Annotated in this window: 59 protein-coding genes and 1 riboswitch (2 of these 60 cut by a window edge); of the genes, 5 read left to right on the plus strand and 54 right to left on the minus strand. The window is 52.8% G+C overall.

Annotation, left to right across the window (positions count from 1 at the left end; all coding sequences use genetic code 11):
- The 41 genes from ACQGQ5_RS04005 to ACQGQ5_RS04205 form a co-directional block, all read right to left on the minus strand.
- Window positions 1-138, minus strand: partial view of an ABC transporter ATP-binding protein gene (locus ACQGQ5_RS04005; protein WP_455735299.1) — the beginning only. Its footprint begins 651 nt before the window's first position; only the first 138 of its 789 coding nucleotides appear in the window; its start codon is at window positions 136-138; its stop codon lies beyond the left edge, outside the window.
- Entirely contained in the window at window positions 131-1,138 is a 1,008-nt protein-coding gene (locus tag ACQGQ5_RS04010; RefSeq protein WP_455735300.1) for a FecCD family ABC transporter permease, read from the minus strand. The genes ACQGQ5_RS04005 and ACQGQ5_RS04010 overlap by 8 nt, the downstream gene beginning before the upstream one ends.
- Window positions 1,125-2,066, minus strand: a complete 942-nt coding sequence (locus ACQGQ5_RS04015) for an ABC transporter substrate-binding protein (RefSeq protein WP_455735301.1) — start codon at window positions 2,064-2,066, stop codon at window positions 1,125-1,127. The genes ACQGQ5_RS04010 and ACQGQ5_RS04015 overlap by 14 nt, the downstream gene beginning before the upstream one ends.
- 5 nt (window positions 2,067-2,071) lie before the next feature.
- Entirely contained in the window at window positions 2,072-2,851 is a 780-nt protein-coding gene (locus ACQGQ5_RS04020) for a sirohydrochlorin cobaltochelatase (protein WP_455735302.1), read from the minus strand.
- Window positions 2,848-3,165, minus strand: a complete 318-nt coding sequence (locus ACQGQ5_RS04025; RefSeq protein WP_455735303.1) for an energy-coupling factor ABC transporter substrate-binding protein — start codon at window positions 3,163-3,165, stop codon at window positions 2,848-2,850. The genes ACQGQ5_RS04020 and ACQGQ5_RS04025 overlap by 4 nt, the downstream gene beginning before the upstream one ends.
- A 1-nt stretch (window position 3,166) precedes the next feature.
- Window positions 3,167-3,916, minus strand: coding sequence for an energy-coupling factor ABC transporter permease (locus ACQGQ5_RS04030; protein WP_455735304.1), 750 nt, complete (start codon window positions 3,914-3,916; stop codon window positions 3,167-3,169).
- A gap of 59 nt (window positions 3,917-3,975) precedes the next feature.
- Window positions 3,976-4,797 carry an energy-coupling factor ABC transporter ATP-binding protein gene (locus ACQGQ5_RS04035; protein WP_455735305.1) on the minus strand — a complete coding sequence of 274 codons (822 nt, stop codon included), beginning with the start codon at window positions 4,795-4,797 and terminating at the stop codon, window positions 3,976-3,978.
- On the minus strand, window positions 4,798-5,589 hold the full coding sequence (cbiQ, locus tag ACQGQ5_RS04040) for a cobalt ECF transporter T component CbiQ (protein WP_455735306.1): 792 nt from the start codon (window positions 5,587-5,589) through the stop codon (window positions 4,798-4,800).
- Window positions 5,573-6,934, minus strand: coding sequence for a cobyrinate a,c-diamide synthase (locus ACQGQ5_RS04045; RefSeq protein ID WP_455735307.1), 1,362 nt, complete (start codon window positions 6,932-6,934; stop codon window positions 5,573-5,575). Before ACQGQ5_RS04045 ends, cbiQ begins: the two co-directional genes overlap by 17 nt.
- Window positions 6,931-8,955 (minus strand): precorrin-6A reductase, encoded by a 2,025-nt coding sequence (gene cobK, locus ACQGQ5_RS04050; protein WP_455735308.1) that lies wholly within the window; start codon window positions 8,953-8,955, stop codon window positions 6,931-6,933. The genes ACQGQ5_RS04045 and cobK overlap by 4 nt, the downstream gene beginning before the upstream one ends.
- Complete coding sequence (gene cobJ / locus ACQGQ5_RS04055; RefSeq protein ID WP_455735309.1) at window positions 8,952-9,683, minus strand: precorrin-3B C(17)-methyltransferase; 732 nt, start codon at window positions 9,681-9,683, stop codon at window positions 8,952-8,954. The genes cobK and cobJ overlap by 4 nt, the downstream gene beginning before the upstream one ends.
- Window positions 9,673-10,728 (minus strand): cobalt-precorrin 5A hydrolase, encoded by a 1,056-nt coding sequence (locus tag ACQGQ5_RS04060; RefSeq protein ID WP_455735310.1) that lies wholly within the window; start codon window positions 10,726-10,728, stop codon window positions 9,673-9,675. The genes cobJ and ACQGQ5_RS04060 overlap by 11 nt, the downstream gene beginning before the upstream one ends.
- On the minus strand, window positions 10,725-11,483 hold the full coding sequence (gene cobM, locus ACQGQ5_RS04065) for a precorrin-4 C(11)-methyltransferase (protein WP_455735311.1): 759 nt from the start codon (window positions 11,481-11,483) through the stop codon (window positions 10,725-10,727). Before cobM ends, ACQGQ5_RS04060 begins: the two co-directional genes overlap by 4 nt.
- The gene (gene cbiD, locus ACQGQ5_RS04070; protein WP_455735312.1) at window positions 11,480-12,607 is read right to left on the minus strand and encodes a cobalt-precorrin-5B (C(1))-methyltransferase CbiD; all 1,128 of its coding nucleotides are present in this window, start codon (window positions 12,605-12,607) and stop codon (window positions 11,480-11,482) included. Before cbiD ends, cobM begins: the two co-directional genes overlap by 4 nt.
- Before the next feature lie 2 nt (window positions 12,608-12,609).
- A complete protein-coding gene (locus ACQGQ5_RS04075) occupies window positions 12,610-13,245 on the minus strand; it encodes a precorrin-8X methylmutase (RefSeq protein ID WP_455735313.1) in 636 nt (211 codons plus the stop codon).
- Window positions 13,238-14,278: a pyridoxal phosphate-dependent aminotransferase gene (locus ACQGQ5_RS04080; RefSeq protein ID WP_455735314.1), complete on the minus strand. Its 1,041-nt coding sequence runs from the start codon at window positions 14,276-14,278 to the stop codon at window positions 13,238-13,240. Before ACQGQ5_RS04080 ends, ACQGQ5_RS04075 begins: the two co-directional genes overlap by 8 nt.
- A gap of 13 nt (window positions 14,279-14,291) precedes the next feature.
- A complete protein-coding gene (cbiB, locus tag ACQGQ5_RS04085) occupies window positions 14,292-15,305 on the minus strand; it encodes an adenosylcobinamide-phosphate synthase CbiB (RefSeq protein WP_455735315.1) in 1,014 nt (337 codons plus the stop codon).
- The gene (locus ACQGQ5_RS04090) at window positions 15,287-15,904 is read right to left on the minus strand and encodes a histidine phosphatase family protein (protein ID WP_455735316.1); all 618 of its coding nucleotides are present in this window, start codon (window positions 15,902-15,904) and stop codon (window positions 15,287-15,289) included. The genes cbiB and ACQGQ5_RS04090 overlap by 19 nt, the downstream gene beginning before the upstream one ends.
- On the minus strand, window positions 15,877-16,260 hold the full coding sequence (locus tag ACQGQ5_RS04095) for a bifunctional adenosylcobinamide kinase/adenosylcobinamide-phosphate guanylyltransferase (RefSeq protein WP_455735317.1): 384 nt from the start codon (window positions 16,258-16,260) through the stop codon (window positions 15,877-15,879). Before ACQGQ5_RS04095 ends, ACQGQ5_RS04090 begins: the two co-directional genes overlap by 28 nt.
- Window positions 16,261-16,294: 34 nt before the next feature.
- Window positions 16,295-17,065, minus strand: a complete 771-nt coding sequence (locus ACQGQ5_RS04100) for an adenosylcobinamide-GDP ribazoletransferase (RefSeq protein ID WP_455735318.1) — start codon at window positions 17,063-17,065, stop codon at window positions 16,295-16,297.
- Window positions 17,066-17,080: 15 nt separating this feature from the next.
- The gene (locus ACQGQ5_RS04105; protein ID WP_455735319.1) at window positions 17,081-17,623 is read right to left on the minus strand and encodes a bifunctional adenosylcobinamide kinase/adenosylcobinamide-phosphate guanylyltransferase; all 543 of its coding nucleotides are present in this window, start codon (window positions 17,621-17,623) and stop codon (window positions 17,081-17,083) included.
- 32 nt (window positions 17,624-17,655) lie between these two features.
- A complete protein-coding gene (gene cobT, locus ACQGQ5_RS04110; RefSeq protein ID WP_455735320.1) occupies window positions 17,656-18,729 on the minus strand; it encodes a nicotinate-nucleotide--dimethylbenzimidazole phosphoribosyltransferase in 1,074 nt (357 codons plus the stop codon).
- The gene (locus tag ACQGQ5_RS04115) at window positions 18,707-20,230 is read right to left on the minus strand and encodes a cobyric acid synthase (protein WP_455735321.1); all 1,524 of its coding nucleotides are present in this window, start codon (window positions 20,228-20,230) and stop codon (window positions 18,707-18,709) included. Before ACQGQ5_RS04115 ends, cobT begins: the two co-directional genes overlap by 23 nt.
- 92 nt (window positions 20,231-20,322) lie before the next feature.
- Window positions 20,323-20,515, minus strand: a riboswitch (cobalamin riboswitch).
- Window positions 20,516-20,605: 90 nt separating this feature from the next.
- Window positions 20,606-21,370 (minus strand): response regulator transcription factor, encoded by a 765-nt coding sequence (locus tag ACQGQ5_RS04120; RefSeq protein ID WP_455735322.1) that lies wholly within the window; start codon window positions 21,368-21,370, stop codon window positions 20,606-20,608.
- Between the two features lie 225 nt (window positions 21,371-21,595).
- Complete coding sequence (locus ACQGQ5_RS04125) at window positions 21,596-22,492, minus strand: carbohydrate ABC transporter permease (protein ID WP_455735323.1); 897 nt, start codon at window positions 22,490-22,492, stop codon at window positions 21,596-21,598.
- Window positions 22,493-22,506: 14 nt separating this feature from the next.
- Window positions 22,507-23,394, minus strand: coding sequence for a carbohydrate ABC transporter permease (locus ACQGQ5_RS04130; protein WP_455735324.1), 888 nt, complete (start codon window positions 23,392-23,394; stop codon window positions 22,507-22,509).
- Between the two features lie 89 nt (window positions 23,395-23,483).
- Window positions 23,484-24,794 (minus strand): ABC transporter substrate-binding protein, encoded by a 1,311-nt coding sequence (locus tag ACQGQ5_RS04135; RefSeq protein WP_455735325.1) that lies wholly within the window; start codon window positions 24,792-24,794, stop codon window positions 23,484-23,486.
- A 107-nt stretch (window positions 24,795-24,901) separates the two neighbouring features.
- The gene (locus ACQGQ5_RS04140; RefSeq protein ID WP_455735326.1) at window positions 24,902-26,656 is read right to left on the minus strand and encodes a sensor histidine kinase; all 1,755 of its coding nucleotides are present in this window, start codon (window positions 26,654-26,656) and stop codon (window positions 24,902-24,904) included.
- 250 nt (window positions 26,657-26,906) lie between these two features.
- The gene (locus ACQGQ5_RS04145) at window positions 26,907-28,322 is read right to left on the minus strand and encodes a phosphoglucomutase/phosphomannomutase family protein (protein WP_455735327.1); all 1,416 of its coding nucleotides are present in this window, start codon (window positions 28,320-28,322) and stop codon (window positions 26,907-26,909) included.
- Window positions 28,323-28,382: 60 nt separating this feature from the next.
- Window positions 28,383-30,779: a GH36-type glycosyl hydrolase domain-containing protein gene (locus ACQGQ5_RS04150; protein ID WP_455735328.1), complete on the minus strand. Its 2,397-nt coding sequence runs from the start codon at window positions 30,777-30,779 to the stop codon at window positions 28,383-28,385.
- Between the two features lie 215 nt (window positions 30,780-30,994).
- Entirely contained in the window at window positions 30,995-31,255 is a 261-nt protein-coding gene (locus tag ACQGQ5_RS04155; RefSeq protein WP_455735329.1) for an HPr family phosphocarrier protein, read from the minus strand.
- Window position 31,256: 1 nt separating this feature from the next.
- Window positions 31,257-32,381, minus strand: a complete 1,125-nt coding sequence (locus tag ACQGQ5_RS04160) for a Gfo/Idh/MocA family protein (RefSeq protein ID WP_455735330.1) — start codon at window positions 32,379-32,381, stop codon at window positions 31,257-31,259.
- Window positions 32,378-32,731 (minus strand): cupin domain-containing protein, encoded by a 354-nt coding sequence (locus ACQGQ5_RS04165; RefSeq protein WP_455735331.1) that lies wholly within the window; start codon window positions 32,729-32,731, stop codon window positions 32,378-32,380. The genes ACQGQ5_RS04160 and ACQGQ5_RS04165 overlap by 4 nt, the downstream gene beginning before the upstream one ends.
- A gap of 22 nt (window positions 32,732-32,753) precedes the next feature.
- The gene (locus tag ACQGQ5_RS04170) at window positions 32,754-33,101 is read right to left on the minus strand and encodes a cupin (protein ID WP_455735332.1); all 348 of its coding nucleotides are present in this window, start codon (window positions 33,099-33,101) and stop codon (window positions 32,754-32,756) included.
- A 104-nt stretch (window positions 33,102-33,205) separates the two neighbouring features.
- A complete protein-coding gene (locus ACQGQ5_RS04175) occupies window positions 33,206-33,514 on the minus strand; it encodes a PTS lactose/cellobiose transporter subunit IIA (protein WP_455735333.1) in 309 nt (102 codons plus the stop codon).
- A gap of 26 nt (window positions 33,515-33,540) precedes the next feature.
- Entirely contained in the window at window positions 33,541-34,269 is a 729-nt protein-coding gene (locus ACQGQ5_RS04180; protein WP_455735334.1) for an amidohydrolase family protein, read from the minus strand.
- Window positions 34,266-34,991, minus strand: coding sequence for an amidohydrolase family protein (locus tag ACQGQ5_RS04185; protein WP_455735335.1), 726 nt, complete (start codon window positions 34,989-34,991; stop codon window positions 34,266-34,268). Before ACQGQ5_RS04185 ends, ACQGQ5_RS04180 begins: the two co-directional genes overlap by 4 nt.
- Window positions 34,988-35,992, minus strand: coding sequence for an SIS domain-containing protein (locus ACQGQ5_RS04190; protein WP_455735336.1), 1,005 nt, complete (start codon window positions 35,990-35,992; stop codon window positions 34,988-34,990). Before ACQGQ5_RS04190 ends, ACQGQ5_RS04185 begins: the two co-directional genes overlap by 4 nt.
- Window positions 35,993-36,005: 13 nt before the next feature.
- On the minus strand, window positions 36,006-36,323 hold the full coding sequence (locus tag ACQGQ5_RS04195) for a hypothetical protein (protein ID WP_455735337.1): 318 nt from the start codon (window positions 36,321-36,323) through the stop codon (window positions 36,006-36,008).
- Window positions 36,324-36,347: 24 nt separating this feature from the next.
- On the minus strand, window positions 36,348-37,652 hold the full coding sequence (locus ACQGQ5_RS04200; protein ID WP_455735338.1) for a PTS sugar transporter subunit IIC: 1,305 nt from the start codon (window positions 37,650-37,652) through the stop codon (window positions 36,348-36,350).
- 119 nt (window positions 37,653-37,771) lie between these two features.
- Window positions 37,772-38,542: a DeoR/GlpR family DNA-binding transcription regulator gene (locus ACQGQ5_RS04205; protein WP_455735339.1), complete on the minus strand. Its 771-nt coding sequence runs from the start codon at window positions 38,540-38,542 to the stop codon at window positions 37,772-37,774.
- A 154-nt stretch (window positions 38,543-38,696) separates the two neighbouring features.
- Here ACQGQ5_RS04205 and ACQGQ5_RS04210 point away from each other — a divergent pair, with 154 nt between their 5' ends.
- On the plus strand, window positions 38,697-39,359 hold the full coding sequence (locus tag ACQGQ5_RS04210) for an HAD family hydrolase (protein WP_455735340.1): 663 nt from the start codon (window positions 38,697-38,699) through the stop codon (window positions 39,357-39,359).
- 283 nt (window positions 39,360-39,642) lie between these two features.
- Here ACQGQ5_RS04210 and ACQGQ5_RS04215 read toward each other — a convergent pair whose 3' ends face one another.
- Genes ACQGQ5_RS04215 through ACQGQ5_RS04225 form a run of 3 tightly spaced genes read right to left on the minus strand, consistent with a single transcriptional unit; the run spans window position 39,643 to window position 41,251 of the window.
- Window positions 39,643-40,080: a flavodoxin gene (locus tag ACQGQ5_RS04215; RefSeq protein WP_455735432.1), complete on the minus strand. Its 438-nt coding sequence runs from the start codon at window positions 40,078-40,080 to the stop codon at window positions 39,643-39,645.
- Between the two features lie 30 nt (window positions 40,081-40,110).
- A complete protein-coding gene (locus ACQGQ5_RS04220; RefSeq protein WP_455735341.1) occupies window positions 40,111-40,545 on the minus strand; it encodes a flavodoxin family protein in 435 nt (144 codons plus the stop codon).
- Window positions 40,546-40,564: 19 nt separating this feature from the next.
- Window positions 40,565-41,251: an SDR family NAD(P)-dependent oxidoreductase gene (locus tag ACQGQ5_RS04225; RefSeq protein ID WP_455735342.1), complete on the minus strand. Its 687-nt coding sequence runs from the start codon at window positions 41,249-41,251 to the stop codon at window positions 40,565-40,567.
- Window positions 41,252-41,396: 145 nt separating this feature from the next.
- Between ACQGQ5_RS04225 and ACQGQ5_RS04230 the strand changes: the two genes are divergently transcribed.
- Window positions 41,397-41,735, plus strand: coding sequence for a winged helix-turn-helix transcriptional regulator (locus ACQGQ5_RS04230; RefSeq protein WP_455735343.1), 339 nt, complete (start codon window positions 41,397-41,399; stop codon window positions 41,733-41,735).
- A 213-nt stretch (window positions 41,736-41,948) separates the two neighbouring features.
- Here the strand turns inward: ACQGQ5_RS04230 and ACQGQ5_RS04235 are convergent, their stop codons facing one another.
- Both ACQGQ5_RS04235 and ACQGQ5_RS04240 read right to left on the minus strand, forming a co-directional pair.
- A complete protein-coding gene (locus ACQGQ5_RS04235; RefSeq protein WP_455735344.1) occupies window positions 41,949-42,383 on the minus strand; it encodes a hypothetical protein in 435 nt (144 codons plus the stop codon).
- 3 nt (window positions 42,384-42,386) lie between these two features.
- Entirely contained in the window at window positions 42,387-43,442 is a 1,056-nt protein-coding gene (locus tag ACQGQ5_RS04240) for an AAA family ATPase (RefSeq protein ID WP_455735345.1), read from the minus strand.
- Between the two features lie 306 nt (window positions 43,443-43,748).
- Between ACQGQ5_RS04240 and ACQGQ5_RS04245 the strand changes: the two genes are divergently transcribed.
- Together ACQGQ5_RS04245 and ACQGQ5_RS04250 are read left to right on the plus strand one after the other, a co-directional pair.
- Entirely contained in the window at window positions 43,749-44,369 is a 621-nt protein-coding gene (locus tag ACQGQ5_RS04245) for a TetR/AcrR family transcriptional regulator (protein ID WP_455735346.1), read from the plus strand.
- Window positions 44,366-45,145 carry an EFR1 family ferrodoxin gene (locus ACQGQ5_RS04250; protein ID WP_455735347.1) on the plus strand — a complete coding sequence of 260 codons (780 nt, stop codon included), beginning with the start codon at window positions 44,366-44,368 and terminating at the stop codon, window positions 45,143-45,145. The genes ACQGQ5_RS04245 and ACQGQ5_RS04250 overlap by 4 nt, the downstream gene beginning before the upstream one ends.
- Before the next feature lie 134 nt (window positions 45,146-45,279).
- On the opposite strand, the gene ACQGQ5_RS04255 is transcribed toward ACQGQ5_RS04250, so the two are convergent.
- A complete protein-coding gene (locus ACQGQ5_RS04255) occupies window positions 45,280-45,918 on the minus strand; it encodes an oxygen-binding di-iron domain-containing protein (protein ID WP_455735348.1) in 639 nt (212 codons plus the stop codon).
- A 137-nt stretch (window positions 45,919-46,055) separates the two neighbouring features.
- Between ACQGQ5_RS04255 and ACQGQ5_RS04260 the strand changes: the two genes are divergently transcribed.
- Window positions 46,056-46,607 (plus strand): TetR/AcrR family transcriptional regulator, encoded by a 552-nt coding sequence (locus ACQGQ5_RS04260; RefSeq protein WP_455735349.1) that lies wholly within the window; start codon window positions 46,056-46,058, stop codon window positions 46,605-46,607.
- Between the two features lie 390 nt (window positions 46,608-46,997).
- On the opposite strand, the gene ACQGQ5_RS04265 is transcribed toward ACQGQ5_RS04260, so the two are convergent.
- The 7 genes from ACQGQ5_RS04265 to pglZ form a co-directional block, all read right to left on the minus strand.
- Window positions 46,998-47,762, minus strand: a complete 765-nt coding sequence (locus ACQGQ5_RS04265) for a class I SAM-dependent methyltransferase (RefSeq protein WP_455735350.1) — start codon at window positions 47,760-47,762, stop codon at window positions 46,998-47,000.
- A gap of 247 nt (window positions 47,763-48,009) precedes the next feature.
- Entirely contained in the window at window positions 48,010-48,804 is a 795-nt protein-coding gene (locus tag ACQGQ5_RS04270) for a hypothetical protein (RefSeq protein WP_455735351.1), read from the minus strand.
- 158 nt (window positions 48,805-48,962) lie between these two features.
- Window positions 48,963-49,463, minus strand: coding sequence for an AAA family ATPase (locus ACQGQ5_RS04275; protein WP_455735352.1), 501 nt, complete (start codon window positions 49,461-49,463; stop codon window positions 48,963-48,965).
- Window positions 49,460-50,005 (minus strand): GNAT family N-acetyltransferase, encoded by a 546-nt coding sequence (locus ACQGQ5_RS04280; protein ID WP_455735353.1) that lies wholly within the window; start codon window positions 50,003-50,005, stop codon window positions 49,460-49,462. The genes ACQGQ5_RS04275 and ACQGQ5_RS04280 overlap by 4 nt, the downstream gene beginning before the upstream one ends.
- Before the next feature lie 541 nt (window positions 50,006-50,546).
- Complete coding sequence (locus ACQGQ5_RS04285; RefSeq protein WP_455735354.1) at window positions 50,547-51,551, minus strand: restriction endonuclease; 1,005 nt, start codon at window positions 51,549-51,551, stop codon at window positions 50,547-50,549.
- A 70-nt stretch (window positions 51,552-51,621) separates the two neighbouring features.
- Complete coding sequence (brxL, locus tag ACQGQ5_RS04290) at window positions 51,622-53,685, minus strand: protease Lon-related BREX system protein BrxL (protein ID WP_455735355.1); 2,064 nt, start codon at window positions 53,683-53,685, stop codon at window positions 51,622-51,624.
- Window positions 53,686-53,708: 23 nt separating this feature from the next.
- On the minus strand, window positions 53,709-55,655 hold the 3' portion of the coding sequence (gene pglZ, locus ACQGQ5_RS04295; RefSeq protein ID WP_455735356.1) for a BREX-1 system phosphatase PglZ type A. The gene runs 663 nt beyond the window's last position; 1,947 of the gene's 2,610 nt are visible here — the last part of the coding sequence; the start codon falls outside the window, past its right edge; the stop codon is at window positions 53,709-53,711.

A 55,655-nucleotide genomic window follows, 5' to 3' on the forward strand; every position in this document is an offset into this window, starting at 1 on the left:
CGCCTTCAGCAGGGTGCTTTTCCCGCTTCCGTTCGGCCCCACGATCGTGGTGATCCGGCCTTTTTCAAACTCCGCGTTAATCCCCCGGATCACCGGCACCTTTCCGTAGCCCGCGGAGACGTTCTCCAGTCTAAGCATTGCGGTTCCCCCTTTTCCGGCGGAACAGCAGCCAGACAAAGAACGGCGCTCCCACAAAGGACAGGATGATCCCCACCGGCAGCTCGAACGGGGCAAAGCAGGTCCTGGCGATATCATCGCAGATCAGCAGGAACAGCGCGCCCAGAACGGCGGAGGACAGAATCAAGTATTTCGATTCCTCCCCTACCAGGAACCTTGCGATGTGGGGAACAATCAGCCCCACAAACCCCAGGAGCCCGGCGAAGCTGACCGCCGCGCCGGACAGAACGGCCGCCAGCATCAGGAACAGAAAGCGGTAAAAGGAAACCGGCAGTCCCAGCGTCTTTGCCGTTTCTTCGCCCAGCGACAGCACTTCCAGCTCGTTGTGGAACAGCAGCACCGCCAGAACGGCGGCGACAACAAGGACGGACGCGTATTTCAGAACCTGAGCGTTGACCCCGTTTAATCCCCCGATTTTAAACAGGTTGGCCGAAATCAGCGATTCCTCACTGAACGTGTTGACCGCGTCCGTCGCCCCGTTCAGAAAGCTGTTGATCGCGACGCCCGCAAGGACCAGCGTTATTTTGGAGGAACCGGTCTTTTTCCCAAGGTAAAAGACAAACAGAACGGTGACGAAAGCCCCCGCGAACGCGGCTGCCGGAAGAGCGGCATACGATTTGGGCAGCAGGATGCCGCACAGGACCACCGCGAACCCCGCCCCGGCGTTCACGCCGATAATATTCGGCCCGGCGAGCGGATTGTTCAGCACGGTCTGGATCACGGCCCCCGCCACAGCCAGAGCCATTCCCGCAACGACAGCCCCCGCCACCCGGGGCAGACGGACGTAAAGGATAATCCGTCCGGCGGACGTCAGCTCCCGCCCGGAAAACAGCTCCCGGAAATCCGCGGGGGATATTTTTGCCGACCCGCCCAGAATGCCGATTCCCATCGTCAGCAGGAGCAGAAGCAGCATGATCGCTATTCTTTTTTGCGCCCTGACCGATTGTCTACTTTTTTCCATATAAATCGTCCGCCAATATCTGATAGCTTTCTCCCCAGCGCTTATTCGGCTTCAAATGAAACAGCTCCTTCGGCAGAACATAATAACGCTTTTCCTTTACCGCCGTCAGCCCGCTCCACGCGGGATTGGAAGTCAGGAGCTGATCGACCCTGCCGAGCGCGGCTTTCTGGGATTCCCCCATGGTCGTCACAAAAATAAAATCCGGGTCCGCGGCGACAATCGCTTCCATGCTCAGGTTATCCGGCAGGCTGCCCTTTTGATCGGCGATATTCACACAGCCGAGGTCCTTCAGCATTTTCCCCGTCATGCTGTCGCTGCCTTTGGCCTTTACCCCGGTGGAATACGCCCGCAGGAACAGCACCGTGGGGTGGCTTCCGTCCGCTCTGGCAATCTGTTTCCGAATCTCCGCCTGCAGATCCGACACATTTTTTTGGTACAGGTCCGCCCGGCCGGTGATGTCGGTCAGCGTTTTCATCATTTTCGCGTAATCCTCAAAGGTTTCCACCTTGAAATAAGCGGTTTTGATCCCCGCGCTTTCCAGCGTATCCTTTAGCTTTACATGCTCCGAAATCGTTCCGGACAAAATCGCGAAATCGATTTTATCCGCGATCATGCTCTCCACATTCGGGGTATTGAGCTTCCCGAGGTTGAGCATGTCCTCTTTGATCGGAATCGTATCCTTCGCGTCGTCCGTATAGGCCGCGACGCTTCCGCCCGCCAGCTGCCAGGCGTCCGCGTAGCTCGCGGACAGCACCGCCGTCTTTTTCGGGCGGTCCACCGTCACCCGGACCCCCAGATCGTCGGTGAACGTAACGGCGCCCGAAGACGGGGGCCGGGAGGAATTTGCCGTATTGAGCCCTGTTGTTCCGCATCCGCAAAGAAGGCATAAGCCCAGCACGAACGCCATGATTTTTCCCGCTGCTTTCATGCTCTTTACCCGATTACCTCTCTTAAATGGTTGATATAAAGCTCGCGGACACCCTCGTATTCGCCGATTCCCTTCAGGACGCATTCCGGCTCGCAGCCCGCCGCTCTCAGCTTTGACGCAAAGGAATCCTTTTCCCCCGCCATGTCGTTTTCCGCGTGGTCGCCCGCCACCAGCATCAGCGGCAGCACCAGCACGCGCTTCCTTTTCCGGGCGGAGGCGTTCAGCTTCTGAATCACATCCGCAATGGCAGCGGAGCCCTCCACCGTGGCAATGTAGATTTCTTTTCCGGAACAGGCCCGCAGCTCTTTTTCCAGTTTTGCATAGCTGCCGTCCGCCTCATGCGGGGAACCGTGCCCCATCAGGATCACGGGGTCGTTTCCCGCCGCTTCCCCGATTTCCCGCCACAGCGCTTTGGCGGCGGCCGCGTAATCGGCTTCGCTTCCCAGAAGCACGCGGGCCGTTTTTATTTTCGAAAACAGCTCCCGGCACTCTTCTATTGTACACTTCATTTTGCCGTTTTCAATACCGTCTATCAAATGAGTCGGCAAAACGGCGGCGCGGGTAATTCCGTCCCGCTCCATCCGCAGCAGCGTCTCTTTTACACCGCGGATGATGATATGGTCCCTTTTTTCCAGGATACTTCTCACAATATTGCTGGAATACGCCTGATAAACGCTCCAATCCGGGAAAGCTTCCCGGACTGTCTGAGCGATTTTTTCAATGTTTTTTTCTCTGGTTTCCCGATAAGTGGTCCCAAAGCTGACGATCAGAATTCCCTGCTTCATTCGTTCTCCTTACCGTTCGTCAACTTTTTACGTTCGACCAGGCGTCCCATCAGGAAAGCGATGATTCCGACGCCGATGCCCGTCTGCAGGCAAAACAGAAGGCTTTCCACTTCGCCCGGCAGCTCCCCGTGAATCGCGGTTTCCAGTACCGGCGTGAACCAGGGCTCATAGTTCCCCGCAATCTGCTCCACCATGCCGCTGCCCGCGTCGTCGGAGCCGCCGAATTCCGCGCCCTTTAAAGCGAACAGCGGAACAAAAGCGATCAAAACCGCCGCAATGATCAACGCGATAACCGTTTTTTTCGTCTTACTCATCTTATTTCTCCTCCATGTTCAGCTTCAGCATTTTCAGTTCCGGGGTAGCGTATGTTTTCAGCGCGATCATAATCAGGACGGTAAGGATGCCCTCCAGAACGGCAAGGGGCAGCTGTGTCGGCGCAAAAACGCCGAGGAACTTCCCGACCGACGCCATAACGCCTCCCTCCGCGGAAGGATAGGCGATCGCGAGCTGAAAGCTCGTGACGCAGTAAGTAAAGAGGTCGCCCAGAAACGCCGCCAGAAAAATGCCGATATAACGGTTCACTTTCAGCTTTCTGCACAGCAGGAAAATTCCGTAGCTGAGCAGCGGGCCGGCAATGGCCATGGAAAAAGTGTTGGCCCCCAGCGTGGTCAGTCCGCCGTGCGCAAGCAGAATCGCCTGAAAAATCAGGACGATGATGCCCAAAATGCCGACGGCCGTGGGCCCGAACAGAATCGCGCCCAGCCCGGTGCCCGTCATGTGGGAACAGCTGCCCGTTACGGACGGAATTTTCAGGGAGGAAATCACGAAGATGAACGCCCCCGCCATGGCGAGCAGCGTGATGTTTTTCCTGTTTTCCTTCAGCTTTTTGCTGATGGACAGGTATCCGGTCACTAAGAAGGGGATACACAGCACTCCCCACGCAATACAATACTGAGGCGCAAGGTAGCCCTCCATAATGTGCATCGCGCAGACATTCGGGGTGATTCCCACAATACCCGACAGGACCGCCAGCGAGGCGATCCATTTTTTCTGTTTTGTTGTCATTGTTATTACCCTCTCTTTTCATTATTATCTGGAACAAATATGAATTTGTTTACCATTCTTTACAGCAGCGCGGCAAAATCGGAAATCCTTTTGGGGCAAGCTCCCGCTTTCCCGATTTTCCCCTTTTCTTTCAGCAGATCGTAAAGCTGCATCAGGACCGGCTTTTTCAGGTTTGCTTTTCCGAGCAGGGACTCGTCGCGGAAGATTTCTTCCGCGGTTCCGTCGCCGATCAGCTCCCCGCCGCAAAAAACCAGGACCCGCTGCGCAAAGCGATAGGCAAAATCCACGTCGTGCGTGGAAAGCAGGACGGTTTTTCCCTTTTGTCCGATCTGATCCAGAACCTCTTCCAGCACCTGCGCGTTGACCGGGTCCAGGGAAGCGGTCGGCTCGTCAAAAATCATGACTTCGGAATCCATGGCCAGAATGTCCGCGATGCTGACCCTTTTCTTTTCCCCGCCGCTCAGGGAATGGGGCGGCCGCATGAGGTGATCCTCCAGCTTCATTTCCCGGATGGCGCGAAGGGTTCTTTCCTCTACTTCCGTCCGGGGAAGCTTCATATTCAACGGCCCGAAGGCCACCTCCGCTTTTACCGTGGAAGCGATGATCTGGCTGTCCGCGTCCTGAAAGACGATTCCCACATTCCGCCGCAGCCGGTTGATGTTTTTCCTGCCGATCGTTTCGCCGCGGTAGCGGATTTCCCCGCCCGTGGGCTCCCTCACTCCGTTCAGATTCAGAAAAAAAGTAGTTTTCCCCGCCCCGTTTGCCCCAAGGACGGCGATTTTTTCCCGCTGATAGACCGAAAGGCAGATGTCCTTCAGCGTATCGCGGTCCCTGTCATAGGCAAACGAAAGATGGTCCGCCTCCAGAATTTTTTCCCTCATTCAGCCCTTCCTCCCTATCAAATAAAAGGTTCCCAAAAGCAAAGCGAGATACAGGCCGGCGTACAGCAGCTGTCCCGCCGTCAGCGGCCTTTTTTCCTCCCAGAACAGGGCGTTCCCCTCATAGCCCCGCGCTTCCATCGCGTCGTAATACGTTTCCGCCTTCTTCATGGACAGGATCAAAAGATTCGCCAGCTCCCCGCTGAAGGTGCGCAGGGAGGTTTTCAGGTCGCAGTACCCCAACCTTGACCCTGCGGCGTCCTTCTGCCGCTGGTTGGTTTCCGACAAAATGAAGATATACCGGTAAATCAGGTGCATCAGTTCCAGAATCAGAACCGGCACACGGATTTTTCTGAAAACGGAAATGATTTCCCCCATCGGGGTGGAGAGCGTCATCAAATAGAGCGCGCTGACCGCCGAGAACGCTTTGAGGGTCACATGTATCCCCAGCGTCAGGCTGCTTTGGGTCACGTACAGATTCGTCAGAAAAAACCGGGTGCGAAAAAGGCTGTCCGCGCCGCTGCCGAACTGGGCCGTAATCGCCGCGCCCCCCAGCAGAATAAAGGCCAAAGGGATTTTCATCAGGCAAAAATAGTCCCTTGCGGGGATTTTCCCCACCCCCACGCTGAGGAACAGCATGAAAAGGAAGGTCACGGCGGAAACCCCAATGGAATCGGCGGCGATGACCGTCACCAGCGCCCCTACCGAGAACACGACCTTATAGGTCGTGTTCCACTCCCTTAAAGCGGAAAGATAGGAATAGGTATCGGCGGATATCTCATGACCCCTGTGCATAGCTTTCAGCCCTCCCTAAAAAACGGTCCGCGTAGGCCGGATTCGCGTAATAATACAGATGCGGAAAGCCCCACCAGTGATTTTTTCCGGCGTGGACACAGCGCCACTGCCGCCCCGACACCGGTTTTCGCGCCAGACAGGCGCTTCCGTTGTCCGTACTGTCAAAATAGTGGAACTCATGCCCCCGGATTTCCGTCCCCTTCGACAGGAAGGTTTCCGTTTCCGCGCGGACGCCGATATACCCGAAGCGCACCAGCTTTTCCATATAACGACAGTTGCCTTTTACCGCGCCAGCCATCGGGAAGGCCCGCCCCTCCTGATTCTCCATCGTCTCATGCAGGTACAGAAAGCCTCCGCATTCCGCGATGGAGGGCATCCCGCTTTCGATTGCCTCTTTCACGCTTTGCCTCATTCCTTTGTTTTGGGACAGCCCCTCCGCGTACAGCTCCGGGTACCCGCCGCCCAGAATCAGCCCGTGCAGGCACGCCGGGAGCTTTTCCTCGCGCAGCGGTGAAAAGGGGATTAGCTCCGCACCGGCTTTTTGCAGCAGCCGCAGATTGTCCTCATAGTAAAAGCAGAACGCTTCGTCCATGGCGACACCGATCCGTACGCCGTCCGCTTTCGCGGGAACCGTTACCGGGGCTGCTTTGAGCTCCCCCGCCCGCGACGCGATCATCATGAGCTTTTCCAGATCAACGGCAGTCCTGAAGACCTCCGCGGATTTTTTCAGCTGCTCCCGGAGCCCCTGAATTTCCTCCGGCAGCCGCAGGCCGAGGTGGCGGCTTTCCAGTCTGATTTCCGTCTGGACGGGAAAATACCCCAGCACCGGAACTCCCGTCTCCGCTTCTATTTCCGGCTTGATCACGTCGTAAAACATCTTTCCGGTTCTGTTCAGGATCACGCCCTGAATCAGGCGCGCGGTATCATATTGTAGGAAACCGGCAATCAGGGGGATGACCGACCGGCCCATCCCGCGGGCGTCCACCACCAGAATCACCGGCGTTTTCGTGACCTTTGCCAGATGGTAGGAGGACGCTTCCTCCCGGATGCCGCCCAGGCCGTCGTAAAGCCCCATGACGCCCTCGATCACGGAAATGTCCTTCCCTTCGGCATCCTCCAGAAACAGAAATTTCGTCGTGTTTTCATCCGTGAAATAGGAATCCAGATTCTTGGAGGGGACCCCGAGCACCTTGCGGTGAAACATGGGGTCGATAAAGTCCGGCCCGCATTTAAACGCGGCCGCCGTTTTTCCGCTGTCCAGCAGAGCCTGTAAAAGCGAGCAGGTCAGCAACGTCTTTCCGCTGCCGCTGCCCGCAGCCGCGATCATGATTCTGGGTGTTTTCATTCGTCTTTCTCCCCATTTTCCCGAAAAGTAAAGGAAACGATAAAAACTGGATTCTCCGCGCGCATCAGGCGGTACCCGCCCACCGGCTCGGCCCTGCTGACCTGTACCTGAACGGCTTCTTCCTCCTCCGCCGGCAAGGTTTTCAGCAAGCCGCTGATTTCACCAAGGGTTTCCAGCGTGACGGCGTTCACGACCACACGGAGCCGCGGGTTTTTCCGGTAAAGCGCCGCGAGGATTTCCTTCAGATTGCCGCCGCTCCCGCCAAGAAACGCATGGGTCGGAGCGGGAAGTCCCTCAAACGCCTGCGGCGCTTCGCCCTCGACCACGCTCAGGTTGGCAAGGCCGAATTTCTCCCGGTTTTTTTCCGTCAAAAGCACGGCTTCCCGCTTCTTTTCAACGGCATACACCCGTATGCGGTCGGACAGCGCCGCGCACTCGACCGCGACGGAGCCCGTGCCGCTGCCGACATCGTAAAGGACGGCGTCCCGGCAGAGCCGGAGCTTGCAGACGGACACCGCGCGGATCTCTTCCTTGGTCATCGGCACCCGTCCCCGAAGAAAAGCGCTGTCCGGCAGCCCGTGCGTCAGCCGCTTCTTTTCGGCTTCCGGGTTTTCGATCAGGCAGACATAAAGCCCTTCCTGTTCGAGCGCGGCGCAGCCCGCCGGTTTCAGGCGCAGAATCCGTTCCTCCGGATAGGAAAGCTGATAGCCCGCCGTGATTCTGATATTCTCCGTTCCGTGCTCCAAAAACAGCGCGCCGAGCGCTTTCATATCCGCGAGGCCGGACACGAGCAGGAACGTCTTTTCATTCGTACGCACCGTATCGAGGACATTGGCGCTTTTCCCGTGGATGCTGACGATCGCCGCGTCGTGCCAGCTTTTGCCGAGCTTTGCCGCAAGGCAGGAAACGCTGGAAATCCCCGGCAGGATTTCCACCCGCGCTTGCAGGGTACCCGCTTCTGTTTCTTTTTGCAGGGCGGCGTACAGCTTTTGCGCCCCGCTGTAAAATCCGGTGTCCCCCGAAAAAAGGACGGCTGCGTTTTGAACCGTTTTCCTCTTCAGATACGGGAGGATGTCCTCCGCCAGATAGCAGGGGACTTTTTCGGCCGGGCCCGGGATCCCCGCCAGGAGTCGCCGGGCCCCAAAGAGGAGTTCCGCTTCCTGTATCCGGCACTCTGCCTCCCTTGTCAGTAACGTTTTGCCGCCCATTCCCATCCCGATCAGGGAAATCCGCGTCCGGCTGTCCCGCCGCAGCTTTTTCCCGGTCAGGTCTTCCAGTTTTTCGCATACTTCCTCAAAGGAATCCCCTTCCGCCCGTTCCGGGTTCCCAATCACCAGCACTTTCGTTCCGGTGCTGCGGGCGGCCTGTATTTTTTCCGGAAAGCCGCCGTTTTTACCGCTTTCCTTCGTCACCAAAATGCGGATATCGTACTGCCGGAGCATCGCCTCGTTCATTTCCACCGAAAAGGGGCCCTGCATGGCGAGAATATGTTTTCCTTCGATCCCGTTTTCATAGCAGAGGGAGAGGCTTTCCAGCGCGGGCAGGACCCTTGCGTACAGGCGGGGAAGAAGCTCCGTCCGCCCGCTGTAAAGGGACAGTTCCTTACTTCCCGTCGTCAGAAGGATGTTGCCCGGCATTTCTTTCAGCGCTTCGGCGCAGGCCTCGTGAGTGGGATAGCGGAAGCCGTCCTTTTGCCCCGGCGGCAGAACGTCCGTATCCCGCTGCAGTCGCAGGCAAGGGAACCCGCTTTCCGCCGTGCTGTTTCTGATATTCTCCGAAACGGCGGTCGCAAAGGGATGGGTGGCGTCCACCACCGCGAGGAAATTCCCCGAACGGAGAAAGCGCTTCATTTCCTCCGGGGTCATCCTGCCCTGATGGACGGTCAGCCCCGGCCTTTTTTCCATGACCAGCTCCCCGTATTCCGTCGCCACGCAGACCGTGCATTCCAGCCCGTTTGCGCACAGCAGCTCCGCCAGCCGGCGGCCCTCGGTTGTCCCTGAAAAAATCAGTATCTGTTTCATAAACGGTATCCTCTTTCAGTGATCAGCTTCCCGTCCCGAAGCTGCGTTTGGGAATTCCCGATAAAGACGGTGGTAAACATATTGACCTGCCGCTCCCTTAGTTCCTTTAAGGTGCAGGTAAAGGTCCGGGTGCCTTCTCTGCCGATATTCTCCACATAGCCGCAGGCCCTGCTTTCCTCCAGCTGTTCCAGCAGGATGTCGCACGCCTTTTGCAGGTAATCCGCGCGCCTGCGGCTGGAAGGGTTATAGAGCGCAATACAGAAGTCGCCCTGTGCCGCAAACCGCAGCCTTTTTTCAATCAGCTCCCACGGCGTCAGAAGGTCGCTCAGGCTGATAACGCAGTAATCGTGGTTGAGCGGGGCCCCAAGGCAGGCGGCGCCGCTGTTGGCGGCGGTGACGCCCGGAACCACAGAAAGCTCGCAGTCCGGGTAATCCTCCCCGATCTCGTACATCAGCGACGCCAGCCCGTACACTCCGGCGTCCCCGCTGCAGACCAGCGCCACCGTTTTCCCCTTCAGGGCTTCCTGAAAGCACATTTCGCACCGTTTTGCTTCCTGCGTCATCGGCGTGGACAGCAGCTCTTTTTTCAGAAAGCGCTTTTCCAGCAGATTCAGATAGACCGGGTACCCGACGATCACGTCGCTTTCCTCCAGCGCCCGCACCGCCTGAAAGGTCATCATTTCTTCCGCTCCCGGTCCCATTCCCACAATATAAATCTTATGTTTCATCAAAGCTTACACTCCATTTTTTCCGCGCGATCGCCACGGTGATTCCGTTTTCGGCGTATTTTTCGACAAGAAGCTTTCCGCCTTCCCCGCAGGCCGCCATCGCCGCGCGTTCACAGACATTGTCCACGCCCACCTGCTCCTCCACAAACGCGGAGGAGGCAAAATCGCCGCCGATTGTTTTCAGTGTGTCCGCGGAAAAAGTCAGGAAAGGAAGGCCATGCTTCTCCGCAAATTCCAGCAGCCCCGGCTCGTCCTTTTTCCGGTCGACCGAAGCAACAGCCGCCAGCGACTCCCATCGCAGCCCGGCCTTCTTCATCTGCTTTCCCGCCGCTTCCTCTATTTCCGGAAAGGATTTCCCGCGCCTGCACCCGATTCCGAGCACAAAGGCCCTTGGGCAAAGCTGTAAATCCGCCTTTTCCGCATCCGCCGCAAAAGGGGAAACGATCACCGACGCCCTGCCGTCCACAGGGTAGGGTACCGGGGTCAGTTCCTTCGGCCAGCTCCCCGTACAGGTACCCGCGACAGCCATTGTGACAGGCTTCCCGGCAAGAACCGCGGACGAAACGGTTTCTATCCCGCTCCGGTTACAGACGGCCAGCCGGTTCCTGCGGGCAAAGACGTCCGCCGCAAACAATCCGTTTACGTCGGTGGCGGTCGTGACGACCGGAACCGCGCCGGTCTTTTCCGCAATCCGTTCGGCCAGTTCGTTTGCCCCCCCGAAATGCCCGGACAGCAGCGGAATCACAAAGCGTCCCGCTTCATCCATGACCAGCACCGGGGAATCCTTCAGCTTGTCCCTTACGGAAGGCGCGATCGCGCGCACGGCAATGCCGCAGGCTCCGATAAAGAGCACCGCGCTGTGCTCCCGGAACTGCTCCCCCGCCCACCGGGAAAGGCTTTCTTCCACATATACGGCTTTTAGATCGTCCGGCAGGTTCCTGTGTTTGGTAAAAAGAACCGTTTCCATCTCCCGCGCAAGGCTGTTTCGGACCGTTCGCGCAAGAACCGCTCCTTTTTCGGTAAAGCTGATGATACTGATTTTCATTCCCGTTTCCCTCGAAATTCCGTCTCAAAATCCGGCGCGTACAATCGGGAGCGCCGGTAATTCCGATGCGCGACGGCGTCCCCGACCAGAATCAGCGCCGTTTTGGTGATTTGGTTCGCTTTCGCCGTTTCCTCCAGAGTTTCTACGGTACAGACACAGGCTTTTTCCTCCGGCCAGGTGGCCTTATAGACGATGGCCGCGGGCGTTTCAGGCCGGTAACCGCCCTTTTGCAGTTTTTCGCTTAATTCGCGCAGCATCCCGGCGCTCAGATAGATCGCCATGGAAGCCCCGTGCGCCGCTAAGCTTTCGATGCTTTCCCTTTCCGGCACCGGGGTTCTGCCCTCCATGCGGGTAATGATCAGGCTTTGGGAAACACCCGGCAGGGTGTATTCCAGATTTAACGACGCGGCGGCGCCGAAGCACGCGCTGACCCCCGGACAGCTTTCATAGGGGATGCCGAGCGAATCCAGAACATCCATCTGTTCCCGCACGGCCCCGTATACGCTGGGGTCCCCCGTGTGGAGGCGCACCGTGGTTTTTCCGCTTTGCTCCGCCCGGCGCATGACCGCAGCGACCTCCTCCAGTGTCATTTCCGCGCTGTTATAGACGGCGCAGCCGTCCTTCGTATCCTGTAAAAGCGCCGGATTGACCAGCGAACCCGCGTAGATGACGACGTCCGCCGTTTGAAGCAGCCGTTTGCCCCTCACGGTGATCAAATCGACCGCCCCGGTTCCGGCCCCCACAAAGTAAATCATAGTTTCCCTCCCGTTTGCATGATTGTCTGAAGCAGCTCCTGTGCCCCTTCGCTTTTCGCCAGCTCTCCGAATTCGTTTGCGTAGAGAATGCATTCCATCCGGATTCTTCCCGCCGCGCGTTTATTCAGGTAAAAACAGATTTTTCCCAGAAGGATTTCCATCGTCTTTTCCCGTTTCCCGGCGGTTTCCAGTATCCGCAGCGCTTCCTCCGTGGTGACGCAGTCAAGGATTTCCCCGGCGGTCTTTGCGGAAATGCCCGCCCGGATCCCGGCCGCCGCCGTCAGCTCCATCCGGCAGTCCCCTTCCTTGGAGTGGGTGTTCATCATTCCGCCGGAAAGCTTCACCAGCTTCCCGATATGCCCGGTCAGGAGCATCGCGGTAAATCCCGCTTCCGCCGCCATATCGATGGTATTCCCGATAAAATTACTGCACTTGACGCTTTGGTCAAGATCATACCCGTAAGCGGTTTTCATAAAAGTCTGGCCGTAATTCCCCGGCGTCACCGCCACCGCACGGCAGCCCTCTTCCTTTTTTACATTCAGCTCCACCCGGATGGTGTCGAGCAGCGCCTGGCTGCTCATCGGCTCCACAATCCCGGTGGTGCCGAGGATGGAAATCCCCCCGGTGATTCCCAGTCGGGGATTAAACGTCTTTTCCGCCAGCTTTTCCCCGCCGGGGACGGAAATTTCCACCCGGAGCACGCCCCGGTAATCGGTCAGGCGGCAGATTTCCGCCACTTCCTTCGCGATCATTTCCCTCGGCACATGGTTGATGGCCGCGCTGCCGACCGGCTGGTCCAGTCCGCGTTTGGTGACCCTGCCGACCCCTTCGCCTCCGTCGATTACGATTTGGCCTTCTTCCGGCGGCCGTTCCCGCCCGTTTAAGGCGACACAAGCGAAAACCAGCGCCCCTGTCGTAACGTCCGGGTCGTCCCCGCCGTCCTTTCTGACCGCGCAGGCGACCGCGGATTCCCCCCGGGTGATCTCCTCCACCGCCACCTTATAGGGAATCCCCTTGGGCGTGTCGATGGTGATGGTCCTTTTTTCTTTCCCGGTCAACAGCATGTAAGCCGCCGCCTTCGCCGCGGCAGCCGCGCAGCTTCCGGTCGTAAATCCGTACCGCATTCCTATCTCCCCAGCTCGTAAAGGATCGCGTTGCAGACAGCCGCCGCCACATTGCTGCCGCCCTTCCTGCCGCGGTTTACGATAAAAGGCACATCCGTCCCTAAAATCAGCTCCTTTGCCGCCTCCACATTGACAAAGCCGACGGGAACCCCGATGATAAACGCCGGGCAGAAGGAACCGTCCGTAATCATCTCATAGAGCCGGATCAGCGCCGTCGGCGCGTTGCCGATGGCAAAGATCACCGGCTTTTTAATTTTTGCCGCCATTTCCATGCTGACCGCGGCCCGGGTGATTCGCCGCCGCTTCGCCAGCTCGGCGACCTCTTTTTCCGCCATAAAGCAATGGGCGCTGCCGCCGTAACGGGCCAGTACGGTTTTGTTGATTCCGGCCAGCCCCATATTGGTATCCGTCACAATATCGGCGCCGTTTTGAATCAACTCCTTCGCTTTTTCCACCGCCCCCGGCGAAAAAGCGAGCGTGTTCGCGTACTCGAAGTCCGCACTGGTGTGGATGACGCGTTTGATCACCATTTCCTGCTCCGGCTTTAATTCGATCTTTCGCTCGCGCAGTTCCTCTGAAAGGATTGCGAAGCTGCGTTTTTCAATTTCCTCCGGCAATACAAATTCGATTTCATCCATTCTGTTTCACCAGCCTTTCGATCTCCCGGATCAGCGTTTCATTTTCCCCGTGCCGTTTTACCGCAATACGGTAGTAACCCTTTTTCAGGCCCCTGTAACTGCCGCAGTCGCGGATCAGGATTTCCTTTTCCAAAAGCAGTTCATAGAGCGGCATAGGGGTATAAAACAATAAATAATCCGCCGCCGACGGATACACCCGGAACCCCAGCCGCCTGAGCTCCCCGCTGAGAGATTCCCTTTCCGTTTTTACAAACCGGACGGTCTTTTCCAGATATTCCTTTTCCCGGCACGCCGCCGCGCCCGCGGCCTGCGCAAAAACGGACAGGTTCCATTCCGGCAGGTGATTTTTGATTCTTTCCGTTAAATTCCCGTCTCCGCAAAAGAGGTAGCCCAGCCGGACGCCCGGAATGGCAAAAATTTTGGTGAACGCGCGGACCACCAGTACATTCGGGTACTCTTGCAGGCGGTTCTTGAACGAAAGCCGCTCTTCCCCGCCGGTAAATTCCAGAAAACATTCGTCCAGCACGACGGTAATCCGCTTCTCCCGGCAGACATCCGCGATTTTTTCCAGCAGCGCGCCGTCAAGCAGGTTTCCCACCGGATTGTTGGGATTGGCGAGGAACAGCAGATCCGTTTCCCCGGTCAGCTCCGTCAGAAGCCCTTCGTCCAGCGTAAATCCCGCGCTTTCCTTCATTTCGTAATAACCGATTTCCGCGTCCGACGCCAGAGCCGCTTTTTCGTACCCGAAAAAGGAAGGAACCGGGATGACGATCCGTTTTGGCCTGACGGCATGGATGACGGCAAGGAACAATTCCGACGCGCCGTTTCCGAAAAGGATGCGCTCCGTTTCGACCCCCGTCATTTTGGAAACGCTTTCCGCCAGCTTTTCCGCCCGGATGTCCGGATACTGCTCGCAGTACCCGACCGCTTCGTGCAGCGCGTTTTTTACAGAATCGGGAATTCCAAGGGGATTGCTGTTGACCGAAAAATCGATACGGACCTGATTCCGATAAATATCACCGCCGTGAATCATAAAATCCTCCTAATTAAAAAACAAAATCGGCAAGGAACAGAAGCGCCAGACAGACGCCTTCGCAAAGGCCCGCCGTAAGATAGAGCAGACGGTTAGCCCGGACGATGTCCTCGTACTCCACCGCCCTGAGCGCGTCCCCGAGAAACGGTTTTTTGACCAGTTTCCCGAAATAACTGGCGTCCCCCGCAAGGCGGATGCCCAGCGCCCCGGCGCAGACAGCTTCTGTATGGGCGGCGTTGGGGCTTTTGTGTTTCCTTCTGTCCCGTTTGTAAATTCTCCACGCGTCTTTCCCGTGATATTCCTTTCCGGCAAGGGTACAGGCGGCTGTCATCAGCAGCGCGCTGATTCTTGCGGGCAGGAAATTCACCGCGTCGTCCAGCTTGGCGGCGGCCCTGCCGAAAAACAAATACCGGTCGTTCTGATATCCCACCATGGAATCCATGGTATTGACCGCCTTATAAAAAAAGCCGAGGACCGGCCCGCCGAGGGCAAGAAAAAGCATCGGCGCGATCACGCCGTCGGAGGTGTTCTCCGCAACTGTTTCGATCGCGGCTTTGGCCACTCCGGTTTCGTCCAGCGCCGCCGTGTCACGCCCCACGATCATGGACACCGTGCGCCGCGCGCCCGGCAGATCGTTTTCCTTCAGCCTTTCATAAACCTTCATGCTCTCCTGCTTCAGGCATTTGGCCGCAAGCGCCTGACAGGTCATGACGCTTTCCACCGCCACCCCCAAAACGGTGGAAAACCGGTAGGCAAGATACAGAATCAGAGCCGCCGCCGCAACGGTCGCGGTCAGGACCAGAAACACCAGCAGGATTCCCCGGCGAAATTCCCTTTTCCCGTCCCTTTCCCGCCCGTCAGGCTTTCCCAGCAGCGCGCCGTCCAGTTTGGCGATCAGCTTTCCGATCAGCCGGACGGGGTGGGGAAGCCAGTGCGGGTCCCCCAGCAGCAGGTCCAACAAAAACCCCGCAAAAAAAGCAGTGATATGATTGATCATGGTTCCATCCTCTACAATTTCCTTATCCATTCCAATGAAAAACGACCGGTATCGGAAAAATACAGGCGGCAAAGATAGCCCTCTCCGTTTTTGCATTGATAATCAAAATAATTCCCGCCGCAAAAGGCGCTTAGCAGCGCCATGATGGTTCCGCCGTGCACCACGGCGGCAGCGGAGGCCGGAAAGCTTTCTGCCTTTCCAAGTTCCCTTACCGCTTGTTCCAGCCCCCGGCGGCACCGTGCAAGAAAGTCCCGCCTGCTCTCTCCGCCGGGAAAAGGCAGTTCCCCGCCGCTGTCTATCCACGCCTGATACTCCGCGTTTCCGCTCAGCTCCCGGTAATTTTTGCCTTCAAAGCGCCCGAAATCCATTTCCCGCCATTCTTCCACTACCATCGGGTTCGTACAGCCGTAGAGAAGCTTTGCGGTCTGGACGCACCGTTTCATCGGGCTGGAAAAAACGACGCCGGCCCGTGGGTATTTTCCGGATTGTCTGTTTTGCAGCAGCTTTTCCTTTCCCGTGTCGGATAAGTCCTCTTCGGTTCGGCCAAGGTACCGGCCCAGTGCGTTGGACGGGGTTTCCCCGTGGCGGATCAGCGCCAGGGTTATTTGATTTTCTGCCCGATTCCGCATACGATCCGTTCCACCTTATCCGCTTTTTCCGCCAGCCCGCAGAGGATTCTTCCCAGACGCTCCCGGTATTCCCTTTCCCCGGCGTCCGTGGGGACGATCCCGTTCCCGACTTCGTCGCTGATCACAATCACTCCGGGGTTGTGCGCCAGGATCTCCCAAACCCGGTCTTCGGGGGATTTGCCTTCCTTTAAAAGGGCTTTGACCAAAATATGAAAATGGTTGATAACCGCGGCCCCCGTTTCGGCGCAGTCCGGCACAGCCGCCGCGGGATCGTATACTCTTTCGGGCGAGATGCCCGTCTTTTTCAGCACGTAAGTCAGTTTTCCCTGTGCGTATCCTCCAATGTAAAGCTCCATGCCCTTCCCTCTTTTCGGTATTGATTCATAAATTCTAAACCAGTCCCGCGATACAGCAGATCGCCGCGGCCGCCGCGTTGACCCCCTCGCAGACCGTCACAAAATAGCCGCAGGTGTCCCCGGTGATGCCCCCGAGTTCCCGAAAGCAGCGGCGGCGCCAGCAGAAAAAGGTCAGCAGCGCTCCCGCCGCAACGGCGATCCCCGTCCACAGGGACAGCCACAGCATTGCCGCCAAACAGAGCAGAAGCTGGAGGTACAGGGAAACCTTCACCGCTTTTTCATGAGCCTTGCTGGAAAACAGGTATAAAAGCCCTTCGTTTTTCGCGTTCGGAAAGGTCACCACTCCGATTCCGCTCAGGGTTCGGGAAAGAAAAAATCCAGCGCCCGCCACCGCCAGAGCCCTTGGCTGATCGATTTCGGAATACGCCCCGAAATAAAGCAGGGTATAAATAACCAGCTGTATTACGGAAAACGCGCCGATGTGGGAATCCTTCAGGATTTCCAGCTTTTTTTCCCGGCTCTGATAGGAATGAAACGCGTCCATCGTATCCATGAAGCCGTCCACATGAAACCCGCCGGATACCAGGATCGGGATCGCCGTCCCGACAGCCGCATACAGCACCGTACCCAGCCCCAAAGAGCGGCAGAACGTCCCCCACAGGACCGTGAGGACGCCGATCACGGCCCCGACCCACGGAAAAAAGCAGAGGACATATTTCATATCCCGGTCCTCCCACTTTCGCTGCGGGACCGGGATTTTGGAATAAATGGAAAAGGAAATCATCAGTGATCTGAAAACAGGCATCTTTTTTCTCCCATCTTAAAGCAGTTCTCCTTTTATCGGCACCGGAATCCCGACCACCACTTCCGTCACCGCGTCCGCCCGGGCGGCAAGAAACGCGTTGACCCTGCCGAGCGCTTCTATATAAGCCCGCGTTGTTTCTTCATAGGGAATGCCGTCCTCAAAGACGTTGTTGGTGACGATCACCAGGTGCTCCGTATGCTTCGCAAGGGAACAAAGCTCCTTGCAGAGCTGGTCCGCAACCTCTTTCTCCCGCCGGATTTCTTTTGAAGCAAACATTTCATTGGCCGCAAGATTGGACAGGCATTCGAGCAGCGCCGTTCCTTTTCCCCGGTTCATCCGGGGTACGGACCGAAGGATACCGGTCGGCTGTTCAATGGTCAGGAATCCCTTTCCTGCCCGCAGGCTGCGGTGCCTGTCCACCTTTTTTCTGCCCTCTCCGTCGGAAACCTTCATAGTCGCCAGATAATACAGCGGCCCTTTTCCGGCGAGCGAAACCGCCGCTTTTTCCGCGTACGCGGATTTGCCGCTGCCGCTGCCGCCCGTAATCAGTACAACCATTTTCTCCCCCCTGCCGTCACGCCGCAGATTCTTCAGTCTGAAAACGATTCATACCGGACATACTGCTCCGTGCTGATGTCGTCAAAAGTGGTCTGGTCCTCATATACGGCAAGCGCGACGTCCAAAAGGGCAAACATCATCACCGCGCCCGTTCCTTCCCCCAGAGCCAGCCCGGCGTCTATGACCGGATGAACCCCGAGCTCCTCAAAAATCCTTTTTGCCGCGGGTTCCCTGCTGATGTGGGACGGAATAATGTATTCCCTTACCCCGGGAACAAGGCGTTCCGCCGTCAGCGCCGCCACCGCGCTGATGACTCCGTCGACAACAACGGGAATATGATAAAGAGCCCCCCCGATAAAGACGCCGGCGAGCCCCGCGATGTCGTATCCCCCGACGCTTGCCAGAATCCGCAGCGCTTCGTCTTTTTGGAAGCGATATCTTTCCAGCGACCGCCTGACCACTTCCTGTTTATGCTTTAGCTTTTCCCTGCTCAGGCCCGCGCCCTTTCCCGTGACCTCTTCGGCGCGGCACTGCAGCAGCGCCGCGGCCATCGCGCTGCTGGTCGTGGTATTGCCGATCCCCATTTCGCCGGTCGCCAGAATCCGGTACCCTTTCCCGCCGCATTTTGCCGCGATCTCCATTCCCGCCGCGACCGCCCGGAGGGCCTCCTCTTCCGACATGGCCGGTCCCTTCAGAAAATTTTTCGTTCCGCGGGCAACTTTGCACTGGATCAGCCCCGGGATTTCTTTTTCGCAGTTGATTCCCATGTCCACCGGGAGCACGTCCGCCCCTACCCTTTTCGCCATCTTACAAACGGAGGTGGTTCCTAAAACCATGCTGGAAGCGACGGCGGCCGTCACCTCCTGCCCGCACTGGCTCACCTGCTCTTCTATGATGCCGTTGTCCGCGCACAGGACGACCACGGCTTTTTTGGAAAGGTCAATCTGTACGGTTCCGGTGATCGCTCCGATCTGCGCAATGATCGCTTCAAACTGCCCCAGCCCGTCCAAAGGCTTTGCGATCCCGTCCCAGATATTCTTTATCTTCCGCCGGATACTTTCGTCCGGCCTGTCGATTTTTAATTCAGCCAACGCTTCTTTTGTCATAGGTCCCTCCGTTTAAAATCCGGTAAATCCCGTCCAGACCGAGATGTTTTCTCAGGGTATCCGCAAGCTTGTCGTACTGGGATTCCTTAAAGGCCCCGTAGTCCATGGTCAGGCCGCTTTCCACGGAAAGGCCCTTCCTGCGGGCAAGCGCCCTTACGATAACGGACGCGATTTCCCCTTCGTCAAAGATTCCGTGCACATAGGTTCCGTAAATATCCTCGCCGGAGCTTCCGTCCTTCTTTTCCCCGCCGTCCAGCACATTCGTCAGGGAACACAGCGGCAAACAGCCCGGTTCCGCGCTGCTGACGCCCATATGGATTTCATACCCCTTTATTTTACTGCCGGACAACCCGGAGAAAATTCCCGGTACCTGTTCAAAGGTCCCCTCCACACGGGTCCGAATCTTTCGGGTCTCCAGCCCGGTGTCCACGGGAAGCAGCTCCATCCCCCGGATCGCGCCGCCCTCTTCCACTTCGTAAGGGTCCGAAACGGTGCGGCCAAGCATCTGATATCCGCCGCAGACGCCAAAGATCACGCTTTCGCCCCTTCTTTTTTTGACCGCCGCTTCCAGCCCGTTCTGCCGCATCCATTTCAAGTCGCCCATCGTATTCTTACTGCCCGGCAGAATAATCATATCCGGACGGTGCAGCTGCGCGGCGGAATCCACATAGCGGACGGAAACGCCCTCGATCTGCTCAAAGACGGAAAAATCGGTAAAATTGGAAATCCGGGGAAAACGGATGACGGCGATATCGATCTGCGCCTCTGCTTTTTGATCAAACCGGCCCGTCAGGCTGTCCTCATCCTCCACGGAAATGTCCATATAGGGAATTACCCCGACGACCGGCACGCCGCTTTTTTCCTCCAGCATCCGGATTCCCGGGTCGAGGATCGAAAGGTCGCCCCGGAATTTATTGATGATCAGGCCCTTTACCCTGGCCTTTTCGTGATCTTCCAGCAGCATCAGGGTGCCGAGCAGCTGGGCGAAGACGCCGCCCCGGTCGATATCCCCGACCAGAAGCACCGGGGCGTCCAGCATTTCCGCCAGCCCCATGTTGACGATATCGTTTTCTTTCAGGTTGATTTCCGCCGGACTGCCCGCGCCCTCTACAAGAATGACGTCCGCCCGCTTTTCCAGTTCGTGAAACGCCCTTCTGATATCCGGAATCAGCTTCTTTTTGTAGGCGAAGTACTCTTTCGCGCTCATATTGCCGACAACTTCCCCGTTGACGATCACCTGGGAACCGGTGTCGTTGGTGGGCTTTAACAGAATGGGGTTCATCAGGACGGACGGCCTGATTCCCGCCGCTTCCGCCTGCATGACCTGCGCCCTTCCCATTTCCAGCCCTTCCTCCGTAATATAGGAGTTCAGCGCCATATTCTGGGATTTAAAGGGAGCGACACGGTATCCGTCCTGCTTCAGGATTCTGCACAGGCCGGCTGTAAGCAGACTTTTCCCCGCGTTGGACATGGTCCCCTGAATCATCAATACCTTCGCCACAATAAAAATACCTCCATTGCCACAAAGGCATGGAGGTATCAAAAGGCATGGTCAGACCTGCCTTATCCATTCCAAACCAGTTACTCGTGGCTGTAGTTTCTCCATTTAAGGCAGGTCTCCTGGCTGAAAGATCATCGTTTACGGCCGCCTTCCCAATTCCTAATCAGTGGCTTTTTGCCGCAGCTCCCTTATCACAGTGACGAGTTCGTACAGGATTTGCACCTGTTTCCCTTTTCATCAGAACCAAGCTTTCGCTTTTCTGACACCTTAAACCTATTTTGTTTTTGATAGATTTATTATAATATAATTCCGATTGTTTTACCAGTGCTTTATGGATTTGACTTTTTCACGGAATTTCAACCGATTGCCAGACCCTTATTTACAGCCGGCGTTGCGGTATTCGTTGGGTGACATTTGCCTGAGCTTTTTAAAGACCCGCGAAAAATGATTGACATCGTTGAAGCCCAGTACGTCCGAAATTTCGTAAATCTTCAGGGAAGGGTCCCGCAGCAGCTCCTCCGCCTTCTTAATTCGGGTTTCGTTCAGCAGGTCGCAGAAGCTCTTATTCGTATATTTGTTCAGCAGCTTGCTGAGATACCACTGGCTCACGTACGCCTTTTCCGCGAGTTCCGTAAGCGTCAGCTTCTCCGCATAATGAAGTCCTATGTAATTTAAAGCTCCCCGTACGATAAAGTTGTTCGCCGCTGTTGTCTCCTGTAATTCTTCCGCCGGCTTCTCTTTTGATTCCGGCATCCCCTTCCGCTGCCTTTTTAAATTCTCCGTCATGACCCGGAGCGCTTCCTCCAGCTCGTTCATTTTAGAAGGCTTCAGCAAAAACCGGGTTACGCCGATCTGGATCGCACGCGTCGCATATTCAAAGTCCCGGTATCCCGTAAGCACGGTGATCTGCATGTCGGGGAACTCCCCTTTCAGCCCGGCCAGCATGGTGAGCCCGTCCATATTGGGCATTTTGATATCCGTAAACAGAATATCCGGAGCGTTTTCCCGGATCGCTTTTGCGCCGGACTTTGCGTCCGACGCGTCGGCGACTACCTCGCAGTCATATTTGGCCCAATCGACCACCTTTTTAAGACCTTCCACAATAATATCTTCATCATCAATAATAATTACTTTATACATATTGAATGCCTCCGAATCATCATACTGAAATTATAGCACAGAACACAGAAAAACGGATATATTTTCTGGTGTTGGCAAAAAATATACCCGTTCTGTACAAAGCGCAGGATTCTACAGCATTTTCAGTTGATTCTGCAGCAAGGCCGCGTTCCTCCCCCGCCGAAGGCGGGGGAGGAACGCGTTTTGTCTCGCAAACTGAAATGGAATTGCCGTAATATAAAAATTTTATCCTTTGATCGCTCCGGCGGTCATCCCTTTGATGATATTTTTTTGCAGGAATATATAAACGATCAGTACGGGTACAACGACCAGAACAACCGCGGCCGCCATCAAACCGTAATTCACGCCGGCGATCGAAGTGATTTCGTTGAGCAGCCGTGTGATCGTAAAGGCGTCCTTGTACCGTAAAAAGAACATCTGGGTGAACAGGTCGTTATACGACCAGAGGAACGTGAAAATGGACACGGTGGCAAAAGACGGCTTCGCGATCGGAACGATCACTTTAAAAAAGATCTGATAAATATTATATCCTTCCAGATAGGCCGCTTCCTCCAGATCGATCGGCAGCCCCCGGATAAAGCCCATGAGAACGACGATCGCAAACGAAAGATTCCCCGCGATCTGCGGCAAAATCACGCTCAGCTGGGAAAGCGCCACGCTGTTCGTGTTGACGATGTGCCAGCCGAACATCATACGGAAAACCGGGATAATGGTGGAGAAAACCGGGAACATCATGCTCGCGATGATCAGGGAATGCAGGACGTTTCTTCCCCGGAATTGATAGCGCGCCATGCCGTACGCCGCAAAGCCGGCCAGCAGCACGACAACAACGGTAACCGCAGCCGAAATGACAAGGCTGTTTTTATATGCCCCAAAAATATCCACACGGTTGAAGGCCGTCTTATAATTATCCAGTGTAAAGCTGTCCCCCGTCGGAACAGAAAAAGAATCGGACCGGATCAGCCCTTTTACCTTAAACGAGTTCATAATGACCCAAAGAAACGGGTAAACGGTGGTAACCGCCCAAAAGGAAAGGACAAGGTAAATGAGGATTTTCCCCGGCTGTACCCTGCGCCGGACGCCGTGTGGCCGTGCGGGCTCCCGTGTATCTGCTGTTCGCATCTTTTCCCCTCCCCCTAATAATCCTTCTCTTTGAAGATTCGGTTCGCAGCCTGAGAAACGACCACGCCGATCACAACAATCACAATCGCGATGGTGGAGCCGTAGTCCACATCGCCCATGGTAAAGGTCTGGTTATACATATAAGTTCCGGTCAGCCACGATTGATCCATCGGCATCCCCGCGCCCATCATCACCCAGGGCAGGTCAAACACCTTCAGCGCGCCGGTGACCGCCAAGATCAGACAGGTGATCAGAACATTGTGCAAAAGCGGCAGCGAAATGTAGCGGACACGGTTGAACCCGCTTGCGCCGTCAATCTCTGCAGCCTCGTAAATGTCGGGTGAAATATTATTCAGGCCGGTCACGATGATGACAAAATAAAATCCGACATACTGCCACATCACCGGAGTCATCATCGTAAACAGGAAATGCGCTTCGTCCTTCCAATCGATCATATCGGTCACGCCGAACTTCATCAGCAGCTGGTTGACCATGCCGCCGTCATATAAAAAAATCAGGTTGAATAAAAGTCCCAGAGCCGTTGCGGAGATGACAATCGGAAAAAAGTACACGGTTCTGAAAAACTGAGCGCCTTTTTTAATGTTGTCGATCAACAAAGCAAGCAGCAAAGCGATCCCAACCTGAAAAATGATTGTCAAAAGCATGAGCAGCATGGTATTGACCAGCGCCGTATTCATAATCGGATCCTGAAACAGTTTTACATAATTCAGATACCAGGGGGAATTAAACCCCTCCGCCGCCGTGCCGAGCCCGGTGATGTTGCAGAAGCTGTTGTAAATATTCATGGCAAAAGGATAATACAGGAATAAAGCCATAAATAGGAACGCGGGGATCAGGAATACCGCCAACGGTGATTTTTTTTTGTAGATCGTAGAATTCATTGATCATCGCCCTCTTTAAAAAAACCGGAGAGCTGATACGCCACTCTCCGGTTTTTGACATTGAACAGGAAAATATGTGAGATAAGGAATCAGCTCTTAATCGCCAGACAGGCGTCGATTGCCTTTTCGGCCGTTGTTTTTCCGGTCGCGATATTCTTAATATCCGCAAACAGCGCGGTACGTGCCGTTTGTATCAAACCGTCCTGCGTGGCGGGAGTAATTCCCGTCGCGCCCTTGGTCATCGCCATAGCCGCCTGCTCCAGGGAATCCGTATCGCTTTTCGCGATTGTGCCGTTCTTCAGCGCGGTGACTGCCGTCGCGCCGAAGGTGGAAACCACCTCGTCCGTCGTCATTGCTTTTACAAAGTCGACGCAGGCCTTTTGCTTGGCGGGGTCGTTCCAGGCTTTTGTGGTAATATAATAGCCCATGGACAGGCCGCCGATGATATCCGTGGATTTTCTCCCGTTTTCACCCGGTACATAGGTAACGGTAAAGTCGTCGATGTTCTTTGCGTTTTCCTGGAACCAACCGATTTTCCAGGAGCCGTCGATCGCGAAAGCTGCTTTGTCGTCGGCCATCAGCTGGAAGGTTTCCGCGTCGGTTGCCGTTGTGGTGTTCTTCGGGAAATAGCCCTTTGTATACAGCGTTTTAATATCATTAAGACCCGCTGTCCAGGCTTTCCCAACGTCATCCGTAGAAGAAGCGGGAAGCTTCGGATGGGTCGCCGGCGTGCCGTGGTTGAAGATGCAGTACTCAAACCAGTAATGAGGGACCTCCTGCAAAGAACAGGCGATCGGGGCGATCCCCTTCGATTTGATCGTCTCGCAGTCCTTCAGGAACTGGTCCCAGGTGTAATCCGCGCCGGGAACTTCAACGCCGCAGTCCTTGAGAACCTTCTTGTTGATGAACAGTCCTTCCCAGTAGCCGTTTACCGGGACGGAATAGTTTTTGCCGTCCGCGGGGGACGCTCCAAGACGGTCGTCCGTCATATTGCTTGCGTAGTCGGGATACGTCTTGCGGATCTCGTCGATGCCGACTACCTTGCCGCCCTGAACAAGCTTGTTCGCGTCGACGCCGTTAAAGTAAAAAAGTACGTCCGGCTCGGCGCCCGTTTCAAAGTCGGCCATGATTTTGGCTTTCCACTCTTCGTTGGAAGTGCCGGAGGCATCCTTTACCGTATTGCCGGTAGCGGTTTCATAGGCCTTGTAAGCGGCTTCATAATTCGCCCTGTTGCCGTCGTCGCCGCCGTACGAGGTTACGACTGTAATTTCCACCGGCTTTGCCGCCTCGGAAGACGGCGCCTGGGAAGCGGCCTGCGACGCCGCGGGCGCGCTTTGACAGCCGGCAAGCATTGAGCCGGCGAGCGCCATGGTAAGGATGAACGCAATTACCCTTTTCATAAAACAACCTCCATATTATTTGAAATATGCCGTACACTTTCTGGTAAATACTATATTACACTTCCGCCATTAAAAACATAATAGACAATCTTGCCATTTGTTGCATATTATTGTTTGGATTGGTCAATAGCAATAACGATTCTGGAAATTGTATGGCCATAACTGTTCATTTTAATTGAAAGGCCGCTGCTTTCTCCGTAAATAATCTTCAGGCGCTGATTGACATTGCGGATTCCCAGGTTGTTCGCGCTTTCCTTCGCGGCGTCGTATTCATCCGACAGCAGGCGCTCAACGCGCCTTTCGTCCTCCGGCGTCATCGCGCCGTCGTTCTCCACCTCAAGGATCAGGTTGTCTGCCTCGCGGAAAATACGGATGACGATCACCCCTCTCTGCTGCGGCTGGATTCCATGCTCGACAGCGTTTTCGATGATCGGCTGCATAATCAGGCGCGGCGCGTACAGGTCCAAAAGAGAAGGATCGATTTCTTTTCTTACGGTCAGCCGTTTCCCGAGCCGTTCCGAAATGATGTACAGATACGCGTCCACATACATCATTTCTTCGGAAACATGGACAACCGGCCTGCCCTTGCGGTCCGTCGCGGCGTCGAGCATGGTGGAGAGCGCTTCGATCATACGGGAGACCTTCACATTGTCGGAGAGCCTTGCCTCCCAATTGATGATTTCCAGCGTGTTGTTCAGGAAATGCGGATTGATCTGGGATTGAAGCGCCATGATGCGGGCGTCGCGCAGAGCCAGCTCTTCCCTGTAAATCCGGTCGAACTGATACTTCAGCTTGGACGACATGCTGTTGAACGCATCCGTCAGGTACTGAAATTCGATACTGCGGGAGCCGCCCGAAACCTGAACGCCGAAATTGCCCTCTTCGATATTTCCCGCTTCCACGATCAGACGGTCGATCGGACGCGACACGTTCCGGGTAAAAAACCAGATGACAAGAGCAAGCAGCGGAACCATCAGGATCCCCATCCACACGAGGACGATCTTAAATCGGTTCAGCTCCGCCGCAAGGGGAGAAATGTCCACCGAGATCACATAGGAAATCCGGTACACTCCGGTCCGATCCATTCCGTAAAGGTAGGTGCGGTCCCCAATGCTCCGGAACGTCTGGCTGTTTTCCTGAAACGCGATCCCCAGCCGCCGGGGAGCGAGCTGTTCTCCGTTCAGTACGACCGGCGTGTCGTTGAGCCAGATGGTCGTGTCCTTTCCCCAGACAATATTTTTGAGGCCGGCAAACATACCCGCGGTATCCAGCTGCATCGTCAGCACCGCGTAGGGCTTATAATCCCTGTCGAGAATATTTCTGACCATATAAATCCGTCCGTCCGCGTTGACAAAACCAATATCGCTTCCCAGCGTTTCCGACAATTCGCGCACTTTCTGATGCGCGTGATTTCTGTATTCCTGCACGGCGGAGGTCGCGTTGTAGGTCGCGTTAAACGTGTAATAAACGTTGTCGGGCTCCCCGCAGAAATACAGCGCCGTAATGAGAAATTTATCGTCGTATTTGTACTGCTGCGACAAAAACGCCGTGACCCGGTCGTACAGCTCATTGGCGTCCCCCGTCCGGCTGAAGCTGCCGTACGCATTTTTAATCGCCGGATTGTAGGAAGCGTACCTTGAGGAAGAAATAGCGGAATCGAGCTGATTGACCGCGATTTTCAGGGAATTATTGGCGGAAGTCGTAATGGTTTCCGTGATCTGGTCGTTGATATTGTGCGTAATATAGTACCCGGTCGCGCCGCTGATCAGAGCGATCGGTAAAATCCAGCACGCGATAATGATACAGACCAGTCCCCACTTGAGAGAGAATTGTTGGGGATTCCTCCCCGTCTTCCTTTTCATAGCCGTTCTCCGCTTTCATAAATTCAGAATAGATCCGCATGAGAAATAATTCTATATGTCCAATTATAGCATAGTCCCTTTCAAAAAGGCAGGCGCAATTTCATCCCTCCGGTGCACCGGGCGCGCCGCCTCTCCCCCATGGAGGCAAAGGATGTGGAAAGCAACCCGCTTTGCAATTTTGCGGCTTCGCGCTTTGCTGTCAGTTTTGAAGAAGGCAGCCGAAAATTCCGGCTGCCTTCTTCAGGAGTAGTTATGAAAGAGAAAGGAACTGTTTGAAAACATCGCTGGTTTCCCGCGCGGCCTGGAGGGTGGGCATTTCGCAAAAAATCCGCAGCAGCGGCTCCGTACCGGAAAAGCGCGCGATGATCCAGCCTTTATTTTTAAAGTAGACCTTACAGCCGTCCATGTAGGACACCTTTTCGATCTCGTACGGAAACTCCGGCAGCAGCTTATCCCGAAGCAGGATTTCCGTTATTTTTTCTTTTTCTTCCTGTGAAAACCGAAAGTCGCATTCCTCCATTTCGCAGCTTCCGTATTGATCGGTAATCTCATTATATATTTCCGACAGCCTGCGGCCTGTGGCCGCGATCATTTCCACCAGCAGCGCAGCCGCGTAAATGCCGTCCTTGCCCTGAATATGTCCGCGCACGGTGAGCCCGCCGGAGGATTCCCCCCCGATGATCGCGTTTGTTTCCGCCATTTTTGAGGAAACATATTTAAATCCCACCGGAACCTCATAACAGGTTTCCCCAAAATCCTCGGCAATGCGGTCCAGCAGATGGGTCGTGGCAATGTTCCGCACCGCCGCCCCGTGCCACCCTTTATACTTCATCAGGTAATAATAGAGCATGGCCAGTATTTTGTTCGGATGCAGGAACTCGGCCCTGTCGTTGATCACGCCGAGTCTGTCCGCGTCGCCGTCCGTTGCGATCCCGATGTCGCAGTGATTCTCCTCGACATAATTCATCAGCCCGGCAAGCGTTTTGCTGTTCGGCGCGGGCAGCCTGCCCCCAAACAGGGCATCGTGCCGCTCATGGATGACGTCTACATTGCACCGCGCCGTGAGCAGGATGGTTTGCAGTGCCGTTTTACTGACCCCGTACATTGGGTCCAGTACGATTTTGAGGCCGCGGCTCCGGATCGCGTCCATGTTAATGGAACGGATAATGCTGTCGATATATTGGTTCATCGGATCGATCAGCTCGATTCTGCCGCTTCTTACCCCGTCCTCAAACGGCATCCGCCTGATCTGGGCGGGATCAATGTCCTTCATATACTGTTCCAGTTCCCCTGTGAGAACCTCGTCGGCGTCGCGCCCGCCCTTCATGAAAACCTTGATCCCGTTGTAAATGGCAGGATTATGGCTGGCGGTTACCGCCATGCCGTAAGGCAGCCCATAATACTGCACCGCAAACATAATCAGCGGAGTAGGCGATTCCCTGTCGATCAGCCGGCAGGGGATTTCCTCCCCCGCCATCACCTCCGCGGCCCATTTGGCCGCCTGTTCCGACAGGAACCTCCGGTCATACCCGATTATAAATCCATTTGCTGTTTTCTCCTGAGCCTTCAGCTTTCCGGCGATCGCGGCCGTTAACAGCTGGACGTTCGCTTTGGTAAATTCCTCGCCGATGACTGCCCGCCATCCGCCTGTTCCAAATTTTATCATATCTTCACCGCACTTTTCTCCGTACACAAAACCGCTCTGCACGGCGAGCGCCGACTCCCTTTATCCCATCACGACATGTACCCGGTGCCGCGTTCCCGCTTTCTGTACCGGAATCCCGCCGGAAACGGTTTTTCCGTCCAGCTCCGTTGTTTTCACTCCCTTGCTGACGCCGCGCGGATTCTCAACATGAATTTCATAGACGGCTCCGCGCCAAACGCGGGTAACGCCGAAGCCGCCCCAGTCCTTTGGAATGCACGGGTCGACAATCAGTCGGTCAAAATCCGGTCTGATGCCAAGAAGGTACCGGGTTGCGGCAAAATACGCCCAGCCGCCCGAGCCCGTCATGAACGGGTGCCTTGCCCGTCCGAAAGCGGTATGGTCTTTTCCCATTACAAACTGGCAGTAAACATAGGGCTCCGACTGCCGGATCTCTATTTCATCATTCTGGTTATAGGGCAGCAGGGCATTGTAAAATTTCATGGCCCGGTCGCCCCGCCCAAGAGCCGCCTCGGCACACCATGCCCACGGATTCGGATGGCTGAAAATCGAACCGTTTTCCTTAACGCCGGGATACACCCGCGTGACAAACCCGATTTCGTCGTCGCTCTTTGTATAGGACGGCGCATTGAGCATCAACCCGTATTGCGTATAGAGGTATTTGTCAACGGAATCCATCGCCCTGACCGCGCGGTCGCGGTCGGCCGCGCCGGAGAAAACCGCCCAGGCGTTGGACTCGATATGTACCTTGCCTTCCTGATCGTTATGGGTGCCGATTTTCCTGCCGTTGGCGGTAATCCCTCGGATATACCACTCCCCGTCCCACAGGTGATCGTTACACGCTTTTTTAACCTTCGCGGCCATTTTTTCATATTTTTGGACTTCCTCCATTTTCCCGATGAACCGGGACAAATCAATAAAATGCCGGATGGCCCAGTAGTGCAGGAACGAGACCATCGCGCTTTCCCCGCCGCCTAAATTCAGGCAGTCGTTCCAGTCGGCGCGAAGCCCCTTGCAGATGCCGGTGGCGCCGACCTGCTGATCGGAAAAATCGAGAATCCGCATCATGTGCTGATAGACCGTATCTTCCCCGCCGTCGGCGTAGGTAACCGTTTCCTCCAGAAGGGAAACTTCCCCTGTTTCCTTAACGTATTCGCTGATCGCGGCGACCAGCCACAGCGCATCGTCCGAACAGGCGTCCCTGATTCCGTGAATCATTTCCTCCCTGCCGGGGGTGGGAACCACAGTCGGGGATTGGAAGCTTTGCTGTTTTCCCCGGAGTTCGGGGTCGAACCACTCCGGCTGAAACAGGTGCAGCCCGTAGCCCTGCCGTGTGAGGCCGCGGCAAAGCTCGATGATGCGCTTCCTGCACTTTTCCGGGTCGGAGGAGGCGATGGTCATCGCATCCTGGGAGGTATCGCGAAAGCCCAGGCCGGTTCTGCCGCCCACTTCAATAAACGAGGCGAACCGCGAAAACAGAATATTGATTTCGGACTGGTACAGATTCCAGATGTTCAACGAGGTGTTCATTCCCGGATTGGGGGTGCTGACCTGCAGCCTGCCGAGCTTTTCCTCCCAGAAAGCCGCAAGATCGGAAAACGCTTTGTCCACATTGGCCGGATCGGAATATTTTTTCCTCACGGGGACGGCCGCCTCCCGTTTTCCGTCCCCCAGCAGAAAAGCGAGCCGAACCTGCTGCCCCGGCTGCAAAACGAGTTTCTTCTGCAGAGCGGCGCAGTGGTTGCCTGTTTTTTCAAAGCTGCCGGAGCATTCCCCTTTTTCGACCGCGATCGGATTCCTTTCGTCGCGGTAAGCGCCCAAAAAGCGGTCGCGCAGGCAGTCGAACCCATCGGGCTCAAAGCTGGAGGTGAACCACTGGTACCCCGATTCTTCGTAATAGAGGTCGTATTCAATGATGCCGTCGGCATAGCTGGAACCCGAGGCATACAGGCTCATCTGAAAATTCTGATTGTCCATATCGATCTGGTGGAACGAAAACTCAAGGTAGGAATAAACGCTGAGACGGCGCGGCCGGGCTCCGTCGTTTTTCAGTGTTACGTCCCACAGTTCGACCGGCTCGTTCAGAGGGATAAACACCGTCTGGCAGGCGGAAATATCCTGATAATCACAGCGGTATTTCGAGTAGGAAAGCCCGTGCCTGCATTCATATTTCGCTTTGGCCAGGTCTTTGGCGACAGGCTGCCACGAAATGCTCCAATACTCGCCGGTGTCGTCGTCGCGGAGATACACATAATGGCCGGGACGGCTGATCGGCGCATTCGGACGGAACCGCGTAATGCGGTGGTACTGCGGAGACCGGTAAAAAACATAACCGTCCGCGGTTTGGCTGAGAACAGCGCACATATCGTTTACACCGATATAATTCGTCCAGGGAACCGGCGTGTTTACGCGGTCAATGACATATTCTTTCTTTTTATCGTCGAAATAGCCGTATCTCATTCTCCCCATGCTCCTCCGGTTTTTATTCTGCATCCATTATAGAGCAGATCCGGAACTGAATAAATAACAGATATTGTACTTAATTGCATATTCTTGTGTAGCTTCCGCAGCTTGGTAAAGGGCGGAACGGCGCTTTCCGCGGGCCGCGGATAAAACTGCGGGGCCGCCGCAAAACTTTCGTTTTGCGGCGGCCCCGTAACGTGCGTTCATCCTGATTATTCTTTCAAATTTTTAATATATTCCGCGATCTCAGCCATGGCCCGGTCCTCGTCGGCGCCTTCGATGCGCAGAGTGATCGTACTGCCTGTAACGATCACCCCGCCCAGCACGCTGAAAATACGCTTGGCGTTGATGATTTTGTCACCGAACAGAATGGTCACGCTGCTGTCGTATTTCTGGGCCAGCTTCACTAACCCGCCGGCCGGGCGGGCATGCAAGCCCGTCTTGTTGGTCACTGTTACTGTTCTTTCAAGCATATCACTGCTCTCCTTTACACGGCGTATACGCTCCGCCGCGGCCGGCGGAATCATAGCAGTCCTGCACCAGTTTCTGAGCCCTGGCCGCCACGGACAAATCCGGGGTCTCGGCGTAGCTTTTGCGTCCCTCAGCCACATCGCCGTAAAAATTAGCCAGACAGGCGAATTGCGAGTCGATGAGCCATCCCATGCTGAGCGCGCCGGAGGGATACAGCGCGGCGGCATGCCGGCCAAAGCCGCTTTCCGGCTTGCAGCGGTAGCGCCGCGTTACCCCTGTTTCCCAGCTGTGGTGCTGCAAGATCCACGGGTCGTGGATATCGTAGAAGAAGCTGCCCTTCGTGCCGCTGATTTCAAAAGTGGTGACTTCCTCCAGCAGCGAAGCAACGCGGGTCACTTCCACCGTGCCGCTGGCTCCGTTTTCCAGCCAGAGGACGGCGCGTCCCCAGTCCTCCACGTCAACAGGCTCGGAGGCGCCGGCGGAACCGGGACGCTCTTTGATTTCGGTACCCATCTGGGCCTGTACGCCTTTCACCTCGCCCAGTATGTAGCGCACAGTATCCATAAGATGGATCCCGAGATCCAGCAGAGGGCCTCCCCCGCTGGTCTCTTGTTTCAGGTTCCAGCCGATGGGCCGCGATGGATTGAGGTACCCGGAGTGAAGCGCGCGCACGGTAAACCCGGTGATTCGCCCCAGCGTTCCCTTCGAAATTTCTTCCCGGAGAGCATTGACTCCCGGTAAGAAACGGTAGTTTAGGCCGGTCTGACTCAACACGCTCTTCTCCCGGGCCAATCGCGCCAGTTCCGCAGCCTGTGCGGCGTTCAGGGCCGGCGGTTTCTCAATATAGACCGCCTTACCGGCAGCGATGGCCTCTTTTCCCAACGGATAATGGCTGTCATTCGGTGTACAGATGTCTACAATATGGATGTCGCCGTCCTGGATAATGGCCTGCGGCGTAGAAGCGTGACGGGCAGCCGCATAGCTGGGCAGACTGGACTCCGCCGTATAGACAAGGCGCGTGTCCACCGCGAACGGAAATTCCGCCACAAGAGGGAGCGCTTCACCCACAAGGGCATGCACCCGGCCAATGCGGCCAAAACCAATCAATCCCGTGTGAATCGTTTTCATCCGTCTGCCCTCCCGTATTCGTCCTGCAGGCGGACGATGTCCTCAATCTCAGGGGTGGATACTTCAATGAAGCACAAATCCTCCAGCGCACGCATCCGGTGTACCTGCATGGGTTTATGGTTGATGACGTCTCCGGGACCCACGATTTCCACCGCCAGCTCTCCCTCCGACGGACCAATCGTATGTTCCGCCCTGCCGCTGAGAATATACAGCGTTTCCGTTTTCACCTTATGGTACTGCAGACTGACCGCGGCGCCCTTGTTCATATGCAGCTCCCGGACAGTATAGTGCTCGTTGTGGGCAATCCAGATCTCAGCGCCCCATGGCTGCCCGACTGTTCTCTTATGCATCGGTTCACCTCCCGCGGAGATACTATATCCGCCCATAGTCGTCCTCCACCCGTACGATATCTTCCATTTGCGGGGTAGAAACTTCGATGAACACAAAATCCTCGATCGCCCTCTCACGATGCAGCTCATAAGGATGGTTTTCAATAATGTCACCGGGACCCACAACGGTTTCCGTCATTTCCTCCCCGGGCCGCTGGCGGTAATACGTGGCCGTGCCGGACAAAACATACAGGGTCTCTATTTTCTCCTTATGGTATTGCAGACTGACCGCCTGGCCGGTGCGAATGGTAAGCTTACGAATGATATAATGGTCGTTCTGGGCGATGAGTTCTTCTGTGCCCCAGGGCTTCTCCATAATGGAATTTGGCATGGCTCGATTCCTTTCCAATTTTCAAAATAATCCCTCCGGCAGGTCCGTGCGTTTGGGCGTACCCATGCGCGAGCCGCCGGAGGGGCAGGTGTATATACAGAGGTCTATTTCGGGTCCGCCAGCAGGCAGTTGAACACTTCCAGCATGGAAGCGGCGCCCGCCACAAGATCCATTCCGTGCAGAAGCAGCATATCGAAGGGGATCTCCTCCCCCTCGCTCTGGGGACCCATCAGCTGGCGAAACTGCACCTCGTGCGCTTTGATGACAAATTCCTCCGCCTCGGCCAGCTTGGCCCTTGCTCCGTCCTTATCGTCTCTTTTATAGCACTCCAGCGCCTCGAAAACCTTGACCTTGCCTTCACCGGCGTAAGCGATCATCTCCATACAGATGGGCTCCAACGCGTCTCTCGTCATACTGTTCCACTCCTTTGTTTATGTTGTCAGGCTGTTTTGGATGGGCTCCAATTCAGAATGCGGGCGATATTGTCACCCATCAGGAGCTGCCGTACCGTTTCGTCGTCGGTGGCTTTACAAATCAGATCCATGGACAGTTCGAACCTGCCCCAGGATGCGTCCGTACCCATCAGGATCTTGTGCGGGTCCACTTGGGCCAACGCCTTTTGCAGGGTATGCAGCATCACGCCCGCGGTGTCCATATACAGGTTGTCCCGCCGGTTCACCACACGGACGGCGGTGTCCACCCCGTCGGGTTCGCCCATGTGCGCCATAATCAGCTTTACTTTTGGAAAGCTGCGGGCCATTTCGTCGAATTTGCCCGGCATGTTAAACAGATCGGACTGGCCGTGGCACAGAATGGGCACGTCATATTCCTCGCAGATCTGGAACAGCGGGTCAACGATTTCATGACGGTCCAGAGCGTACCCGTGGCGGATGGGATTGAGCTTGAGTCCGTGCAGACCGAGCCCCCCAAGGCACCGGCGCAGTTCGTCCTCCGCGCCAAAGTCCCAGGGGTTGACCACGGCGTAGCCGATGATGCGGTCGGGATACTGACGCTGGGCTTCGGCCACATAGTCGTTATTGATGGCCTCAGGGTGAGTGGTGACCACACAGGCGTCAACCCCGGCCTTATCCAGCCAGGAAATCAACGTTTCCGTAGGAAAGTTTTCGCCTTTGCGCACCCCCAAATGATTGTGGGAATCGATAATCATACGGCGTGCCCTCCTTTCGCCAGCAGCTTTTGCAGATTTCTGGAAAAGACCTTTTCCCGATCCGCCTCATTTTCCACAACGATCCGCACCTTATCCATCTCCAGTTCAAAATCTCCGTAAGGGCTGTCGGTTCCAAAAATCAGCTTGTCCAACAGGTTTTCCTTCACCAGGGATTCGACACGATTGGCAAACATGCGGGAGCACTCAATATACAGATTCGGCTGGCGCTTGACCACCCCGATGGCGCTTTTGGTCTCGTACATCTGGCCGCCGTGGGCCAGCAGGATATCCACATTGGGAAAAGTAAGAGCCATTTCCTCGTACATGTTGGGGGCGCTCAGGGTGTCCGCCCCGCCGTAGGCCAGTACCGGCAGCTTGTACTCTTCGCACAGAGCCAGCACCGGATCCAGCACGGTATGGTTGTCGGCGGCGTAACCGTGGCGAACCGGGTGCAGCTTCAGACCAACCATACCGTAATCCTCCACCGCGCGTTTCAGCTCCGTCTCGGTATCCAACGACCAGGGGTTGACGGTCGCGAAGCCCACCAATCGGTCAGGATAGCGGCGCACGCTCTCAGCCACGTACGCGTTGTCAATCTGCTCGGGAAAGCTGAACACCACCGCCTTGTCGACACCGGCTTTGTCCATCCGGGAAATCAGCTCTTCCACAGGGAAAGACATTCCTTTTTTTTGACCGATATGATTATGCGCATCAAAGATCATTTGCCTGTCACCTCCAGTAACCAGCCCATCATCATGTCACAGGGTAAAATTTGCATCATGGGGCACAGTTCCTCCGGCAGGACGGGATGGCGCACCACCTTTAAGCGCTCTGTCTCCTGTACCTCGGCCGGAGTGACGAGCACCACCATGCCGCCCTTTTCCAGGGTATGTTCCAGCATCTGCTGCTTTTGGGAGCCGGCCTTGGGCTCGGGGTCAAAGATGACCACTGTGCTGCCCGGCCCGGTAAGCAGGTTGTAGCCGTGGGTGTAGTCGGCGCACAGGGAAGGGCCGGTAGGGTACTGGGGCCCCTCGCGGAAAATGAGTCCCGACTGGAACACCGTCGCCCCGGCAGGGCCGTCGCCGATAAAATCGATTACCCGGCTGGGCTGTAAAAAGGACAGGAATTCCTCACGCCGGGTTTGGGCACTCACCAGATAATCCGTCACCCAATCGGCAATTTTGTAACAGTTGGTCTTGAAGTCCTCGTCCAGCGTACCGGTCAGCCCGGCGGCAAAGATCAGCAGCACCGCCAAAGTGTTCAAATAGCTTTTGCTGGAAATGAATTTTTCGGATCCGGCGTGGATGTATAACGGTACGTCGGAATTTTTGGCAAGAGGGCTTTCGGGATCGTTCACCACCGCAACCACCGGGCTGCGACCCTCGTTGCGGTTCAGCAGCTCCAGCACCTCGGCGGACTTGCCCGACTGGCTCACCGCCACAAGCAGCGTCTCCCCGTCCAGCAGCTCCAGCTGATACCGAGCCGCCTCGTTGGCGTTGACGCAGACGGCGGGAATGCCGTGCCGGGTGAGATAGCCGGTCACGCACAGCGGAGCGGCATAGCTGCTGCCCATACCTGAAAACAGAATGCGTTTATAAGGTTTTTGGCGAAACAGCGCCACCGCCTTTTCCAGTGCGCCGTCGTTTTTCTGCGCAAACCATTTGTCCAGACAGGCGCGTAAAATCTCGCCCTGCGTATTTGCTTCTTCAATAAAGGGATGCATGATCTATTCTCTCCTATTCTTCCAAGATTTTTAGGGCCTTTGCAAAAATAGCGTCGCCCTGCTGCATGCCATACTCCATCATGTCGATCTGCATGACCTTCGTCCCCATCGGTTTGACATATTCCGCCACGACCGAAAGCTGGTTGCGAACCTGAGGCGCCATCAGCACAATATCTATGGCTCCATAATCCAAGTCGCGGAAATTATAGCAATAATAGCAGGAGACATCCGCATCGTAGCCCTGTTGCGTGGCGGCGTCCTTTATTTTTCCCGTGATCATGCCGGAGGACATCCCCATCGCGCACAGCACCACTATTTTTAATCGTTTCATCTATCCCACACCTCAATTCTGTTTCTACAAAGTTTTTTCATCGGCCGGGGACGCCATTTCCTGCTCCACACAGCGGCGTTCCCAAACCTTGGCAAACGGGTACCAGATGAGTCCCACCACAACCAGCAGGATCAGCTGCGCGACAACCGCCCGCCAGTCGCCGCCAGTGGCAAGATAGGGCTGGATCAAAATCGGCGTGGTCCAGGGCACCTGTATGTAGGGGGCCGTCACCCAGCCGAGTTTAGTGATAATGTAGCCGTACATACCGCCCAGGAACGTGCTGCCGAATACGAAAGGAAGAAACATCAGGGGATTCATGATGAGCGGCGCGCCAAACAAAATCGGCTCGTTGATACCGAAGATGTCCGGAATCAGGCACAGGCGGGAAAGCTTTTTCAGCCGGACCGACTTTGAACTCAGCCAGATGATGATAAGAGGCAGCGTGATGGCCGTACCGGTCACGTTACAATAGGTAAAAATAAACGGTTCGGTCAAAATATGGGGCAGAGCCTGTCCCGCAGCGGCAGCGGCGGCGTTCTCCGAAATGTTGGAGATCAGGAAAGGATACAAAACGCCCCAGAAAGTCAGGGAGCCGCCGTGGATGCCCACGAACCACAAAAGCTGCAGGATCAGCAGCGTGAGAGCCAACGCCCACCAGGTGTCGGTTGCGACCATCAGGGGGCTGACGATCATCATCAGCAGCTTGTTTAACTCAAAGCCCAGAATAACACGCAAAAACCAGAAGAAAACAAACAGAACCGCCATGGGGATTAAGGACGCAAAGCTCGCGGTGATATTTTCCGGCACACCGCCCGGCAGCTTAATACCCCAATTATGATCGCGGAACAGGCGCATCACCTCAGCCACCACAATGCCCACAACAAAGGCAAGGAACATCGTGTTGCTGCCCCAGGCGCTCACCGTGACGGTACCGTCTTTCAAATTGATGGGAGAGGCGCTGATCATGTAGCAGGCCACCGAGACAATGCTGATCATGGTTTCATCCAACTTGTAAATGCGGGCCATCTCGGCTCCGATACTAAGGGCCAGCCACAGGCTCATGAACCCAAAGGTCATGTTGAACAGGGTATTCAATGAGTCGTAAAAGGGCTTCATTGCGTTGGCCCAGCTCTCTACCGGCAGGTTGGTGAGGATCAGTGGGATGGAGCCGATGATGAACAGTGGGATAACCCGGATCAGACCGCCGCGAATAGCCATCATATAACGATTGTTGCCCAACTTTACCATGGGCGGGGCAATCTTGCGCTCCACGAAATCGCTTACGCGATTCATAGTTGCTTCAAACTTGCTGACTTTTGTACCTTCCATAATAATATCCCTTCCCCTTTTTATAAAATCCGAATCCTACGAGAATCTCTGTTTGCTGCCCGATCAGCCTCCTTTCTCAACTTTCCGGAATCGCCGGACGGAAAAGTCCGGACGCGGCTTCAAACGCAAACCACCTTCACGCCCAAGCGGACAAAGCTGTCTTGGTGGGCTGGTTCTATACTCTTACCCGTCACCAGGGTGTGGACGTCCGACGCCGGCCAAATGGTGGACAGGGTCCTCTTAGCCACCTTTGTGTGGTCGGCCAGAACCACCACGCGGTTGGCCGACCTGGCTACCGCCTGCTTGGTCATGGCATCCGCCACGTCCGGGGTAGAGGCGCCAAACTCGGCGTCAATGCCCTCCACACCAATGAAAGCAACATCCAAGTGGTAATGCTCTATAAAATCCATCGTCTGCGGGCCAATAAAACCCATAGATTTTGGGCGGAATACTCCGGGCATGGACACCATTTTAATGTGCGAGGAGGCCGCCTGGGCCAACACGTTCATGGCGGGCACCGAATTGGTAAAGACAGTGGCCTCCCGTTTCATACGCAAAAGGGCCAGCGCCACCTCGCGGGCGGTATTGCCGCAGTCGATAAAAACGGCCTCGCCCTCGTTTACCAGCTGAGCTGCCGCCACACCGATACGCCTTTTTTCCTCGATCATGTGGTTTTGCTTCATGGTATAGCCCGGCTCCATGGCCATGCTGTTGTTTAAGATTGCGCCGCCGTGAGAGACCGTCAAAATACCCTGCTCCTGCAGCAGGCTCAAATCGCGGCGTATGGTCATAACCGACACATTCAACTTTTGGGCAAGCTGGGTGTTGTCCATCGACACATCCTGTTGTAGCGATTGCATAATTTCCAGCCGCCTTGCCGCTGCATTCATAATAATTTTCACTCCAAATGTTATTTTTTGTTGCTTTTCTCTGTCTACGGTCTTATAATATCAACATTATAGAACATTGTCAATGTTCTATTTTGCTAATGATTATCTTCAAATGTTAGGCACTTCGACAAAAGCCAATTCAAGGGAGGACATTATGAAAAGACCGAACGCTGTTGTTTTTGATGTAGACGGAACGCTGCTGGACACTATGCCCGTCGTCTGGGCAATGGAACGCGTGTACCGCGAACGCTATCCAGGGAAGCAGGTGCCCTCCGAGCTGTTTGTAAAGACCCACTCCCTGCCCAGGCTGGAGGGCTACAGGAGGTTGGGGATTCCCAAAAAGGACTGGGATATCTATTATCGGGCGGTATACCGGGAACTGGGTTCGCAGAAAGCCGCGCAGGTGCTGTTCCCCGGCATAGAGGAAGCGGTAGATACCCTCGCAAAGCAGGGGTACCGCCTGGGCATTAACACCTCCCGTTCCCGGGGAGAGCTGGAGGTGGCACGCAGGGCACAGCCGGACTTGTTTCGCTTGTTTCCGCAGGAATTCTGTGTAACGATCGACGACGTGGAAAATCCCAAGCCCGCTGCGGATCCCCTTCTCCTGTTTTGCCAAAGAAGCAGCGCAAAGCCCAGTGACGTTCTTTTTGTAGGGGACTCCCGGGCAGACCGGCTTTGTGCAAAAGCAGCCGGAACTCTTTTTGCCTGGGCCGGCTGGAACCGGAGTGGTTTTTCCCCGCCTTTGGAGGAAAACGTCCTCTGTTTGGCATGTCCCCATGCACTCCTTTCCTGTTTGCGATCAGATAGCCGGCCGTGAAAAGAACCTGAATGTAAAGGAACAAGGGAAAATGAAGCGCCCCCAAAATGTCAGACAAGAGCGGCAGCCGCGGCAGGGCAAAACGAAAAGGCCTGCCGCCCGCTTTGCGCAGACAGCAAGCCCTCCCGGCTGCTTAACTTCCTTCCTTTTAAGGCATCACCCGGCTGTTTCCCGATTTTGGTGCGGACGTCTTTGCGAATTCCATAATACAGTCCTGAAAAGCGTTGGGCGGGACAAACGGAATTCGCCGTGGAATGAGAGGTTCCGATTGGATCTTACGGCCTTATCGGATCGCAAGAATCCACTCCTCATAGTTGTCTTTCTTGGCAACGCCATAGTTAAAAGGATGAACAACCTTTGACTCCGGGCAAACCCGTTTTATCGTATTCAGGGTCGTACTGATATTTGCCAAACCGCAGGTGGCGAAGGGAATCACGGTTTTTCCCTCCAAATTGCACCGGCCGATAAAATCCGCCACAAAAGCCGGAACATCCAGATACCAGATAGGGTATCCGATAAAGACCGTGTCATAGCCCGAAAGGTCGGGAATTTCCGTGACAGAGCGGACAGGCACGTTGTTTTTCCGTTCCTTATTCACACGCACCAGCGACGAGAAATAATTCCCGTAGGGGTCTTCCGGCTCAATCTTCAGAATATCGCATTGAATATCCTCTTGGATTCTCCGGGCAAGCTCTCTGTCGTCCCCGATTTTGAATAATATAAGATGATTGCTTTCATGCTCCCGCCTCCATCATTTTACTGAATCAACGATATGCCGCGCGAACGCCCTGATATTCTGCAAATCCGTCTCATCCGGGTGCCCTTGGTTCTTCGTGCCGACCGACGCCCCCCTACAGGTGAAAGGGTCGCCCACAACGCTGATTCCCTTGTCCCGCAAGAGTGTTTTCAGGTCGTCCCCGATCTTGAATTGGTTGCCGTAAGTGGCAAAAACAGCGGCGTTTTTGATTGGCGCGGGATTGAGCTTTTTAAAGAACTTTCTTGTTATCCGATGCGGTTTGGCCCAGTAAATGCCGTCGCCCACAAACAGGAGGTCAACGGGCTGGGGAAACGATATGCCCTCTTTGCCAATGCGCTCTGCCTTGACGTTCAATTCCTCCGCGATGGCTTTGGCGAGTTTTTCGGTATTGCCGCTTTGGGACGAATGGTAAATAACTCGAATATTCATGTTTCATTGCCTCCCTGTGTTAAAATACCATTGTTTTCGGCGTAACGCCCTTGGGATATTCCTGTTCGCCGTCCAGTTTTTCCGAATATACCTGATACCACATCTTCGCAATCACGTCGGGGTCGTTTACAGCGCCTGTCCCCGCTTTTATCGCCAGCCCTAAGGAGCGGTGCGCCACCAGAATCCCTTTGGGAGCTAATTCCGTGTGAAGATTGGCGATATAACTGCGCAATCCCGCCATGGCGATACCAATGTTGCCCAGCACCGGCATCGGGTACAGGGCGGACAACCCGGTGGTAAAAAGCAAAGCCCCTTCACCCCGCTCCAGCATATCCGGAAGCAGGCTGCTCACCACATTGATGGCGCTGATCACAAACCCCTCAAAGGGAGCCGTGGCGTTTTCCGCCGTCGTGTTCACCGCCGTGGCAGGGAGACCTGTCGTTGGTACCGGGCTGAGCTCCATGACGTCTATCGCACCATATTTTGCCTTGATGTCAGCTATGGCCTTCTCAACCGCGTCTTTTTTTGTTAGATCCGCGGGATAATAAGAAGCCTCGATTCCCTGCACCTGCAATTCAGCAGCCATGGATTGAAGCTTTTCCGCGTTTCGCGCAATCAAGGCGATTTGAAAACCCTCTTTCCCAAAAACCTTCGCCAGAGAGAGGCCCAGCCCTTTTCCGGCGCCCGCGATCACCATTGTTTTCATTGTACTACCATCCTTTCGCACATTGATTGACTGTTGACAATTTCATTATATCGGAGTAATGTAAAATGTAAAGTACGCAAAATAGTTTAACTAAGTTACCTTTATTATACTTGATATATTAAGATAACAACTTGTGAGGTGTAATATGCTAAACGCCAATCATCCTTGTGCGCGGTCCATCCGGCAGGTCATGGATATTTTCGGCGGCAAATGGTCCTTTGCCATTATCTGTGCGTTACACGCAGGCCCCAGGCGGTTTAATGAAATCCGCAATGACTTGGGAATCAGCACCAAATCGCTGTCCGACGTCTTAAAGAACCTGGAGGCGAACGGAATTGTGACGCGAACGGTTCATTCGGCTGCGCCAATCACCGTGGAGTATGCTTTAACGGAAAAAGGCAGCGACTTCGAACAGGTATTTATAAAAATGAGTGAATGGGGAATGAAGTGGCTGAATCATAGCTCTTCTGAGGAAACGTGCTGAAGCGCCAAATCGGAAATAAAATTTACCGGTTTACGGCGAATCCCTTGTCCGCCGGCTGGTTGAAAAGGTAACCATATATGAGGACAAATTCACCGTGGAATTTAAGGCCGGCGTGACGGTGAATGTAAATGAATAAGAGAAAACGAGCAAGGTACCCTGCGCTATTTATGACGCAGGGTACCCTTTTTAATATAGCATCGGGAGAATAGTTTCTTATTCATTATCGGAAGGTTTCTCTGAGCCAGAATTCCAAAACGCTTCTCCCTGTGAAGATCTGCGTTGCGTAGTATCGATGATGTGGTTAATAAGTCTGTTTCGATCTTTCCATTTCATCGCCAACTTTGCAGTATCCATACCATTTTCTGCAATAACGTCCTTTAGCTCCTCTATATCCAAAGCCTCAAGTGCTGTCTTTAAAACTTCGGCTCCTTGCTCAAGCAAAGCAAACGGATTGACTTTAGCGGGTTCGCGCCGATTACCCCTTTTAGGTTTAGTATTGACAGCTTCATATTTGGAGCAGTTCGCCTTAATTATGTTTTCTTCAAATAACAGACCCATGCGCTTTGCAAACTCATCATTATTTGTAATCTCTTCTGCTATGCAGGCACTGATTTTTTCCCAAAGTTCAAGAACTGTCTTTTTGTCCATAGGTTATGCCCCTTCCGTTAGCCTCATGAATTCTTCCGTAAACTCTATGAGGGAGTTATATTGACCTTGGTATCCCCATTTCTGTCTAAGAGTGCTGTATTGCTGATATTCCGCTGCTTCTGCTATTTGAGCGCTCTCTGAAAAGTACGCATCAAAGACCAGAGGGCAGAGCAGCTTCGATCCTCCCATTGGTTTCCCTGCGTCGTTACGCATTTTATTCATGGTTCTTGTATGAATAGCAGCCTGCCCGCGTACTTTTGTAGCAACTATACCTATCGGGATGATCTCATCCTCGATTTCTTCTGAGAATTCCGCTACACGAGTAACGATCTGCGGAATGCCATATGTCGACATAACATCCGGTATCGTTGGAATGATGTAGCCGTCTGAAATACGAAGGCCATTCAGTGTGATGTATCCGAGATTTGGCGGGCAGTCTATCAAAACATAGTCATAATCGTCAACAATATCCTTTATGCCTCTACGAAGAATATTAACCGGATTACGCGTCTGATATTTCCCAGCGGGCATCGTTATCAAGCGATCCTGTAAGTCAATGAGTTTCAAACTTGACGGTAACAAATCGACTGATTTTACTTCGCTGACATTTCCCACAGATTTTTGAAGGGTTTTTGAGAGATTAAAATTGCTGCTATCTTCAATTGCATCCTCAAACAATGTAGCGAGCGTATAACCTTCTTGGTTAATAGCAAACCACTTTTCCTCTCCGATCAGCATTGTCGTGGCATTGGTCTGTGGATCTAAGTCAATGACTAAGACATGCTTATTGAAGGCCCCTGAAAGCGCCTGTGCGAGACCAACCGTGGTCGTAGTCTTTGCTACACCACCTTTAAGATTAATTGAAGAAATTACTGTTGTTGCCATTTTGTTTCTCCTCCTATACCATTTTTTTACTTGTTCGGCTTGAAATACCGGGCCTGATTTCAGTATTGCGACGGGTTTAGGGAAATCTTCTGATCGGCTTCTCCAATTTGTAACGGCAGCCGAACTAACATCAAACATCTTTGCAATTTCGGCTATGCCAACTAAATCAGCCATAATCCTCCTCCTTCTTATTGTTTACGTTATACACAGTATATCACAGTATTGTGTACGGTGTAAACAGTTTAATCAAAAATAATTGGAAATATTTTTTGCCCTCATCCGATCCATATCATAAGTATGCCAGTCCGGCGTGACGGCGGATGTAAAGGAATAAGGAGAAAACGGGCAAGGCACTGCGCTATTTATGACGCAGGGTGCCTTGCTCGTGGTATTGATGACATCTGAATATTTTTCGCTTTCTATTGACCGAATCGGTTATTCGTGATATAATAACCAAAACGGTTATTGGGGCGATTTTATTTGAATATTGATCTTACCAACTTCAACAAAATTCCAGCCGAAAAGCAAAAAGCTATCATTAACGCCGGATTTCTCTGCTTCGGGCAAAACGGATACAAGAAAACCTCCATACAGGATATTGCGGACGCGGCGGGGATTTCAAAGGCATCTCTTTTTCAGTATTTTGGCAACAAGAAGGATATGTACCTGTTCTTCTATGATTTTGCCGGAAAAGAAATCACAAACCGCATATCCGAAGGAACAGAGGATTATTTCGAATGTGCCGAATTGTACGTGCGCAGCCTTTCGGATACGAGCAAGGAGTATCCGAATCTGTTTGACTTTCTGATCCTTCAGTCGCAGCGCAGGGATTTTTCGGAAGTTGAGGAACTGCTGGATGTCGCGGATGCCGTATGTCAGTATAGCCTGGACACGCTCTATGCCCGTGTTGACTGGAGCAGGTTCTGCGACGGTTTTGACAAAGATACGGTCCAGAACCTTTTCAACTGGATGACAAGCGGCTGTATTGCTCAGCTTTCGGCAGAGATGCCACAGGAAAAAGTCTATGGGGAAATGCTGAGATATCTTGGATTGTTCAAATCAGTCATGTATAAACCGGAACATTTAGGAGGCGCAAAATGAAGACATTATATTTTACCGCTACCGGCAACAGCCTTGCCGTGGCAAAAAAAATCGGAGGAGAGACGATTTCTATTGCGCAGGCGATCAGGAACAATCAATATGAATTTGAAGATAACGTCATCGGTCTGGTTTTCCCGACCTACTGTTGTTATCCTCCGAAAATCATCCGGGACTTTATCGAGAGAGCAAAGTTGAAAGCAGACTATCTCTTCGCCGTTGCCACCTACGGCAACGCGATGGGCAAAGGCGGCGACGGCAGCGAAATGCTTGCGTTTGACAAAATCACAAAAGCCGCCGGTTACCATTTCAATTATCTGAATGCAATTCTTATGGTCGATAATTTCATAGACAATTTTGATATCAATAAAGAAGTCGAGAAAATTTCGTCCAAGAAAATTGATGAAAGTCTCGCCGCCGTGATTGGCGATATCAACCAAAGGAAAGACTATGTCAAAGATCCCGGCACCTTCGGCAAGATAATTACGCGTATGTGCAAGGGGCTTGTCAAGTCGCAGGACACGGGACTTTCCGCGCAGAAATTTATCATCAGCGACGCTTGTAACGGCTGCGGCACCTGCGCTAAAGTCTGTCCATATAAAAATATAACCATGAAAGACGGCGGACCGCAGTTCGGCACAAACTGCCTGAGTTGCTACGGCTGCATCCACAACTGTCCTCAGACCGCCATTCACAAAAAAGGCGAAAAAAGCGGCAAGCGCTGGAGAAATCACAATGTCAGCCTGAAAGAAATCATCGACGCGAACAATCAGTGCTAATATTGCGAGCGAATTCACCGTGGAATTCAAATCCGGCGTCAGCGTCAATATCAGCAAATAAGAGCAAGCTGCCTTGATAGAAAATTTACCTATCGGGCAGCTTGCTCTTTTTATTGCTTGAAGCTATGTCTTTCTTACCTACATTCAACGCAGAAGCCATGCCCGGCCGCAATCAGGTTCGGGGAAATCGCTCCGAGATCCTCCTTCAACTTCGCACACGCTTTTTCATTTGGAACCCGTTCCGCGCCTATCGCGCTCACTTCATCCTTCCAGTTTCCCCTGATCGTTTTTCCGACGCCATTGCCAAATCGCAGAGCGATGTCGGCAGAATAAAAGACGCCGCTGTTCTCCTCAAGACACAGGATGCCATTCTGCAGGTGAACTTCCGAAGGATAATCCACGAACTTCAATTTCAGATCACCGTCCGTAAAAGTCTCTCCTCCCTTTTCCATCCGGATGCTGCCTGTATATCCGTATCCCGGAAGTTCCCTCGCCGCAAGCGCACCGCAGATCGCGATTACGTCGGGGTATGCTTTTTTAAGAACCGAAATCCCGCCGCACTCGTCGGATTCGACATGAGAAACGAAGATATACTTCAAAGGCTTATCTCCGAGAATCTTCTTAATGTCGGGCAAAATCGCTTCCGCCTGCTGCGCCGTTCCGGCTGCAAAAAGGATCGCCGGATCGGTATCCAGCAGATACTGGTGAATCGTAAAATCTATCGGCGGGATGTAAATAGAGAACTGATATAGCTTGTCTGTGATCTTCTTCATCGGTATTTCCTCCTCTTGACAACATCTTGATATTTAGATAATATAAAAGCAACATCTGTTGTTATAATAGCAGAGGAAAACCTGTTTTTCAACAGGAAAGACCTTATTTGCAACATACAAGGGGGATTTGTTGCTTTATGAGAAAGAAGAATTTGACTGGAGAACGCATCGCGTCTTATATCACACGGGCGCTTTTGATACTGATGAAGAGCGAACCATACGCCAGAATTACGATAGCAGATATCACGAAAAAAGCCGGTGTAGACCGAACGACCTACTACCGACACTTTTCTTCAAAAGAAGAGATCCTTTCAAAATATCTGGATGCCGTCATGCAGGAGTTTCTGGATGCTTATCAAAAAGCCGGCAGCACTGATTTCACACAGTATACCCTGACGATCTTCCGCACCATGCACCTGCACAGGGACGATCTGTTGCTGATCCACCGAACAGGGCAGTCGTATCTTCTCCTCGGCGTGCTGTCTAAACGGTTTCTTTTGGATGAATGCACGAAGAACGCGACAGTTGAAAAACAGTACGAAGTTTCCTATACCATCGGCGGCATTTATAACAACTGCATCCTATGGTTTTCCCGCGGCATGAAAGAGACCCCGGAACAGATGTCAAGAATCGCACTGTCGTTTAAGACGGAAGAATCCCTAACCATGCTGAACGTTTCAATCGATTAACGGCTTTTGCCATCCAACCCGTCCACACAACCCCTCCAAATCCAAAAAACATCTGTCCTATACACTCGCGAACCGCCGATATCAAAAACGTCTACAGACGTCAACCGCGACGAACTGAACAATCGAATTGCCGACATGAGTGCTTTCCTGCGGGAGTAGTCCGCCGCCATTGCCGAATATGACGAATCGCTTGTCCGACGGCTGATCGAAAAGGTCACCATATATGAGGACAAATTCACCGCGGAATTCAAGTCCGGTTTGACGGTGGATGTAACTGAATAATAAATGAGAAAGGCACTCTACGAAATTTTAACGTAGGATGCCTTGCTTTATTTTGTGTTTAGGTGCAAAGATAAATTGAAGGTTGCAATGTATTTTATTAGTCTCATTTTATTCAGTTGTTTTTCTAACTTTGACAAGTAAAAAATCAGGCTTATGAATGTATTTTTTATATGAAGGATATTGTTCCATAATGTCTTTACTTGGGATGGGCTCAAGCATTTTTTCAACAATAAAACCTGCAGTTGAAAGAGAATTAACAATGCTTGAAATTGTGCGATGATATTTTATAACCCCATCAACAAACCATGTTACTTTTCTTTCGCCTTCGAGAGCATATGTAGTTAAGTTATAATGAATGCGTTCGTTCTCAGAATTTAGGGTCCAATAATCCTGTGTTAACAAAGCAGTTGTTAGCGGATGCTCTTGCGAAAATATAAAATAACCGCCGTAATTTAAATGGTTGTAAATATCCTTTACCAATTTATCGAAATCTTCAATGTAATGAACAGCAAGGGAACTGAATACAACATCAAACTTTTCTGAGAGTCCATTCAAATCAGTCATGCTTTTATTTATATATTTAATATTAAGAGATGAATTTTCAGTTCTTGCAATTTCAAGCATTTTTGCAGAAATATCGAGACCCATAACTTTTGTTGCACCTAATTCAAGAAACCGGATACAATTTTCACCATAACCGCAACCGATATCAAGCACAGATTTATTGTGCAAATCGGGGGCAAGGCTAAGTAATGCAGGTTTTTCAACAATGTCATTTGCTGCCGAAGGATTACCTCTTAATCTTTTATAACCATCAAAAAACTCTTGGTTGTCGTAAATATTTTGATTACTCATTCCCTTTGTTCCTTCCATGGCTTGACTCCACATAGTTTTCCCTTTTTGAATTATATGGCTCAACATTTATTGCCGACATGAGTGCTTTTCTGCGGGAGCAGTCCGCCGTCCTGATTGAATACGACGAATCCCTTGTCCGGTGATTGGTTGAAAAGATCACTGTTTATGAGAGTGGAATTCAAGTCCGGCGTGACGGTGGATGTGGAGGAATAATCCCCTGTATAGCACGAGACCCTGCTGCCGTAAGGTTAACAGAATTTCGTGCTTATTGATCTATATTAGCATTAGCGTCTGTAACATCATTGTCAAAGCCACATTTTGAACATGTCCAATGGCCATGTTCGGTATTAAACCCTTTCTGAGTATTCATAAAGGCTTCACATTTGTCACAAAACCAGAACACTGCACCATTCTTCAGGGCTTTTTCAAAAATAGAATAACTGCACTTGTCGCATTTCCAAACAGCTGTTTTATCATCTAATTTCATTATATCCCCGCAGGAGGGACAAATCATTTTCTTCACCATCTTTTTGCCGGTAAGTTTAGGTGCAGCACTACCTTTCCACCATCTAACAACATGCGGAACAGCCTTATATACACCATATCCTAATACTATTAGCCCTCCGATTATTAATCCTGCTCCTGATAGATTCGAGTCATCATCAGAAGAGTCATCTAATGTATTGTCGTTCTCACCATTTTGTTTGTATCGTTCCAAAAAAGCGGCATCAGCTTCAGATCTTGCCTCTTTTATATCATCCCAATGTTGTCTTCTTGTTTCAGCCACAGCATTTTTTGCAGCTTTTTTCATATCAGCAGTGATATTAAGTTCATCTTTGAGGCTTTCATCCCATGTTCTTGTGGTCCAATAACGGTTATAGTGCGCATAACCGCCTGTCCCACGATGGAAATCCTCTTCTTCGGCAAAAGGTGCGCCTTTATCGGTTACAGAGTATTCCCCCGCCTCACCGCTCAGATATCCTTCTTCCTTTAAAATATAATTCATTTCTTGTGATGTTAGACCATATTCTGATCCTAACATTCTTACAGATTTTCTCATGATTAACCTCCTATCGTTAAAAAATATTTCTTACATAATAGTCCTTGTAAATTTCGCAAATTTTCCTACCTACATCCAACCCGTCCACACAGCCCCGCCAAATCCAAAAAACATCCATCCCGTTCATCCCCGGTAAACCCGTAAAAAGCCAAATCGACCTATTGGCATTCCTCAATAATAAAATCCGCCGCTTGCTCCGGACTTCTATTTGATACGTCGACTTGAATGGTATTCAACGCTTGATAAAGCGGGATGCGCTCTATACTTCTGCGTATCACATCCTCCGTCCGAATTCCGGCCTTTACATCCTTTTCCAGACGATCTCGCAGCGCCTGTTCGCCGCATACCAAAGATATCAAGTGAACCTTACAGTTTGAGGTTTCGATTCGGGACAGAATATCGTCAATAATAGCCTGGTCATGCATGACCCAGCAAAACACAATGTTTTCAAAGCCTGAACACCGTATAAAGTTATTCAGGAGGAAGCAAATGTTTTCCAGCACCATTTGCTTCGTCTCAGCGGTTACTCGAAACGGATGCATATCCCAGCACCAATCCCCATCAAGAAAAACACTATTGTTCAATTTTTTCTTCATCATCTGGCAAGTAGCCGTTTTTCCTACGCCCATGGTGCCGCCGATTAGATAAATATTTTTCATGGAGCCTCTGTACACCAACGTTCCTTTGTCAAATAGTTGGTATGCCCTATTCTGGTTTCACCCAGAAGCGGAACCGGGACCTCAGTGCACGTATGATGGTAAAGAAACCCCAGCTTTTCCTGCACTCGTTTTGATTTTACATTGCCGTCATAATAACCGCACCAGATTATGTTCATACCCAAATCTTCGAATCCGTGACGAATCAGCTCTTTGGCCGCTTCAGGAATAAGCCCTTGCCCCCAAAACTCTTTTCCGATCCAGTAACCAAGTTCACACTCATCGTCTTTGTCCGTCATATCCGTGCTGCCGTTTAGCTTCAACTCAATGCAGCCAATCGCCAGAAGATTCGTTTTCAAGCAGACGGCATAACACTCTTGACCGCAAAAAACATTTTTTATAACAACCCGGCTTTCCTCAATGCTTTTATGGGGCGGCCATCCGGCTATAGGTCCAATATCCGGGTCTTTTGCATATTCGTATAAACTCTCGGCATCCGTATCTTTCCACGGCCGTAGTGTCAATCGCTTTGTTTGCAGTTCCATAATCACGAAACCTTTCTATAAGCCATCAAATACACTGGCTGAACAGAATATTTGAATGATTGATTGTCTCTCAACATCCATCCCGTCCACACAACCCCGCCAGATTCAAAAAACATCTATCCCGTACACTCGTGAAGTGCCGACATCAATACCACCGTCTCCACGTGCAACGAGGTCATGGGTTTAATGTCTTATATGTATTTTACCAAATATTAGGGATAGAAAATAAGTCATCGATGTATTTCTCGTTTTGTGTATACACGGGAATAAGTCCATGGTCAGAAGTTGAGTGAACGAGATTGATGTTTTTCCGTGTATAAAATGCAACGAGGTCATGAGTTTAATGTCTTATATGTATTTTACCAAATTTTAGGAAAATAAAATAAGTCATCGCTGTATTTTTTCTTTTGTATATACACGGGAATAAGTCCATGGTCAGAGGTCGAGTGAACGAGATTGATGTCATTTCCAGTATAAAATGCAACGAGCCAATCAGATTAATGTCTGGTCTGTGTTTGGCAATTTTTCTGTGCAGGGGAAATTATTTGTCATCTTCACTCGGTACTGGAATATATACCATCTTCAGCGGAATCATTTTTTTGTACTTATCATTAAGTTGAGCATAATATTTCAATATCAAATCCACGAGTTCCGTGCCATTGATACCACGTATAATCGGAACGCTGCTCAGATACTTCTGCGCGTTCTTGGTATAATTTGAAAGTGTAACGAATAGGCCGTAGTCACCCTCACGCATAGCGCCTTTCAGAGACTGAATAGTCGTTTCCTTTATATCGCCGTCCTGACTCTTGACTTGAACCAAAATGCGAGGCGGTAGCTCATCTTTGTATGCAGTAATATCAATTCCACTGTCGCCGCCGTGATTTGATATGGATGTCCTGTATCCCATTGCCCGTAGCAAATCTGCTACGAATTCCTCAAGCTCATATCCTTTGAGGTGCTTGCTCAGTTCTTTCAATATAAAGTCTTTTGTAGTCTCGACGATTTCATCTGCTGTGGCTGCAATACTCTCATCTTCAGTGCCTTCTGTGGAAAGTGCTGTCTGTCTAAAATTCTTATCCAGTGCGCTTAAATACTCGTCAGCATAATTTTTTACCATGAAAAAAGACATTGCTGAGCCGACTTCATAAAGTGCTCCTTGTGAAAATGCTGTCCTTGGGAAGTGCCTCAACCATTTTACTTTTCGCTGTTGAACATATTCGGATGCATTCGGATTAAATGTATAATCGCCTTCTACGGTACCAATGTTAATTTGGCGGTCAATCTTGGAAGGAAATACGATATAGTCTCCAACTTGGACTTCATAGACAAATCGATAAAGCATCCCGGCACCATTCGCGATAGCACCTTTTTTCGCATCAGGATATACTTCCTCATAATGCTTTTTAAATGCGTCCCGGTTGCTTCCGATTTGTTTCAAATCGCCCATGTCTTTCCAACCGATAGCGATAACATCTTCATGCAAAAATAGGGAATCGTCCATCGTGTGGATACCCCATACCCGCTTTTCATCGCTATTTTCCATATCTACCGCCTCCTACTTTCATCAAGTATGGCTAATAAATCTTCAGTCATTCTATTTTCTCCTCACCGAATCATTCCACACCCAGTGCCTTGAACACAGCGTCCTCCGCACTCTGATACGGAATCAGCTGGAATGCGCTCAACAAATCCGGTGGAACCGTTGCAAAATCAACGAAGGATGTGCTGGGAATCAACACCCGTTTCGCCCCGCTGTCGAGACAAACCTGCAGCGCATTGGCAAGCTCATCCGCTTTGATCAGAGTACCGCCGATGCTGATTTCCCCGAGGACGACCAGCGAACTTTGCGTCGGTTTTCTCAAAGCAATGGAGCACAGAGCAATTAACGTCGGCAGGGCCAGTTTTCCGGTCATACCGATGCCCTGAAGATCCTGGTAGTTTATGATGTAATCCTTAGTCGTCGTACTGATGGTGCCGCTGATCCGGTTTCCGTTTGCTTTTAGAAAATTGAAGGCTGTGTTGGTGGCTTCCCGCGCATCGCGGTCAGAGCCTATGCTCGTGCGTTCAAATTTCCCATTGCCTGGCAGCATTTGAGACTCCAGACGAAAGACGCCAATCATGCCAGATTTGCCTTGTGAAACGGTATAAACCTGGCCCGGATTGCACATGCCCTCCGGAATCAGCTTGCCTCCACCTTGTTCCGGCACAGAGACATAATGTTCCTCGAAGGTTTCGTTATCGATATAGGAGAAATTCACGTCATAGAACTCCATGCCGCCCAGCTTTTTGAGTTGCTCTTTTACGCGGCGGCGCATCTCCAGGGACAGCTTCAGGATTTCTTCCAGTTCTTCTTTTGTGAACTCCCCGTCTGGATAAATCAGTTTCAGGAATCCGCCTACCATTTTCCTCACGGCGATGGTATCACGCTGATTGAGATTTTTTCCAAGATGAAAGTATTTATCCAGCGCGTCGCCGTACTGCTCTTTACGAAGTTCTCTGATAAACTCTGCCAGATAATCGGTGATAAAGCCATAATCATCTGTGAAGTGCTCCGGCCGGAATTTCGGGATTTCCCATCCGGGTATATAGCAGTGGATACGGTCAAGAAACGCGGTATCGGTCCCCATCTCTGGTGGGAACGGGTCAAACAGGCTGGATGTCTTCAGAAGCACATCCACGCTCTGGTTGATGTTTCCAATAAAGACCATAGAGGCAGAAGCGGCTTTTTCCTCTTTGCCTCGCGCAAAGGAACCGGATGCCATGTAATCTTTCATGATCTGGACTCCGTCATTATCCTTAAAATGGATACCGGCGACCTCGTCGAAAGCAACGCAGTCCCACAGGCCCACCAGCCCGACCGTCTTTCGGCCCATGTTATAAAACAGATTTGCAACGGTTGTCTGCCCGCCGGATATGAGGATGCTATTCGGTGAAATTTCCTTATACAGATGTGATTTGCCTGTACTTCTCGGTCCAAGCTCGCACAGATTGAAGTTATTTTCCACCAGCGGTAGCATTCGGGCAAGCAGCAGCCATTTTTCACGATAGGAAAGCGTATCCGGCTCCATCCCGATGGAACGCAGCATAACGTCCATCCATTCTTCTTTGGAGAATGCTTTCCTGCCGCGTTTCAGCTCATCGATATCCACATGCGGCATTTGAATGGGGGTTAGTTTCCTGATACGGATCGGGGTGCCGTTTTTCTTGTCTTCTTCTACGTACTCATAATCCAGCTGGACAATGCACCAGATGCCGCCGCAGAGCAAGCGGTCGTATTTCGTTGGATACTCCTCGGAAATCGGGATGGCTTTCAGGCCCAGATTGGAAAACTCGGCCTCATAGCTGTCCTTTTTGATATTCAGGCTGACAGTGATCCTATCGATGACGGTGTGGCTGCCACGCTGCCGAAGCATCGATAGTATTTTCTGGGATTCATCCGGGCGCACAAAATTATCGGCTAAAATCCGCTTTACTTTCTGGATGCCAGCCTCGATCACTTCCTCATCGTCCGAGCTGCAATACTGCCCCAAAAGGAACTCAAGGACATAGATGGGCACATTGGCCCCTTCCTTGATTTTCTTGGTCAGATCTTTGCGGACAATTTTACCGTCGAAATTCTGGCGCAGCTTGTCCTTGATGATTTCACGGAAGCTTGTCCCTTCAGGTATCTGCTCCATTGCTGTTCCTCCCCGTGCGGCACTCATTCAAAGAAGTTGTAATCGTCCACCGCAAAGGCGATATCAATCTGGAATTCTTCGCGCTGCGGCATCTGCAGGCCGGTTTTGTCGGCGATGACCAGATAATAGCTGTCCCGATTATTGTATTTCAGCGGCTTGAGGTTGAAGCTGCAGCGGAAGGTTCGCTCTTGTGTATTATCGCTGGCCTTATCTGCAATAATTTTTGTCGTGTCGCTGACCGGCTTCCCGCTTACATCCGTAAAGTAAAGCAAATAGGTGGCCGCTACCCTGTTATCTCTGACCGCTTCCTTCTGATAGAAATTCAGCGAGAAAATCATATTGCTGATCTTCCGGCTGGCGGACAGTAGGCTCACGGTAACGGGTCTCGTATCGTACTTTTCCCGATTGCGCTGGTAGGCTTTGTTGTCGTTACGCAGAAAATGATAATCGATTACCGGCACGACCATCTCCTGAAGGCTAATTCCGCCGTGGACAAAGTTCAACCCGCCTCCATTCATCTTAATGCGGACGCTCTCTCTTGGGGCAAAGGCTTCAAAACCCGTATTGCCGTCAAGGAACTTCACCGGCAGCAGATAGTCCGGTTTCGTGCCCTTTTGCATAATCGCGTAGCGCCGGCCATACTCAACGTCCTGCTGGTTGAAACTGGTCTTATCGACTTTTCCATCCTCGGCCAGCGGACTATAAGTATACAGAAAACCGTGGTCGGCAGTGATCAGGATGCGGGTGCCACCGAACTCGTTGACGATGATACGCACCATGTTTTTGATTTCCCCGATGGCATCATCGCAGGCCGGGAACACCATGCTGTCGGAAGTGTGGGCCGCTTCGTCAATCTTGTCGTGATAGATGTAGACGATATCCATTCCCTTGACAAGTTCGCTGCGCTCCGCGCGCTTCATGCCAATGATGTTCTTGTACTGCAGGGCAATACTCGATGGGTTGGCTGATTTCAGCAACTTATCGCGGTTAATGCTCTCGGTCGACTGTCCGTCGGCCAGAACGGAAAGGCGCTCGTTTTTGTAATCCACCGTCAGATCTCGGTGCGGCAGAAGCGCCGCCATACCGAATTTTGTGATGGTCGGGAAGATGGCCTCGCAGCTTGAAAGTTCCACTTTGCTCTGGGTTTCACGGCGAAGCTGCTTCGCCAGAGACGCCGCCACTTCATAGCGCATGGCGTCCGAGATGATCACGAACACACGGGTGCCGGTATTCTTTACCTTGTTTGTGTAAAAATTGGTCTGCTGCGGTACTTCTAAAATGCGGCCGTATTTTGCCAGCTCATCGGCGCAGGCATCCGACCAGTTGCTGCCAAGCTGCCCAAGGAACCATGTGGTATACAACCCCTCAACCTTTTCCACAACATGCTTGAACAGGTCATCCAGAATCGGGTTGGAGACTTTGAGAGAACGTGAGAAGCATTGATGGAAAAGGCGGTAATCCGTATCCATCTGATAATAGTCGGACGTATATTCAGTCCATATCTTCTGAGGTTCCACCGTGTGGAAACCGGCGGAGTGGTCATGGAAGAAAGCCTGCATATTGGCGACCTGAAGGATGCCGTCGTAATAGCAGGAAACCGTGTCGTACCATACCATCGCCCGGCGCTTCTCGACCGTGGCCGTAATGGCATTCACATCGATGATATGGTCGCCGATCTCGGTCATCATCTGAGTGAGGATGCATTCGTTGATGCACGGGAAGCACTCGGTATCTGCAAGTTCCTCCACAGAGAGTTTGCCGAATCGCTGGTACAGCCGCGCCTCGTTTTCCGCATATCGGGCGATCTCGTACAGTTGGCCGTTGTCGTCGCTGTGCAGCCAGTCGGAAATAAAATCATAGCAATACGCCTGATGCGGTAAAGAGATCAGACTGTCCAGCCCGGCCAGGTTCTCCATCCTCATCGTTCTGGTCGCGGCAGTGAGCAGCATATGGATCGCCAATCTGCCGAG

The sequence above is a fragment of the Caproiciproducens sp. genome (assembly GCF_053840905.1).

What these genes read in the sequence shown, in the direction of transcription:
- ACQGQ5_RS04010 (WP_455735300.1), bottom strand. Translation starts at nt 1,138, where the DNA reads ATGGAAAAAAGTAGACAATCGGTCAGGGCGCAAAAAAGAATAGCGATC.
- ACQGQ5_RS04015 (WP_455735301.1), bottom strand. Translation starts at nt 2,066, where the DNA reads ATGAAAGCAGCGGGAAAAATCATGGCGTTCGTGCTGGGCTTATGCCTT.
- ACQGQ5_RS04020 (WP_455735302.1), bottom strand. Translation starts at nt 2,851, where the DNA reads ATGAAGCAGGGAATTCTGATCGTCAGCTTTGGGACCACTTATCGGGAA.
- ACQGQ5_RS04025 (WP_455735303.1), bottom strand. Translation starts at nt 3,165, where the DNA reads ATGAGTAAGACGAAAAAAACGGTTATCGCGTTGATCATTGCGGCGGTT.
- ACQGQ5_RS04030 (WP_455735304.1), bottom strand. Translation starts at nt 3,916, where the DNA reads ATGACAACAAAACAGAAAAAATGGATCGCCTCGCTGGCGGTCCTGTCG.
- ACQGQ5_RS04035 (WP_455735305.1), bottom strand. Translation starts at nt 4,797, where the DNA reads ATGAGGGAAAAAATTCTGGAGGCGGACCATCTTTCGTTTGCCTATGAC.
- cbiQ (WP_455735306.1), bottom strand. Translation starts at nt 5,589, where the DNA reads ATGCACAGGGGTCATGAGATATCCGCCGATACCTATTCCTATCTTTCC.
- ACQGQ5_RS04045 (WP_455735307.1), bottom strand. Translation starts at nt 6,934, where the DNA reads ATGAAAACACCCAGAATCATGATCGCGGCTGCGGGCAGCGGCAGCGGA.
- cobK (WP_455735308.1), bottom strand. Translation starts at nt 8,955, where the DNA reads ATGAAACAGATACTGATTTTTTCAGGGACAACCGAGGGCCGCCGGCTG.
- cobJ (WP_455735309.1), bottom strand. Translation starts at nt 9,683, where the DNA reads ATGAAACATAAGATTTATATTGTGGGAATGGGACCGGGAGCGGAAGAA.
- ACQGQ5_RS04060 (WP_455735310.1), bottom strand. Translation starts at nt 10,728, where the DNA reads ATGAAAATCAGTATCATCAGCTTTACCGAAAAAGGAGCGGTTCTTGCG.
- cobM (WP_455735311.1), bottom strand. Translation starts at nt 11,483, where the DNA reads ATGATTTACTTTGTGGGGGCCGGAACCGGGGCGGTCGATTTGATCACC.
- cbiD (WP_455735312.1), bottom strand. Translation starts at nt 12,607, where the DNA reads ATGCGGTACGGATTTACGACCGGAAGCTGCGCGGCTGCCGCGGCGAAG.
- ACQGQ5_RS04075 (WP_455735313.1), bottom strand. Translation starts at nt 13,245, where the DNA reads ATGGATGAAATCGAATTTGTATTGCCGGAGGAAATTGAAAAACGCAGC.
- ACQGQ5_RS04080 (WP_455735314.1), bottom strand. Translation starts at nt 14,278, where the DNA reads ATGATTCACGGCGGTGATATTTATCGGAATCAGGTCCGTATCGATTTT.
- cbiB (WP_455735315.1), bottom strand. Translation starts at nt 15,305, where the DNA reads ATGGATAAGGAAATTGTAGAGGATGGAACCATGATCAATCATATCACT.
- ACQGQ5_RS04090 (WP_455735316.1), bottom strand. Translation starts at nt 15,904, where the DNA reads ATGCGGAATCGGGCAGAAAATCAAATAACCCTGGCGCTGATCCGCCAC.
- ACQGQ5_RS04095 (WP_455735317.1), bottom strand. Translation starts at nt 16,260, where the DNA reads ATGGAGCTTTACATTGGAGGATACGCACAGGGAAAACTGACTTACGTG.
- ACQGQ5_RS04100 (WP_455735318.1), bottom strand. Translation starts at nt 17,065, where the DNA reads ATGCCTGTTTTCAGATCACTGATGATTTCCTTTTCCATTTATTCCAAA.
- ACQGQ5_RS04105 (WP_455735319.1), bottom strand. Translation starts at nt 17,623, where the DNA reads ATGGTTGTACTGATTACGGGCGGCAGCGGCAGCGGCAAATCCGCGTAC.
- cobT (WP_455735320.1), bottom strand. Translation starts at nt 18,729, where the DNA reads ATGACAAAAGAAGCGTTGGCTGAATTAAAAATCGACAGGCCGGACGAA.
- ACQGQ5_RS04120 (WP_455735322.1), bottom strand. Translation starts at nt 21,370, where the DNA reads ATGTATAAAGTAATTATTATTGATGATGAAGATATTATTGTGGAAGGT.
- ACQGQ5_RS04125 (WP_455735323.1), bottom strand. Translation starts at nt 22,492, where the DNA reads ATGCGAACAGCAGATACACGGGAGCCCGCACGGCCACACGGCGTCCGG.
- ACQGQ5_RS04130 (WP_455735324.1), bottom strand. Translation starts at nt 23,394, where the DNA reads ATGAATTCTACGATCTACAAAAAAAAATCACCGTTGGCGGTATTCCTG.
- ACQGQ5_RS04135 (WP_455735325.1), bottom strand. Translation starts at nt 24,794, where the DNA reads ATGAAAAGGGTAATTGCGTTCATCCTTACCATGGCGCTCGCCGGCTCA.
- ACQGQ5_RS04140 (WP_455735326.1), bottom strand. Translation starts at nt 26,656, where the DNA reads ATGAAAAGGAAGACGGGGAGGAATCCCCAACAATTCTCTCTCAAGTGG.
- ACQGQ5_RS04145 (WP_455735327.1), bottom strand. Translation starts at nt 28,322, where the DNA reads ATGATAAAATTTGGAACAGGCGGATGGCGGGCAGTCATCGGCGAGGAA.
- ACQGQ5_RS04150 (WP_455735328.1), bottom strand. Translation starts at nt 30,779, where the DNA reads ATGAGATACGGCTATTTCGACGATAAAAAGAAAGAATATGTCATTGAC.
- ACQGQ5_RS04155 (WP_455735329.1), bottom strand. Translation starts at nt 31,255, where the DNA reads ATGCTTGAAAGAACAGTAACAGTGACCAACAAGACGGGCTTGCATGCC.
- ACQGQ5_RS04160 (WP_455735330.1), bottom strand. Translation starts at nt 32,381, where the DNA reads ATGAAAACGATTCACACGGGATTGATTGGTTTTGGCCGCATTGGCCGG.
- ACQGQ5_RS04165 (WP_455735331.1), bottom strand. Translation starts at nt 32,731, where the DNA reads ATGCATAAGAGAACAGTCGGGCAGCCATGGGGCGCTGAGATCTGGATT.
- ACQGQ5_RS04170 (WP_455735332.1), bottom strand. Translation starts at nt 33,101, where the DNA reads ATGCCAAATTCCATTATGGAGAAGCCCTGGGGCACAGAAGAACTCATC.
- ACQGQ5_RS04175 (WP_455735333.1), bottom strand. Translation starts at nt 33,514, where the DNA reads ATGACGAGAGACGCGTTGGAGCCCATCTGTATGGAGATGATCGCTTAC.
- ACQGQ5_RS04180 (WP_455735334.1), bottom strand. Translation starts at nt 34,269, where the DNA reads ATGATTATCGATTCCCACAATCATTTGGGGGTGCGCAAAGGCGAAAAC.
- ACQGQ5_RS04185 (WP_455735335.1), bottom strand. Translation starts at nt 34,991, where the DNA reads ATGATCTTTGATGCGCATAATCATATCGGTCAAAAAAAAGGAATGTCT.
- ACQGQ5_RS04190 (WP_455735336.1), bottom strand. Translation starts at nt 35,992, where the DNA reads ATGCATCCCTTTATTGAAGAAGCAAATACGCAGGGCGAGATTTTACGC.
- ACQGQ5_RS04195 (WP_455735337.1), bottom strand. Translation starts at nt 36,323, where the DNA reads ATGAAACGATTAAAAATAGTGGTGCTGTGCGCGATGGGGATGTCCTCC.
- ACQGQ5_RS04200 (WP_455735338.1), bottom strand. Translation starts at nt 37,652, where the DNA reads ATGGAAGGTACAAAAGTCAGCAAGTTTGAAGCAACTATGAATCGCGTA.
- ACQGQ5_RS04205 (WP_455735339.1), bottom strand. Translation starts at nt 38,542, where the DNA reads ATGAATGCAGCGGCAAGGCGGCTGGAAATTATGCAATCGCTACAACAG.
- ACQGQ5_RS04210 (WP_455735340.1), top strand. Translation starts at nt 38,697, where the DNA reads ATGAAAAGACCGAACGCTGTTGTTTTTGATGTAGACGGAACGCTGCTG.
- ACQGQ5_RS04220 (WP_455735341.1), bottom strand. Translation starts at nt 40,545, where the DNA reads ATGAATATTCGAGTTATTTACCATTCGTCCCAAAGCGGCAATACCGAA.
- ACQGQ5_RS04225 (WP_455735342.1), bottom strand. Translation starts at nt 41,251, where the DNA reads ATGAAAACAATGGTGATCGCGGGCGCCGGAAAAGGGCTGGGCCTCTCT.
- ACQGQ5_RS04230 (WP_455735343.1), top strand. Translation starts at nt 41,397, where the DNA reads ATGCTAAACGCCAATCATCCTTGTGCGCGGTCCATCCGGCAGGTCATG.
- ACQGQ5_RS04235 (WP_455735344.1), bottom strand. Translation starts at nt 42,383, where the DNA reads ATGGACAAAAAGACAGTTCTTGAACTTTGGGAAAAAATCAGTGCCTGC.
- ACQGQ5_RS04240 (WP_455735345.1), bottom strand. Translation starts at nt 43,442, where the DNA reads ATGGCTGATTTAGTTGGCATAGCCGAAATTGCAAAGATGTTTGATGTT.
- ACQGQ5_RS04250 (WP_455735347.1), top strand. Translation starts at nt 44,366, where the DNA reads ATGAAGACATTATATTTTACCGCTACCGGCAACAGCCTTGCCGTGGCA.
- ACQGQ5_RS04255 (WP_455735348.1), bottom strand. Translation starts at nt 45,918, where the DNA reads ATGAAGAAGATCACAGACAAGCTATATCAGTTCTCTATTTACATCCCG.
- ACQGQ5_RS04260 (WP_455735349.1), top strand. Translation starts at nt 46,056, where the DNA reads ATGAGAAAGAAGAATTTGACTGGAGAACGCATCGCGTCTTATATCACA.
- ACQGQ5_RS04265 (WP_455735350.1), bottom strand. Translation starts at nt 47,762, where the DNA reads ATGGAAGGAACAAAGGGAATGAGTAATCAAAATATTTACGACAACCAA.
- ACQGQ5_RS04270 (WP_455735351.1), bottom strand. Translation starts at nt 48,804, where the DNA reads ATGAGAAAATCTGTAAGAATGTTAGGATCAGAATATGGTCTAACATCA.
- ACQGQ5_RS04275 (WP_455735352.1), bottom strand. Translation starts at nt 49,463, where the DNA reads ATGAAAAATATTTATCTAATCGGCGGCACCATGGGCGTAGGAAAAACG.
- ACQGQ5_RS04280 (WP_455735353.1), bottom strand. Translation starts at nt 50,005, where the DNA reads ATGGAACTGCAAACAAAGCGATTGACACTACGGCCGTGGAAAGATACG.
- ACQGQ5_RS04285 (WP_455735354.1), bottom strand. Translation starts at nt 51,551, where the DNA reads ATGGAAAATAGCGATGAAAAGCGGGTATGGGGTATCCACACGATGGAC.
- brxL (WP_455735355.1), bottom strand. Translation starts at nt 53,685, where the DNA reads ATGGAGCAGATACCTGAAGGGACAAGCTTCCGTGAAATCATCAAGGAC.